The following is a 57671-nucleotide window of genomic DNA, read 5'->3' as shown; positions in this document are numbered from 1 at the left end:
CCGGCGATATCCAGAAGCGGCGCGGCATCAATGGACTCGGCATCCATCATGGCTGCAACCCGTTGCAAAGACGACAAGACCTGTGTTTTCTCCCACGCCTCCAGCGCCTCAAAACGCTCAATAAACTGTTCATGCAGTAGCGTCGGTGCTGTTGCCAATACAGAGCGTCCGAGCTCGGTCAACCGTGCGTTAACAATTCGTTTATCACTGATGCTTCGGACTCGCTCCAGATACTGCCGCTCTTCCAGCCGATTCAAAATAATGGTTACTGTCGCCTGGCTCAGGGAAACATCCTGGGAAATCCGCTTGACCGTCACATCACCGAGATCGCTGATTGCCTTCAACACCATGATCTGGGGCGTGGTCAGGCCACAGGCTTTGATCATACGTTTTGAGTGCAGATCCGTTGCACGTATTATGCGTCTTAGAGAAATAAGTACGTCAGTCCAGTAACACGGTTCAGTCATACAATTTACTCATCGAAGAGGTTTAGAAAACAGACGTATTTATTTGCCACAAAATAAACCGCAAAACAAACACAATTTGATCTCAAATAGTTTGAACTGTAATATATTTCACCTAGACTCCTAATTAAAGTTGTATACAGGATCCTCTTCATGTTCATCCCCTCAGAGCGTTGACGGACTTCTTGCTCCAAACCCAAACGATCAAATTGATTTTGACTATTCAGCAAGAGCCAGCAACATGTCCCAACCGGAAATCTCTATGCCTTCCAGGCAAACCATCAACCCCCCCGTATTTTTTGGCTCAGCCATGTTAATACTTTTACTGGTGGGCTATACGGTTTTTTTCCCTGAAGATGCCAATAGCCGCTTTACGCATCTCCAGTCCAGCATCATGACCAACGCCAGCTGGTTTTATGTCATGGCCGTGGCCCTGATCCTTCTGTGCGTCGCCTTTCTGGGGCTATCCCGATATGGTGATATAAAGCTGGGCCCTGATCATGCCGAACCCTCATTCAGCTTTGGCTCCTGGTTCGCCATGCTCTTTTCTGCGGGCATGGGCATCGGCCTGATGTTTTTCGGTGTCGCCGAGCCGGTTATGCACTTCCTGTCTCCACCGCTGGGTGAGCCTGGTACGGTGGAAGCCGCCAGAGAAGCCATGAAACTCACCTTTTTCCACTGGGGTCTTCATGCCTGGGCGATTTATGCCATCGTGGCGCTGATTCTTGCCTTTTTCGGTTACCGGCATAACTTGCCGCTCACTCTCCGCTCAGCTCTTTACCCCATCATCGGTGACCGTATTTACGGCATTCCCGGCCATACCATTGATGTGTTCGCCATACTGGGCACCATTTTTGGTGTTGCAACTGCGCTGGGTTATGGGGTTTTGCAGGTTAACTCGGGGCTGAACTACCTTTTCGGTATCGACATCAGCACACAGACACAGGTTATTCTGATCGTGGTCATCACAGCACTGGCCACCATTTCTGTGGCGACAGGCCTTGATAAAGGTATCCGACGCCTCTCAGAAGCCAACCTGCTACTGGCACTGATGTTATTAGTGATGGTGGTACTGCTCGGACCCACCGTTCTGCTGTTGCAGATGTTCGTGCAAAATACCGGTGGTTATCTGTCTGACATCGTCGGTAAAACCTTCAATCTCTACGCCTATCAGCCCACCGAGTGGCTTGGCGGCTGGACCTTATTCTATTGGGCCTGGTGGCTCTCCTGGTCACCGTTTGTCGGTATGTTTATTGCCCGTATTTCCAGGGGCAGAACCATCCGCGAGTTTGTTACCGGCGTTCTGTTCGTACCAACAGGCTGACGCTGATCTGGATGACCGCTTTTGGCAATACCGCCATTGATATGATCATGAACCGGGGCATGACCGGTTTGGGTCAGGCCGTAGAAACCGATGTACCCATTGCGCTGTTCAGGTTTCTGGAATATTTCCCGTTCTCAAATGTACTCTCGATGGTGGCCATTGCCATGGTCGTGATCTTTTTTGTCACCTCCTCCGACTCCAGTGCCATGGTTGTCGATATGCTCGCCTCCGGGGGCAACAGTAAAACGCCGCTCTGGCAGCGGGTGTTCTGGTCCGGCCTTATAGGCATTGTAGCCATGGTGCTGCTATTGGCCGGTGGCCTGGAGGCCCTGCAAACGGTGACCATCGCCTCAGCACTGCCTTTTTCCATCGTACTGTTGGTGTCGGCTTATGGCTTACTGAAAGCGCTGGCTGTTGATGCTGCCAAGAAAGCCAGCCTGGAAAGAACCACCCTCACCCCCAAAGTGGGTCATAAACCGATTCCCTGGCAGAACCGGCTGGCGACGATGGTCAGCTTTCCCCGACGGGCCCATGTCAATCGGTTTATTCAGGATGTTGCTCTCCCGGCTATGGAGTCCGTCGCATCAGAACTGGGCAAACAGGGGGTAGAAAGCACGATTCAACTGGATACCGAAAAACAGATACCCAGCCTGGTGGTACTCCACGGCGATGAAGTGGACTTCTTTTACAAAGTAACGCCCCGCTCTTACCTTCAGCCCAGTTTTATGCTGGACGAAGAAGATGAAGAACAACGCAAATACTTCCGGGCCGAAGTTTTCCTGAGAGAAGGCGGCCAGGGTTACGACATTATGGGCTGGACCAGTGATCAGGTGATTGGTGATATTATCGATCAGTATGAAAAGCACATGCATTTCCTGCACATGGTTCGATAATCTGACCGCACCTCGTTTCCCCGCCAAACGAGGTGCACAGTTCGCTATTTAATGTATGGGTAGACAAAGCCAAACTGCTGCCCTGTCAGATTAATGGTCACTCTTGAATTGTATGAGGTATCGTAACGCTCCATCCAACCATCAGCAGTAATGTGGTAATTGTTCTTGCTGCCATCCCTGCTCAGATGCCCGGACAGATTTCCGTTTAAGGTCTTCCCATACACATTGATCCCTTTAAAGAAAAAGCTGAAATTGACCCCACTGCAAACATTTACCAGATCGGCATGACTGCTATAGGGGATCACTACATACTGCTCTTCACGACCACCCGTTGGCTTAAGCCTGAAACGCAGCACCATTATGCCCGCGTGGCTGATATGCAGATAAAGCACCAGTTCAGAGAGCCAGAGATTTTCAGTTTTGGCAATTCTGTAAGCATCAAAACGATAGGTTCCGGCGGGTATTTGACAGGCAGTAAAGGAGGATAAGTCAGGGGACATCGGCGGCGTATAGGCAGGTGCGGGCCCTGTTCTATAACCATGATATAAGTAATCCTGCGGGGGTGGGTATAACGGCCCTTCAGGCTGAGGATGGGCCGGCACCTCAGGGTAAGGTGGAGGGGTAAACCGTTCGAGGCCGATTGGTTTACCCAGGACAATCGATGGTAATAAAAGGATAAATGGATACAGTTTCATAACACCACAACCATAACATTATTCTTCCGGGCTAGAAGAATAGGCCATTTCCCCCGTATTTACAGGATGACTGTGAAATTAAACATCAGATTCAGATACCCGGAATGCAGTCACTGCGGGCCTACTGAAATGGATTCATTACAGTATCGAGCAGTTCCCACATACTGTTGCGTTTCTGAATTTCGCTGATTGCTCTGCCTTGAATCATCAGTTGTAACAACTCTTGTATATCGTTATGACCGTGATTTTTTGCCCATTTCAGTTTGCTATCCAGTGCCCTGCGGACTTTGTCCGTCGGCTTTGCCCCCGCGCTCAAAATCGTGCCATATAAACATTCTGCGTCATCGTAACGGTCAGTCACTATTGCCCGCTCCAGAGCTTCATTCAGTTTATCCAGAACCCCATCCGTTAGCGTTGCCCCCAGGGCCAGAATGACACCTGCTAAGCACTCTGCGCCATCGTAATGATCGTCAGCTATGGCCCGCTCCACAGACTCATTCAGTTTGCTTACGTCATCGTCCGTCAGCTCTACCCCGGTACTCTTTATGGTGGTTATGGTGGATACTAACCGTTCTGCCCGCCCGTAGTTCTGGAAAGCTGCTGCCCATACCAGATGACTCCTCAGTTTTTCCTGGTCATCCTCCGTCAGCTTTGTCCCGGTGCTGACAATGATGGATAGTAACAGCTCTTCCACATCGTAAAGAAGGTGATCTACTGCCAGTATCAGACGGTTACTCAGTGCTATCCGGGTATCCTCCGTCAGCTCTGTCCCAGTGCTGACAATGATGGATAGTAATAGCTTTGCCTTATCGTAAAGACGGTTATCTAATGCCTCTATCAGACCTTTACTCAGTTCTATCCGGACATCCTCCGTCAGCTCTGTCTCAGTGCTTACAAAGACGGACTTTAACAGCTCTGCCTTATCGTAAAGACGGTTATCTACTGCCACTATCAGACCTTTGCCCAGTGCTATCCGGTCCTCCTTCGTCAGCTCTGTATCAGTGCTGACAATGATGGATAGTATCAGCTTTGCCTTATCGTAAAGACGGTTATCTATTGCCACTATCAGACCGTTACTCAGTGCTATCCGGTCCTCCTTCGTCAGCTCTGTCCCAGTGCTGACAATGAAGGACAGTAACAGCATTGCCTGATCGTAAAGACGGTGATCATCTACTGCCTCTACCAGACCGTTACTCAGTGCTATCCGGACATCCTCTGGCAACTCTGCCCCAGTGATTTCAACGATGGATTGAATCCGTTCTAAAATGTCATACCAGCGGTACTTTAGTGCAAATATCACGCCTTCATTCAGTATTCTCTGCTCTTCGCAGGTCAGCATTGACCCTGTATCCTGAGTAATGCGTTGTCGTTGCAGTTCCTGAGAAGGCAGGGTATTGGTCTGTCTTTCCTGATTTGCCACCTCCTTTGCTTCGACGACAAGACCCCATAATTTTACTAACTCAGACAGGCCGCCTTTCAATAATGGACTGACTTTCCTTTCTTCTATTTGATGATGGTTGACATGCACCGGCTTCAGGCAGTCTGTTTTGATGGGATTCGCACAAAAGGCTGTAGTCATCACATCCCGGAAAAATGCTTTACCCAGTGCATCAGCAGGTTGTAGCTGGTCAGCTGGCAACACCAGATCGTAAGTCAGATTCTCAATGGAAATATCGCGCTGTGGCGCAGTTTTTAGAGAATCTGCTTTTAGAGAAGCTGCCGGTTGTTTTTCCTGAGTTACGTCTGGCTGCCTGTTTCGATAATTGCTGGCTAAATCAACTAAGACTGGGAAATTCATTATATAGATCCTTTTGATAATTCTTATTAGATAACAGTTAATGAATTTTGTTCCATTTTTCTACAGATAATCATTTAGCCTATTACGCCTTCGTTTGAAGTTACTGACTGAATCTCGGTCAAAGTGGAATTAAAAGTGGAATTAAAGATAGGATAGAAACGTTATTTCTTATGCTTCACACCGTTACAACGGAACGGTGAAAATTTCACCCTTCCGTTATCTTGGTACGCCCGGCATGGGCATGAACTGATGGGGTGAAAGTCCCCTGTGGGAGAACCTACATCTGACTGGCGGTAAAGACGCCTGCTGATGACAACCACTAGCTTAAGGCAAGTGCAGTCCCGCGAGGGGCTGTGCGGAGGCAGTCTGAGTGCAAAGGTGCGAGCCGACGTACAGAAATCGCATACAAGGCTGAGTCTCTGGGCGAGTGAGCCAAGGATCACAAAGCCCTCTGGTTCGTGAGACACGGTAAATGCGGCGGTTGTGCACTGAAAGTCCATGTTCTTATCCGGGGAGATCTGTTCAACATGCGATTGGTAAGTTCCCAGTTCTCAGCCACTGGTTACAACAGGCTCGGCGAACAGTGACTCATCATCCTGTTCGAGCAAACCCGATGGCAACCAATAGCGCCAGCAGAGGCAACTCCGCGTGGTGATTGGACAGAAGTCAGCAGAGGCCATAGTAGCTGTACGACAAAAGTCATTAATGGACGGGAAGTCGTCAGCGAAGGGCCGAACATCGATGACAAAGAGGAGACTGATTCCCTCAGGGCGATGCAGCCGTCCGGCGACTCACCGTACCTGGCGACAGAATCTTTGACCAGCTTTGAACCATGATCTACTAAATTGCGTACTTGAACCGGCTAATCTGGCAAGCGCATGGAAACAGGTCAGAAGCAACAAGGGTGCTCCGGGTATCGATGGAGTCACCATTGAAGCTTATCCAGACTTTGCCAAACAGCATTGGCCTTCAGTGCGTCAAGCCTTATTGGACGGAACCTATCAGCCGTCACCCGTGCGCCGGCATGTAATAGAAAAGCCGGACGGCGGTGAACGCTTGCTGGGAATCCCAACCGTGATCGACAGGGTCATACAGCAGGCCATTGTGCAGGTGCTGACGCCTGTCTTTGACCCGGGATTTTCCCCAAACAGCTTTGGCTACCGACCGGGACGGTCAGCACACGACGGAGTTCGTCAGGTTAAGCAGTTGATCAACGGGGGGCTACATTACGCCGTTGACGTTGATCTGAGTAAATTCTTTGATACGGTTAATCACGACGTTTTGATGTCGAGGGTCTCCCGTAAGGTCCGCGACAAACGCCTTCTGAAACTGATTGGTCGCTACCTGCGCTCCGGAGTCATGATTGAGGGCAATGTCTACCCGACCAGGGTTGGCATGCCACAGGGTGGGCCTTTATCACCCTTGCTGTCTAATGTGGTCCTCGACGAACTCGACAAGGAGCTTGAATATCGGGGTCATTGCTTTGCAAGATACTGTGATGATTTTGTGATTCTCGTCAAAAGTCAGCGTGCAGGGGATCGGGTGATGCACAGCATTACCCAATTCATTGAACGCAAATTGAAACTGAAGATTAACTCCCGGAAAAGTAAAGTTGTGAAAGCAACAGAAAGCGAATTCCTGAGTTTCACCTTCACAGGGAAGAAAGTTCGCTGGGCCCAGAAGTGTCTGGACCGATTCAAATACCGGATACTCAAGTTGACCAGTCGTCGCTGGGGTGTCTCAATGCAACATCGGTTACGCAAACTGGCGCAATATATCCGGGGTTGGATGGGGTATTTTCGGTTATCGGAATATTACCGACCAATTCCCCTGCTGGATCAATGGATACGTCGGCGAATCCGTTGCTGTTTTCTGAAGCAATGGCGCAAGCCGAAAACCCGTTTTAAGCATCTGGTCAGGTTAGGCGTTGATAAAGTGAACGCCGCCAAGATCGCAGCCAGCAGCAAAGGGTATTACCGTCTGAGTAAAACTTATGCGGTACAACAGGCACTGAATAACAATTACCTCGCGAAAATTGGGCTTGTTTCATTGAAAGACTTATGGATCAGGTTTCACCATCATCGTTGAACCGCCCGGTGCGGACCCGCATGCCGGGTGCTGTGGGGAGGGCTGGAGAAAGACCAGCCCTTACCCGATTGGTTTTGGAATATTGCCAATTTATTCTGAAGCTTCCAGTTTATCCTGGGTCCTGAGTTCAAAATCAGAAGCATCATGCCGGTTTCTCAACTGCCCGGACAGTTCACCCCAGGTGCGGTTGACCATTTTCCCACGTTGAACGGCCTCTCGCTGCCCAATATGCCTGGACCATCGAACAACATGTTGATAGTCATCCACCTGAAGAAACTCTGCAGCATCGTAGATTTTGCCATCCACCAGGGCCCCGTACCATGGCCAGATTGCCATATCCGCAATGGTATAATCATCGCCACAGATATAGGTATTGTTTGCCAGATGCTGGTTTAACATATCCAGCTGACGCTTGACCTCCATGGCAAAGCGATCAATAGGGTACTGGTATTTTTCCGGGGCATAGGCATAGAAATGGCCAAAGCCGCCCCCCAGGTATGGACCACTGCCTACCTGCCAGAACAGCCATGAGAGACACTGTGCCCGCCTGGCGGGTTCCGCTGGTAGAAACGCATTAAATTTTTCGGCCAGATAAAGGAGGATGGCTCCTGACTCAAATACCGGTATCTCCACACCGTCACTTCGATCCACCAGGGCAGGAATCTTCGAGTTAGGGTTTATGCCAACAAAGCCCGAACCAAACTGATCACCTGCCATAATGTCAATCAGAAAAGCGTCATACCCGGCCTCTTTAATCCCCAGCGCCAGCAACTCTTCAAACAATATGGTGACTTTCACACCATTCGGGGTTGCCAGTGAATAAAGTTGGAATGGATGCTTGCCAACCGGCAGCGGCTTGTCAAAACGGGCACCGGCGGTTGGCCGGTTAATGCCACCAAACTGGCCACCATTCTCACTTTCCCAGGTCCATACCCTGGGAGGAACATACGATGCATCTGCCATGGGCAACTCCTTATTTGTTGTTAAGCCCGAAGCTGCCCAGCATAAGACAATTCCCGAAGAAAGGTAAGCGTATTCCCGTATTAAACACAGACATGAAAAGTAACGTGAATCGTTTTCAGGCCTTGATGCAAACAATCTGGATAAAAAGCACAGAGTCATCTATCTATGTCATACATCAAATTCACTACTTAGTTCTTTCGTTCAAAAAATAACCGGAGTGTTCAAACAATGATAAAAACTGTTGTTGTATCCGTCCTGCTCCTGACCTGCTTTCTGGTTATGGCCGACCTTGTTCCCTTTTTACTGAAAAACACAGACTCACCTGCTGATAATGAGCAGCCACAGAAAAACCAGGAACACATTATCAAATCAATCGTTTTATTAGTTGGTATTGCGATTATGATCACACTGATCCTGCACTTCTGGCACTGACCCAATCAAATCTGACTGGAGAGTAAAAGTGATGCTGACACAGTGAACACTGACTACATTTATGGGCATGGCTGCTTCCCTGAGTAATTGCAGGGCATTACTGAATACCATTCATTTCGGTGAGTGTACTTTGCATACCATGATTAACCGTTTAAAGCGTATATTTTCCCGACTGGCGTTTCTCTGTGCTGGCCAGAAACCCTCCTTTGAAGGCCCGGGGCTCTCCGGCATTATTGCGGATTGGGTTGAGCCGTTGCTCAGTGAATACAGCGACAGTAATCATGAGATCGAAAACATTATTGATCTGACGTCTAACTGCTGGAATATCGGTGCCTGTCCAAAAGATCACCGGGCTGAGTTGTGGGGTCTTCTTATTCAGCCAATCGTTGAAGAACACTTTTATGAACACCGGCATGATCTTCAGGGCAAACTCAGGAAACTGATCAAAGTGAGGGAGAAGCTTTATGCTCACGATCCACGCTTCATCCTGGATTTTCGGTTCAAATATCGCCGCTCCCAATTGAGGCTGGATATTTTCAGCACCCGGGACCTGAGCCCGTCCCAGTTTATGGCCGGGCTTGATGCATTAATCCATCAAAGTGAACTCAATGCCTGACTCACGTCTGAACCTTCATGATCTCCGGCCATTGCGTCGTATAAGAAGGACTCAGCACCTGCTGGTTCATATGCCATGGCTGCGCCCGGAAGCCCACTGATGCAGGGCGGAGCGTCTGGCTCCCAAAGCGCTGGTTAATGGCATCCAGCACGGTCATCATCCGGGTATTTTCCGGAATTGACGCTGCCGTCAGCAAGTCTCCCTGAAAGCCTGCACAGGAACAAAGATCCACCAGGGCAAAGCCCGCCTTTTTATACTCGTAACCTTCCTGAAACAGCACGCCCAAAGCCGGATTTAACTGTTGCAGCCAAACCGAGCTATCACTGGTGGGCGATGGAACCATCAGCTTCAGACTCCGTCCGGTTTGCGGGAGATTGGCCTTAAAGGGATCGGTCCTGATAAAAATGATGGCTTCACGGGAGTACTGCTGTTGTTTTCTGAGTTTCTCGCAGGCGCGACAGATAAAACTGGCAAGTGCGGCATGAAGTGCCTGCCTGGTAGTGACCCGCTGGCCGAAGCTCCGGGAGCACATGATCTGATGTTTATTGGCTGAACTCCCCTCTTCCCAGGGAATGCAGTACTCCCCCTGAAGTTCACAGACCGTCCGCTCCAACACCACAGAAAACTGTTTCCTGACCCATCGACGATTGGCGTTTGCCAGTTGTGCAGCAGTATGAATACCTGCCGCCTCCAGCCGTTTTTCTATGCGTCGGCCTACTCCCCATACCTCACCAACCGGGGTGATTGCCATTAACCGCTGCTGGCGTATCGGGCTGGTTAAATCCACAACACCACCGGTTGCCGGAAATTTCTTGGCCGCATAGTTAGCGAGTTTGGCCAGTGTTTTGGTGGTTGAGATGCCCACACCAATCGGCAACCCCGTCCACTGGAATACCCGCCGTTTCATATCCAACCCTATGGCATGCAGATTTGCCAGCGGGAAACCGGAGAGTTCAACAAAGGCTTCATCGATCGAATACACTTCCAGCTTCGGGCTGAACTGTTCCAACACCGACATAAAGCGGGAAGACATATCACCATACAGCGCATAGTTGGAGCTTTTCAGTATGATTTCACCACGGGCCACCTGATCCCTGACCTTGAACGCCGGTGTCCCCATGGCAACGCCCAGGGCTTTCAGTTGCGCTGTTCTGGCAACGATACAGCCATCATTATTGCTGAGTACTCCCAGGGCTTTACCCAGCAGGGATGGATTAAAGACCTGCTCGCAGGAACAGTAAAAAGCATTGGCATCACAGAGGGCAATAACGTCCTTCATCGCAGGTGATGAATGACTTCAGTGACCACACCCCAGACATTGAGCCCTTCTTCAGAGTCCAGTTTAATCCCGGGGTAGTCGGGGTTTTCCGAGTGCAATTCCGGTTTGCCATGGCAATAGGCCAGGCGTTTTACAATCAGCTCACCGTCCAGCAAGGCCAGTATCACATCACCGTCTCCCGGAGTGAGGGAACGATCAATAATCAGAATATCACCATCAAAGATACCAGCGCCTTCCATGGATCGCCCCTGGGCCCGGGCAAAAAAAGTCGCTGCCGGATGACGGATTAACAGCTGGTCCAGGGAGAGCGTATCTTGCAGGTAGTCAGCCGCAGGGCTGGTGAAGCCACAGGCAGCCGGGCTCTGGTAAAAGGGCAATGCCTCTGGCAAAGGTCGTGGAAAGATCTGGATCGGCTTCATGCCATTCAAACTCATTAACTGTTTATTTATACAGTATAAGCATTTAGCGATTAAAAGAAAGCGGTTGTACTTTGGACGCAGGAGAGCTGCTTCGCAGGCTGACTCTGATCGACCTGCAATGGAGCATCTTTGCTCCTCCACCTGACACACCATCAATGGAACCTGACAATCATTTTGAGGTCAAACAGCGACATTAATAATCCAGGTGCAGGAGGTATTCTGAAAACAACCGCATCCACCCACTCCCGCTCAAAGCCTGACCGTCGGGATAACACCGGTTCAAGCGGGATGCCTGACCGCCCCGGAAGCACATTTAACGGTAAAAAAGTCTCAAACCATCAGCCCTGCAGAGGCACAAGCCGCCCCCTGCATAATGGCAAAAATCTTGAAGACGCCTTTTGGGAAAATAAACCGTTACAAGAACGCAAGACCACCTCGGCTGAGGTGCTTAAAGCATATAGCAGCGATATAACATCGCTCAGAAGCGGCTTCTTCCTGCAAAAGCTCTGCTTACAGAACGTTCCACACGGCAATAGAAAAGTCACCCCGGATCAGGTCATTCAGGAATTCAAACGGGAGCCGGGTCAGAATAACAAGTACCAATTAGCGATAGCACGTTTCAAAGCGGAATGCTGCATAAAAGGCCTGCTATTGAATGGTCAGCGGGTCACAGCGGATGCGGTGGTCAAAGACTTCCCGGATACTCCGGAAGGAAAACTGGGAATAGCGCGCTTTATGGAACGATGCTGCCTGAGTGGCCTGGGCCTGCATGGCCAGCAGATCACACCGAATGAGGTGGTCATGGCTTTCCCGGATAATCCGAAAGGCAAACTGGGAGTAGCACGCTTTCAGGAACAATGTTGCCTGAGCGGCTTGCCATTGAATGGCCAGCAGGTCTCACCGGATACGGTGGCCAATGCTTTTCCGGATAATCCGGTAGGAAAACTGGGCATAGTACGCTTTCAAGAAGAATGTTGCCTGGAAGGCGTGCCGTTGAATGGCCAGCAAGTCTCACCGGATACGGTATTAAAGGGTTTTCAGGCCGCCAACGCAAGACTGGAAATGGCCCACTTTAAAGCGGAATGCTGTCTGAGGAACCTGCCGTTGAATGGCCAGCAGGTGACAACGGATGCAGCGTTTAAGGCTTTCCCGGATAGCCCGGAAGGCAAACTGGCAAGAGCACGCTTCAAAGCGGAATGCTGCCTGAGGAACCTGCCGATAAATGGCCATCGGATCACACCGGCGTCAGTGATTAAGGATTTTCAGGACACCAGAGCAGCACTGGAGCTGGCACGCTTTAAGGAACAATGTTGCCTGAGGGAGCTGCTGCTGAATGGGCGGCAGGTCACAGCGGATGAGGTGGTTAAGGATTTTCAGGCCGCCAGGGAAATATTGGGATTAGCGCGCTTCAAAGCAGAATGTTGCCTGCGGGGCCTGCTTTTGAATGACCAGCAGGTCACATTGGAGCAGGTAGTTAAAGCTTTCCCGAATAGTCCGGAAGGCAAACTGGGGATCGCACGTTTCAAAGCGGACTACTATCTGAAAGGCCTGCCGCTGCATGACCTGCTGGTCACACCGGATGAGGTGTTTATGGATTTCCCGGACAGCCCGGAAGGCAGACTGGGGAGAGCACGCTTCAAAGCAGAATGCTGTCTGAGGGAACTGCCATTGAATGGCCAGCCGATCAGCCAGAGTGAGGTAATTAAAGATTATCAGACAGCCAAAGCACCACTGGAGCTGGCACGCTTTAAGGAGCAATGTTGCCTGAAATCCCTGTCGTTGAATGGCCAGCAAGTCACACCGGATGAGGTGATCAGGGGTTACCCGGATAATCCGTTGGGCAAACTGGGGAGCGCGCGCTTCAAAGCCGAATGTTGTCTGCGTGGCCTGACTCTGGATGGCCAGCTGGTCACACCGGATGCGGTGGTTAAGGATTATCAGGCCGCCAGGGCCACGCTGGAACTGGCGCACTTCAAAGCGGAATGCTGTATGAGAGGCCTGACACTGGCTGGCAACCGGGTCACCCCGGACGAGGTGGTTAAGGATTTTCCGGGTAGTCCGGGAGGCAAACTGGGCAAAGCGCACTTTAAAGTGGAATGTTGCCTGAGGGGCCTGGCGTTGAATGGCCAGCAGGTCACACCGGATGCGGTGGTTAAGGGTTTCCCGGGCGGTCGGGAAAGCAGACTGGGTATCGCGCGCTTCAAGGCGGAATGTTGCCTGAGGGGCCTGACATTGAATGGCCAACCGGTCACACCGGATGCCGTGGTTAAGGGTTATCTGGCAGTCAAGGCAACACTGGAGCTGGCGCGCTTTAAGGAACAATGTTGCCTGAGAGGCCTGGCGTTGAATCGCCAGCCGGTCACTCCGGATTCAGTGGCCGAAATGTATCAGGCTGCCAAGGCAAAACTTGCGCTGGCGCGCTTTAAAGCCGAATGTTGCCTGAGGGGGCTGTGTTTGAATAACCTGCATGTCACAACGGAGGAAGTCGTCGGGGATTATCAGGCCGCCAGGGCAAGACTTGAACTGGCACGCTTCAAAGCGGTGTGTTGCCTGAAGGACCTGTGGCTCAACGGTGCACAGGTCACACCGGATGAGGTGGTGAAGAGTTTCCCGGACAGTCCGGATGGCAAACTGGGGGTGGCGCGCTTCACAGCAGACTGTTGCCTGAGAAGGGCTGCCGTTGAATGGCCAACAGGTCACACCGGATTCCGCGGCCAGGGGTTATAAGGCAATCAGGGCAACGCTGGAGCTGGCTCGCTTCAAATCGGAATGTTGCCTGAAGGGGTTGCTGTTGAATGGCCAGCAGGTCTCACCGGATGCCGTGGTTAAGGATTATGAGCGCGGTGGCAGGTTGCTCGAAAGAGCTATTTTTTATTCGCTATTGGCATTGAATGCCAGAGAACTGAATGGCAAATATCTGGATAACGAGAAGGTATTGGCAGCGTTTAATGATATACCCGGAGATCATACTTCAAGGCAAACCAGATATCTGGTGCAAAGGTTGCAGCAATCCCATCGATACGATGAAACCAGCGAAGGTCAGGAGATACTTCAACAGGCCTGGCAAATCTTAACCAAAGTGCCAGTCAAAGACGATGAGCAATCTCGATTGCAATGTATATTGAAATTCATGGCTATGGAGAATAAATGGACAATTGATCAACAGAAAGTGTCTGCAAAACAGGTATTCCATGCCATCAAAACACTGAGGCGCTCATTTAAGAATTCACGCCTGCATTTCTTCTTTCTGGCGCACTGCTGTATCACCAGACAGTCTATTGGCAGACAGCACATTCATAAGGATCAGGTAATCAGGTATCTTAAAAGTTTTCCTGAAGGAAGCAGGCTGCGCCATGCTTTAACCTGCTGGTTTGAAGAATGCAGCTCCGAAGCCTGTGTAATGGATGAGTTACTCGATGCCCAGGGGAGTGACAGTCCTCACCGATATGCAACCTTTGCCAGTCAACAGGAGGCTTCTGTTGCCGTTAGCAGCGAGAACACCGGACCTAAGCGAGAACACCTGCCCGACGTAATTCCCGTTATCGAGCGTTCTGAGCGAAGCACAACATCGGCAGGGGTATTCGTTGCCAATCCGGGCAAGGAAGACCCCCTCCCCTGCCAGCTCAGGGAATATCGGGATACAACAGAAACCGCTTCCATCCACCAGACATTTGCCGTCTATATGGCTAAAACCCTGAAACAATGGTCAAAAACAGGCATCCCGGACAAGCCGGTTCCACGATTAAATGCGCTAACACTGAAAACACTGGAGATTATTCAGGAAATCAATGGTTCTTATACCACTCCCCCTCTGCTGATTAACGGTTCTTACGGACGTTTTTTACAGAACCTCTGCTCATCATTTAATGATATTGACATTGTCTGCACGGAAGAGGCGTCTTCCAGAACACTCTTTGACAGGCTGCAGGCACTGAACACCGACCGGGATTCTGAAATCGCCAAAAGCGTCACCATCTGGCCAATCGAGGGATGTCAGGCCATTAAACTGCCACACGCCTACAATATTCAACTTAAAGACGGTGATCTGGGGAGGAAGGCAATGGAGCTTCACGTCAGTGTTGACGCCAGAGTAGCCCATGGAAATACCGCACCATTGGCTATTCACGTTCCCGGCGTTGAGAGGCCGGTATGGTGTTTGTCGTTTACGGAAGAAACCCGATTACTGAACGATACGCTGGAATACCTTGCCAGGAACCTTGACCGGCTGACAGAGCAATTGCAAAAAGGAGCGATATTTGGCTTGGCTCGAACCCTGCTTTTCAACACGCCCCAAAACAACGATGAACGTATTTATGGTTTGCTTATGCGCTGCCTGCTTACCCTGAATAAAGCCAGGCAGTTTATCGCCCTGCACTCTGAAGAAAAACCCGGACAACCTGATGGCCAGACTACCCCGCTGGCAAAAGAACAACAGCGCCTGCATACACTCGCTGCAAATCTACAGGCGAAATTACATAGCCATGTTTGCCGTCATGGCTTTGAACACAGAGTTAACCACTGGCTATCGACAACTCAGCCTGTTAATGATCATCAGCTCCAGAAGAAGGACTTTACCAAAACACTGCTTGCGATGATGCATCCTGCATAAGTGGCTTTAAATGGAACCTAACAATCACCCTGAGGTCAAACGGCGGTATTTACATGCCAAGTGCACAGGGTTTTATTCTGAAAGCACCCACTTCAACCTGCTTCTACCCAGAGTATGCTGCCTGGGTTGACCAACAAACCGGCCTGGTCTGGGTACCTGCCCATTCCAGAAGTACATTTAACGGTAAAAGAATCTCCAGCCATCAATTCCCTGGCGGCACAGCCACCCTCCCGGATTATGGCAAAAGTATTGAGGATGCCTTTTGGGAAAAAAAACCGGTACAAGGGCGTCAAATCACCACAGCTGCGGTGCTTGGTGCCTATGGCAATGACAGAACGTCGCTCAGAGGAGGCTTCTTCCTGCAAAAACTTTGCTTACAGAACATTCTGCATAACGGTAAAAAAATCACCACGGTTCAGGTCATTCAAGAATTCAATCGGGAGCCGGATCGAAATAATAAGTGCCAGTTAGCGATAGCCCGCTTTAAACAACAATGTTGCCTGAAGGAGTTGGCCCTGAATGGCCGGAAGGTGACACCGGATGAGGTGGTTAAGGATTTTCCGGATAGTCCTGAAGGCAAACTGGGGCTGGCGCGCTTCAGGCAACAATGCTGCCTGAGAGGGCTGCCCCTGAATGGCCGACTGGTCACAACGGATGAGGTGGTTAAAGGTTACCCTGATAGCAAGGAAGGCAAGCTGGGGCTGGCGCGCTTCAAAGCGGATTGTTGCCTGAGGGGCCTGGCGTTAAATGGCCAGCTACTAACAACGGATGCTGTGGTTAAGGAATATCTGGCAATCAATGCTGCACTGGAGCTGGCGCACTTCAAAGAGGAATGTTACCTGAGAGACCTGCCGTTAAGCGGCCGACAGGTCACCTCGGATGAAGTGGTTAAGGCATTCCTGAACAGCCCGGGCGGCAAACTGGGGATGGCGCTCTTCAAGGAAAGATGTTGCCTGAGTGGGCTGGCGTTGAATGGCCAGCAGATCACACCCGATGCGCTGGTCCAGGATTATCAGGCAGCCAGAGGAACACTGGAGTTGGCCCGCTTCAAAGAGGCATGTTGCCTGAGAAGCGTGCCGTTGAATGGCCGACAGGTCACACCCGAAGCGGTGGTGAAGGGTTATCAGGCAGCCAGGGCAACACTGGAGTTAGCCCGGTTCAAAGAGGAATGCTGCCTGAGGGGCCTGGCACTGAATGGCCAGCAGGTCACACCGGATGAGGTGGTTGAGGATTTTCAAACAGCCAAATCAACACTGGAGCTGGCACACTTCAAAACGGAATGTTGCATCAAAGGCCTGGCATTGCATGGCCAGCAGCTGACCCCGGATGAAGTGATTAAGGATTTCCCGGATAGTCCTGAGGGAAGACTGGGAGCCGTGCGCTTCAAAGCAGAATGTTGCCTGAGGGGCTGGCCGTTGAATGGCCAGCAGCTCACACCCGATGCGGTGGTTAAGGATTATCAGGCATTCAAGGCAAAGCTGGAGCTGGGGCGCTTCAAAGCAGAGTGTTGCCTGAGAGGCCTGCTGTTGAATGGCCAGCCGGTCACACCGGACGTCGTCGTGATGGAGTACCCGAACAGTCCGGAAGGGAAACGGGGGATAGCGTACTTCAAGGAACGATGTTGCCTGAGGGGCTTGTCATTGAATGGCCAGTTGATCACACCGGATGAAGTTATTCAGGATTATCAGGCAATCAAAGCAACAATTGAGCTGGTACGCTTCAAAGCGGAATGTTGCCTGAGGGGGCTGGCGTTAAATGGCCAACTGGTTACACCGGATGCGGTGGTTAAGGATTACCAGACAGTCAAGGCACCACTGGAGCTGGCACGCTTCCAAGGGGAGTGTTGCCTGAGGGATTGGCCCTTGAATGGCCAACAGGTCACACTGGATGCGGTGGTTAAGGGCTATCAGACAGCCAAAGCACCACTGGAACTGGTGCACTTCAAAGCGGAATGTTGCCTGAGGGGCCTGACGTTGAATGGCCAGCAGTTCACACCGGATGAGGTGGTCAGGGACTTTGAACGCGGTGGCTGGTTACTCGAAAGAGATTCTTTTTATTCTCGGCTGGCACTGAATGCCAACCTGTTGGACAGCTCCGGGCCTGGCTGCTTGCCCGGTAATGACAAAAGGCACTCAGCCCACCGGATAAATAACGCCGGAACGGTTTTCCCGGACAATCCGGCTACCCGATCACATACGTTAACGCTGAAAACACTGGATATTATTCAGGAAGTCAATGGTTTTTATATTCATCCCGCCATTCTGATTACCGGTTCTTACGCACGCTTTTTACAAAACCTCTGCCCGATATTTAACGATATTGACATTATCTGCACCACAGAAGAGTCTGCCAGTGTACTCTTTGACAAACTGCAGGCACTGCACATCGACAGGAATGAAACCTTCCCCAACAGTATTACCATCCGGCCAATCCCGGGGTGTCAGGCGATCAGACTGCCAAACGGCTACAATATTCGTCTTAAAGATGGTGATTTGGATAGGCAAACAGTGGCGTTTAAGGTGAGTATCGATGACAGGGTGATCCATGAAAATGCAGAACAATTGGCCATTTATGTTCCCGGCGTTAAGAGGCCGGTATGGTTTTTGTCGTTTACTGAAGAAACCAGGTTGCTGAACGATACCCTGAAACACCTCGCAGAGAACCTTGATCCGCTGACGGAACAACTGCAAAACGGGGCCGTGCTTGACTTACCTCGAACCCTTCTTTTTAACAACCCCCAAAACAACAGTGAACGTATTTATGGCTTACTTATGCGCTCCCTGTTTACCCTGAATAAAGCCAGACGTTTTATCACCCTGCACTCGGAAGTCAAACCCACAATACCTGACTGCTACCAGCGTCGGGAAGAACAACGACGCCTTCATACACTTGCTGCAAATCTTCAGGCGAAGCTGTCTGGCCATGTTTGCCGCCATGATTTTGAGCACAGGGTTAATGGCTGGCTATCGACAACTCAGCATATTAATGATTATGAAATCAAGCGGAAGGAATTTATCAAGGAATTGCTCGCCATAATGAATCCTGATCAGGTAAATCCAACGCCATGAACTTTTATCACCGGTAACCAACGCAGAATAGATGGAACCTAATAATGCTCTTGAGGTCAAATCGCAGAATTCAGATGACCAGGGTTTTATTCTGAAAGTAACCGCATCCAACTATCGTTACCCAAAGTCTGCTGCCCGGGCTGACCGACAAACCGGTTCAGGCAGGATGCCTGACTGCTCCACAAGTACATTTAACGGTAAAAGAATCTCCCGCCATCGCAGCCATAGAAGCACAGCCTCCACCATGGATGAGACCAGGCGTATTGAGAATGCCTTTTGGAAAAAAACACCACTACACGGACGTCAAATCACCTCAGCTGATGTGCTTAGAGCCTATGGCAATGATACGACCTCGCTCAGAGGTGGCTTCTTCCTGCAAAGACTCTGCTTACAAAACACTCTGCATAACAATAGAAAAGTAACGCCGGATCAGGTTATTCAGGAATTCAATCGGGAACCAGGTCGAAATAACAAATGCCAACTGGCGATAGCGCGCTTCAAGGCGGAATGCTGCCTGAGGAACCTGACCTTGAATGGCCAACCGGTCAGGACGGATACCGTGGTCAGGGATTTCCCGGATGGTCCGGAAGGCAAACTGGGGGTGGCGCACTTTAAGGAGCAATGTTGCCTGAAAAGCCTGACCCTGAATGGTCAGCAGGTCACAGCGGCTGCGGTAATTCAGGCTTTCCCGGATAGTCCGGAAGGCAGACTGGGGCTGGCACGCTTCAAGGCGGAATGTTGTCTGAAGGGCCTGGCAGTGAATAGCCAGCTACTCACACCGGATGCGGTGGTGAAGAGTTGTCAGGCAGCCAAAGCAACACTGGAACTGGCACGGTTCAAAGAGGAGTGTTGCCTGAAGGGCCTGCTGCTGAATGGTCATCAGATCACACCGGATACGGTGATTGAGAGTTTCCCGGATGACCCGGAAGGCAGACTGGGAATAATGCGCTTTAAGGAACAATGTTGCCTGAGCGGCCTGCTGTTAAATGGCCAGCAGGTGACACCTGATACGGTGGTTAAGGGGTGCCTGGAAATCAATGCAATACTCCCGCTGGCACGCTTCAAAGCGGAATGTTGCCTGAAAGGCCTGGCATTAAATGGCCATCAGGTCACACCGGGTGCGGTGGTTAAGGCTTATCAGGCCGCCAGGGCAACGCTGGAGCTGGCGCGCTTCAAAGCAGAATGTTGCCTGAAAAGCCTGCCGTTGAATGGCCAGCGGGTCACGCCGGATACTGTTGTTAGGGATTTTCAGGCCGCCAGGGCACCACTGGCGCTGGCACGATTTAAGCAACAATGTTGCCTGAGGGGCCTGACGTTGGGAGGCAGGCAGGTCACAGCGGATGAGGTGGTTATGGAGTTCCCGGATAGTCCGGATGGCCAACTGGCCACAGCGCGCTTCAAGGCCGAATGTTGCCTGAGAGGCCTGCCATTGAATGGCCGACAGGTGACACCGGAAGCGGTGATCCGGGATTATGAAAGTGGTAATTGGTTGCTCGAAAGAGCGACTTTCTACTCTCTGCTGGCATTGAATGCCAGAAAATTGCATGGCAACTACCTGGATAACCGGCAGGTATTAGCAGCGTTTGATGCAGCACCCGGGGACCATTCTTCAGGGCAAACCAAGTATCTGATTAAAAAGCTGAGACAATCTCATAAGTGCGATGAAACCAGTGAAGCCCAGGATATCATGCAAAAGGCCTGGCAAATCTTAAACAGCGTACCGGTCAAAGATGAGCAGCAACGACTGCAATGCACATTGAAATTCATAGCGATGCAGAATGAATTGACCATTGATCATCAGAGAGTGTCAGCACAACAGGTATCGCAATCCATCAAAACACTGAAGCGCTCATTTCAGAACGCACGCCTGCATTTTTTCTTCCTGGCGTACTGCTATGTCAGGGGCCAGCCTGTTGATGGACGACAAATCCACAGGCATCAGGTTCTGGAGTGCCTCCAGAATTTTCATAAAAGAAGCAACTGGCAGCATGCTTTAGGCCGCTGGTTTGAACAATACAGTCCTGAAGTCAATATAATGGATAATTTATTGTTTGAACGAACAAACACGGTAGAGGTATCCGTTGCCAGTCCCGGAAAGGAATGCCAACGCCCTTATCAGGTCAGGGAATACCGGGATGAAACAGAAAATACCTGCGCCACCCGGGCAGTGACCGCCAGTGCGGCTCAAACTATGGAGCCACCGTTAACAACAGGCGGATCGGATGTTCCGGACAAGTCGACCCGACGGTTAACTCCGCTAACGCTGAAAGTGCTGGAAATTATTCAGGAAATCAATGGTTCTTATAACGATCCAGCCATTCTGATTACCGGTTCTTACGCCCGTTTTTTACAGAACCTCTGCTCAGTATTTAATGATATTGACATTATCTGCACGACAGAAAAATCAACCAGAACACTCCTTGCCAAGCTGCAGGCGCTAAACACCGACAGGGATTCAGACATCCCCAAAAGCATCATCATCTCACCAGTCCCGGGATGTCCGGCGATTCAACTGCCAGGTGCCTATAATATTGACCTTGAAGATGGTGATCTGGCGACCAGGGCATTGGGGTTTCAGGTCAGTGTTGACAACAGGGCAGCCCAAAATACAACAGGATTGGCCATTGAGGTTCCCGGCGTTGCCAGGTCGGTATGGTGTTTGTCGTTTGCTGAAGAAACCCGATTGCTCAATGATACGCTGGAATACCTCGCTGAGAACCTTGTTCCATTGACAGAGCAATTGCAAAACGGGCCGGTATTTGACATCCCCCGCACCCTTCTTTTTAACAGCCCCCAAAATACCGATGAACGTATTTATGGTTTGCTGTTACGCTGCCTGCTTACCCTGAATAAAGCCAGACAGTTTATCGCTCTGCACTCTGCAGGCAGACCCGGTAAAACTGACGGTTCGACCACCGAGCTTGAACAACAACGCCTGCATGCACTGACTGAGCATCTGCAAATGAAATTGACCGGCCATGTTTGCCGTCATGATTTTGAGCAAAGGGTTAACGACTTGCTATCAACAGCTCCACAGGTTAATGGCTACCAAATCAAAAGGAAGGCATTTATTACCACACTGCTTGAGATGATGCATCCTGAAGAAGATCGAATAAACTCAGCTCGATGAACTTTTTGAAAAAATAACACTCTAAAGATCGTAGTGGCAGGTATATCTCTTACCACGTCTCCCCTATTAAGTAGCTGGCCATATGGAATCATATATTTCTGGCTACTTGGGCAGGTGCTATGCGAGGCACAACGGAGGGAGCATAGCCGTAGCTATGTGACCGGAGTTGTAACGAAGCAGAGTGCCTGAACAAGGAGTCAGAAATATATGATTTCATATGGTTAGCTACTTAACTGACTACTCTCCCGGCAAACCAGGGATTAAACCGATGACCTTTCGCATATTATTAATCTCATTACTGTTTTCCAGTTCAGCTATGGCATTCGCAGGTAATGACTATAACTATACATTTATTAATACCGGCTTTGGTTACAATAATCAGAATCAGGGCACGCAAAACTTCGATGGAACCACCTGGTTCGTCAATGGTGCCTATAAAGTCCCATCCATACCCGTCATCCTGAACGCAGGATACGCCTACGGCCGCATTGATAAAGACGATATTGCCAGTAATGTCGAGATTGATGGCAGCTCCTACTTTGCCGGAGCCAGCCTGTTATTAAAGCCAACGGACAGATTCCATGTCATTCCATCGGTCACCAGTGGCCGACTCAGAAACGGCCTGTCTGTGGATGCGGATGAGATAAAGGATAAAGTCACAGCCTACACAGCGTCGGTCAGCGCCCGTTATCACCTGGAACAAGGCCTCTGGCTGAATTCCGGCTATATTCAGCAATACTATGACCGGGACGAAGATGACAATACCGGCTTCTTCACTGCCGGAGCAGAATATCAAGTGGATAATGAGTGGGCATTCGGCCTGAATTATCGCGGCAATTCTGACCAGTACACCACCCAGTTTTTTGTGAAACTCTTTTTCTGAGTATTACATTCGGAACTAACTCCGGGCCGGACTCCGTTTCTTCCGACGACTGCCAGCACTTTTTGCTTTGCCCTTTCGTTTAAACGGCTGGTTCGAAGGGGCAGGCAATCCGGCAACAGAGGGTAAGCCATCGTTCATGGTTTGCATCAATAACGCTCTCAGCTCCTGATCAAGCCCGCCCATAAAGGCACCGTAGCTGCCTTTTCGCTCAACAATGTCATTCAGCGAGGCTTCCCAGCGTGCGGTCATATCAGGCGTGGTCACTCTTTCCGGTAATGCGTTGACCAGGGCTCTGCCGGTGGCTGTTGCATGAATATTTCGGCCTTTGCGCTCCAGGAACTGGCGCTTGAACAAGAGTTCAATAATGCTGGCCCGGGTTGCCTCGGTGCCCAGGCCATCGGTTTCACGGAGAATCTTGCGAATGTCTTTATCCTGAACAAATCGGGCGATGCCCGTCATGGCCGATAGGAGTGTTGCATCATTAAATGGTTTGGGGGGGTGTGTCATTTTTTCCTTCAGCTCGGCTTCAGGACAATCAAGCACATCACCTTTGGCCAGCTCAGGTAAAAAAGTGCTCTCTTCATTATTTTCACCATTTTCATCACCGGCGGAACGCTGATGACTTTTGCCCGAATTCATCAGAACCTTCCACCCTTCCTCGACAGTCTGGCGGCTTCCGGCCCGGAAAAGGCCTCTTTCTATGTCGATATCGACGACTCTTTTTCTGAAGGTATGATCAGGATAAAACTGCGCAACATATTGCCTGGCAATTAATCCATACAACTTGCGATCCAGTTCAGACAGTCGTTCAAGGTCCGTTCTCAGGGAGGTAGGAATAATCCCGTGGTGCGCCCCAACTTTTTTATCATTCCAGGCACTGGTTTTCCTTTCCGGTAATGCCTGGTCCACCGCCTTCCCCAGCGAAGAGACATTGTGGCGAATCGTTGCCAACACTTCAGGTGCCTGGGACAAGTGCTCTTCGGGCAGATAGCGACAGTCTGAACGGGGGTAAGTAATCAGTTTCTGCTCATAAAGACGCTGACAGCTATCAAGCACCGTCTTGGCATCCATACGCAGCTGCCTGGCAGCATCTATCTGCAGTGCCGACAACGAGTAGGGTAATGGCGGGGGTTCTTTGCCACGCTTATCTTCGACGCGTTTTACTGTCCCCTGCTTGCCGGTAATACGGTCCACCACATTCTGCGCCAGACGCCGATCCAGCACTCGTCCTTCCTCATCCATCCAGTTCTGGCAGGCTTCGCTGGGTAGCCATTTGGCTTTGAAGGTTTCCTCTTTTGCCGTTAACAAGGTGGCAAAAACCTCAAAGTAAGGCTTAGGCTGAAAGTGCTCAATTTCGGCATCACGTCGAGCGACAAGACCCAGAATCGGTGTCTGCACCCGGCCGATAGAGAGCAGCCCATTAAAGCCAACCTTCCGGCCAAGCAATGTGCAGGCGCGGGTCAGGTTAATACCGTAAAGCCAGTCTGCCCGGGAACGAGCCAGGGCAGAAACCGCCAGCGGCACAAACTCCTGGTTGGACCGCATCCGCCCAAGGGCCTGGGAAACGGCAGAAGGGTTCAGATCGCTGATTAATAAACGACGAACATCTTTTTTACGCTGGGCAGAGAGCTTCAGATAGTCCAGCACCTCATCCACCAGCAATTGGCCTTCACGATCAGGGTCACCGGCATTGACAATAATATCAGCCCGTTTAAGCAGCTTATTGATCACGGATAACTGCCCACGCCCTCCCTTCCGGGGCCTCAGCTTCCATTGCATGGGAACAATAGGCAGGTGCTCAAGCTTCCATGTTTTGAAGGCCGGATCATAGGCATCCGGCTCCTCCTGCTCAAGCAGGTGACCTATGCACCAGGTCACCACATCTCCTGACGCAGACTCGATATAGCCTTCCTGTTTTTTCAGGGGCTTTTTCAAAACATCGGCAATGGCTCGCCCAAGGCTGGGCTTTTCGGCGATAAATAACCGCATTCAAAAACAATCCGGCTGATAATGACTAAAATACTGTTTTTTTATACAGCATAACTCACCATTTGGCGAGCATTCATCCGTTTTCTTACCAGCCCAGGTAGAGTCGGCTGTTGTTATTTTTCCAAAGGTGTTTCGAGTCTTGCATCTGTTGATACAGCTTTTCCTTACTCCTTTCCTGATCCGGCACCGGATCAACCAATCTTGGTAGCAGATTCCGGTTCACCTCTGTTACAACATCAGAAGTATGCACTGGCACGGTATTAACACCCACCTCCGCCATAGGTTCTAAACTTGAATCCCGACCGTTTTCTGAAGGCCCGGCATCTTCACCATCAGATTCCTGACCATTAATAAATGGCTCCTCAGCCCAAGAAAATGATAGATCTTCCTGAGGTACCTCATAATCCCTCTGCCCGGTGTCATCGGTGTTTACTTCCTCTGCGGGGCTGAGTACACCGGCAATCTCGTCTTCAGCAACTGAAGCAGAGGGTTCCGGAACTATGGCTGAATGCTCTTCCAAAACAGGCTCCGGGTAAGGTTCATCATCAGGTTGTCTGACAGAGCCACAGAGGCGATTAATGGCTTCTTGCTCATTTTCCAGCGTGTAGAAAACCTCATAAGGCGGTTCGCAAGTTATCGGGGGTTGGGGCTTGTGATCTGTATGACCAACATGATTGTCAATAATGACATCCGGAACCCGGGGGTATTCAATGTCAAGGTGACAAATCGAGATTCCGGTGCCTTTATCCCTCTGCCCCTTTGCCAGATAACGGCCCAGAATCGCCTTAAATGGTATCAATTCATCAAAGTAAACCGCTTCAGCGTTCAGCGCCCTGCATAAATGAGCAACCCCCGGTTTCACAGGATCTGTAATAGCGGGTTTGATAAAATCAAGCCCATAGCCTTTAACCAGACTCAATACATGTTGTTCATGTACCTGATAACGAACGGTGATTTGGGGAAAGGTGATGATTATCCCATCGGCAGTAATACAGAGAATATCCGTAACAGCCGCCGTCTCAGGCACAATGCTGATAACAAACCCTTCATCAGAAGGCCAGACTGGATAAACACCGGCAGGATAGACATCCTCATAAAATTGGCTTCCATTCCTGAATACCCCCACGTTTCCCTCCGGAACTTTGTAGAGAAATGGAATATAAGAATAGAGATCATAGGCTTCAGCTTTTTCACCCGGAAAGAGTAAGAAAGAAAGAAACACAAATAACATTATCATTCGTTTCTCTTCCACAATTTAACTCCAGGTTCAAATAAAGACTTATCAGGGAGCAGTAGTTATAGCAAAGCAATGAACCGTCAAGACAAAATTGAAAACAAAAAAAGTAAAAAGCCAATCAGCAGGCTTGCATCCGGATAGTCATGCCCGGCCACTGATCAACGAGGCAAATCATGCCACTCACCGATCAGCCGAAAGATATGGTAATCTGAATTCTTCCCAACTCCCGGTTACCAAGTCTATGGCACCTCTGGATTACCTCAAGAAACTCACCTGCGATCGCCCTGAGCCGGTCACCTGCGCCCGGCCAGAGGATCTGATTACCGAGACCGAGAGTAACCGGGGTCGTATTATTCAATCAGCGGCCCTGCGCAGGCTTCAGCAGAAAACCCAGGTCTACCCACTGGAAACCAATGCAGCCGTCCGCAGTCGTCTTACCCACTCACTGGAAGTTCAGCAAACGGGCCGCTATCTGGCCAAAACTATTCTGGATCAACTAAAACAACATGGGGAGCTGGCAAAACTTGGTCTTGAAGGTATCGAAACGGCCTTTACCAATCTGGTAGAAATGTCCTGCCTGCTACACGACGTAGGTAACCCACCTTTTGGCCATTTTGGGGAAGCCGCGTTCAGCCGCTGGGTTCAGGATCATGGTGAAGCCTGCCATCACAAGGCCATGGCCAGACAATCCGCCGTCAATGGCCAAACCGGTCACTCAGAGCTTTTCTACCAGGTACTGTTACCGGATTTGTCCGTCTTTGAAGGCAACGCCCAGGGGCTGCGCATCATTCACAGCCTGCAGACACTCAACCTGACCTGGTCACAGCTGGCCGCCACCATCAAATACACCCGGGCACCTTATCAGAATCCGACCAGCGGATTTGCTTACCGTCAGAAAAAGCCCGGCTTCTACTACTCAGAACAGCGCCTTATCCAGGACATCTGGAAACATCTTGCGATACAGGAGAACTGTCGCTTTCCACTGGTCTACATCATGGAGGCAGCAGACGATATCTCTTACTGCATTGCCGATCTGGAAGATGCTGTTGATAAGGGCATTCTGTCATTCAGGGGCCTGAGCTTCTGGCTGAAAGAAGTGTGGCAGGAGTTCACCGGCAAAAAGAGCCAATACCTGCCGGATATCATTAAAACCGCAGAACATGTTGCCAAAGACAACCCACAGAACTTTATTCGCCATTTACGCTCACAGCTGGTCCGGGACCTGGTCAGCTATGCTGCCAACCGATACCTGCAGAAGCATACGGAAGTTTTTCATGGGACGCTGGATGAACCATTAATTGATGGCGGCTCAGACCAGCATCTGGCACTGAAAACACTGAAAACCGTCGCCATACGACATGTGTTCAGTAGTCAGGAAAAAGAAACACCGGAACTGCGCGGATATGCCGCTCTGATGGGCTTGCTCGATATCTATCGCCCAATCCTGGAACTCCCCGGCACCGCATTCGCAAACCTCGATAATCTGGATGATGGCGAACACTTTATCGAGCATCGACTCAATCACCGCCTGTCCCGGAAGTATAAAGCAGCCTATGTTCGGGCTGTGCATCAAATGCGTCAGGAACAGCATTCTCCCGCTGAACAGAACGATCTTGAATGGTATTTCCGAACGAGACTGATTCTGGACTATGTAGGTGGCATGACTGACCACTTCGTACTTACGGAGTATCAGAGCCTATCGGCAATTTAAACCATGAGGAACGCTTTTGCGTTCCTCCTTTCATGGTCTTCAGCCATTGGGCTCCTTCGTTCTCGAAGTATTTTCTGCTGGAATGGTAGCCCATGTCATAGATAGACCGTAGCTGATCCGGCTTCACCATAAAAGCGCTGCAGTCCTCGATACCCTCCGGTGCCAATGACACCTCCGGCAAGTTGATATTGGAAAACTGCCGGGCAGAACTGTAAATCTGAAATACCCTGTCCAGTACATCAAAGGTGTTGGCGAAATGCTCACAGGGCCTGGACATAACCGGAGCAAGATACATCCCGATATGATGACGACACTGGTCGTGAATCAGGTCTGAAGGATAGTTATTGATAATCCCGCCATCGGCATAGACGGTCCCCTGCCATTTAACCGGGGTGAACATGCCCGGATAAGCGGACGATGCCGTTAAAGCATTAATCAGTGGACCACTGTTAAATACCGTCTGCTGCGCTCTGTTCAAATCAGTAGCAACCACATACAGAGGTTTTTTCAATGATTCAAAACTATCTTCCGGGAAATAAGCCTGAAAATTTTTCGCGATCTTCTCTGAGTCAATCAATCCGAGTGCATTGAACGACAGGTTTCTAAAGCTGAACATTCGGGTCGAGACAAAGAAGTCCAGAATCTCGGCCGGTGCATATCCGGCGCTGTGCAGAGCACCGACCATCGCACCACCGCTGGCACCGGAAATAATATCCGGTTCGATTCCATGCTCGTTCAGGTACTGCAGCAACCCAATCTGAGCCATGCATTTTGCTCCGCCACCGGACAGGGTCAGGCCCAGCCGATAGGGTTTGCTTTTAAAAAGCTCTGTCGTGAACATGCTCATAGATTGAAAGCGCCACCTCTGGAAAGTAACGTTGCTTGCAAAAAAACCTGAAGCAGCCTCCTGGCCCTCGGAAAGTTTCTACCCGAGCCGACATTATGTCATGAGCGCCGCTCTGGGCTAAAGTAAATCTCAACTGAATCCAGACAAGTCATAATATCGCCAATAATTTCCAGGGGAGGCAAGGAGATGACCGAACAACCGGAAACCAATCCGTTTACGCTGCACGATACCCGTATTCCCCGTTTTATCTATGGCACGGCCTGGAAAGAACAGACCACCTCTGAGCTGACACTGAAAGCCCTGAATAACGGTTTCACAGCCATAGACACCGCCAATCAGCGCAAACATTATTTTGAGCAAGGGGTTGGGGAAGCTCTGCAGAACTTTTACCAAACCAGTGGCCAGTGCCGTGAAGACCTCTTCCTGCAAACAAAATTCACCTACGCTGAAGGACAGGACAACCGTCTGCCCTACCATCCTGAAGCCGATACCAAAACCCAGGTTGAGCAGTCCCTTCTCTCATCATTGGAGCACTTGAACACGGATTACCTTGATGCTTATCTGCTGCATGGTCCATCCCGGTCACATGGACTCAGTGACCGGGACTTTGCCGTCTGGGAAGCAATGGAAGGCTTCCACCGGTCCGGCCAAATCAAACTTCTGGGGGTTAGCAATGTAAATCACCAACAGCTGGAGCTCCTGAACCACCATGCGACGATCAAACCCATGCTGGTGCAGAACCGTTGCTTTGCCAGAACCGGATGGGACGCCAATATCCGTGCGCTATGCCATCGACATAACATTCTTTACCAGGGGTTTTCGTTACTGACAGCCAACACCCAACTGCTGGCAATGCCTGATTTTCAGACCATTATGAAGAGGACAGGATTAACCGGACCACAGGTCATTTTTCAGGCAGCATTAAAAATGGGGATGATTGTCTTAACAGGCACCAGTGATACAAAACACATGCAACAGGATCTGAATTGTTTGCAGACGCCACTGACGGATGATGAAGTGAATATGATAGAACAACTGATGGCTTAAAATTCAGGCGACATCTCTGAAAATAAAAAAAAGCCAGCATGATGCTGGCCAATAAAAAACAAATCTGGTCGGGGTAGAGAGATTCGAACTCCCGACATCCTGCTCCCAAAGCAGGCGCGCTACCAGACTGCGCTATACCCCGAGATTCATAACCAGGTTATGAATAAAAACAGTGTTCCGGACATCATGAACAGTGATACTTCCTGAAACACCGTCATACCGGAACGGTTGATACTTTAGCAAACCAACCATCTTTTTACAGTGGTGATTTCCGCAAATTAGCTGCGGAATATACTTCAGGCAACAAAAAAGCCCATACTCAAGAGCATGGGCTTTACCTGATCTGGTCGGGGTAGAGAGATTCGAACTCCCGACATCCTGCTCCCAAAGCAGGCGCGCTACCAGACTGCGCTATACCCCGTTAACTCACCGCTGCTTCAACCGACGTTGCGCTGAGCCAGTGGAGGCGTATTATCCCTATTTTCCGAACGCCGTCAACTGCCATCGAGGTTTTTATGGTCAATTTAATAACTATGGCTCCCAGTCATATTTATCAATGCTATTGATGGTCAGGCCAGCATCAATATCACCATTCAGAGAGACATCCACGGAATAATTAACCAGACGACCCTGCACACCTCCGATAACCAGCAGAGACTGTCCCTGAAAATCATAGCCAACGCCTAACTCCGCCTGCCAGTCAATCTCACCCCGAACACCTTTCAGCAGGAACTTATCAAAGCCATCGGTGAAGTGATAAGAGAGGGAAAGGTCAACACCGGTTACATCCTTAATACCATCCACATCGACGCTGCGAACTCCGACGATGGCTGAGGGTATCCAGCCATGCTTTACGGTCCAGCCCAACCCGGCGTAGACATGGTTATCATTCTGGGCTGCAGCCGCAGTATTGGTTTGCAACAATGCTGTTGCCATAATAGCCGTTATCAAGCCTTTTATTGTCCGGGACATGTTGCTACCCCCTTTTTTTCAGGCAATATATATTTGCTTATACGCACTTTCAACTCTACCTGACTGGTAAAAATTAGCAATGCAACGCAAGAGCTGAAGATTTGTGGCGAAATGGTTTTTCTTTCTCCCGGAAAAAGGTTGCCATCCATAGCAAACACTGCATTCCCTGAAAAAAAACTCAGTGTGATTCGCTTATAGCCAACACCGGGCATTGATCACCGGCATCAATGGCAGCGGGCTGATAGTACTGACGCTCAAGCCAGTCTAATGCTTCCTGAAATGCAAGGTCGCCGTAGTCTGAATAGCTAAAACGACGAGTTTCGTGTATTTTGGAACAATCGGGTTTTACCAGATGCGCCTGCCAACCTGCCTGCCCATCTCTGAGCGTATATTTCTCAATTCTCAACATTGCGGATGATAGTTTCCGTTCTTTATTCTGACTGTGCACGATCACTTTTATTGGTGTTGTTAATGCTATCGGCAGATTAACACTGAAAAGATGACAAAATCGTGACGGTCAATGACCAATCAACAGGCTGATTATTAAACAAATTATCAATACGCATATTGATACGTATCAATACTTAGTGATTAATTAGTCGTTAAACCCTGTCGCTCCGGGTATCTATTATCTTGTCCGCAATGATTCCTCCCCAGACCTGACACCCCGACTCATTAGGGTGATAACCATCTTCCGCCATCAACGAGGCGTCAGGATTCGTGTCACTGTGGATATACGTCCACCCCTTCTGTCGGCAGAGCTTCTGCAACTGCCTGTCCAGCAAGTAGGCCTTTGCTCCCAATAACCAGCTTAACGGCGCTGGAATCAGGGGAAACCGGTTGATCTTTGGAATTGAGGTGATAAATACCTTGGTATTGTCGGAAGCAAAGCGATGGCCACACGCCTGCACATGTTTATTGAATTCCGAGCCTGAGGTAAATCTGGTCGTATCATTGACGCCAAAGCTGATGATCAACAGATCCGGTTCTTTAATGGTCGCCTCAAAGGTTAATGAGTCGAACACTCTGGCACCATTTTTTGCCAGTATTTCCCAATCAAACTCCACACCCCGATCCTGAGTCAGGTTCCTGATAACCTGGTGGGTCAGCCCCTGTCTTATCTCTGCCACCCCCACCCCGGCGACAGGGCTTTCACCCACATGAACAATGGAAAAATCCGAGCCTCTGGCCTGCAGCCGTTTACCACTGGCCTCGGGCAAACGAAGTGCACTTCTCTTTACATGAACGCCCTGGCAGATTGCGATAGAAAGAAGCAACAGACAACATAAAACAGTGCTTACCAATCCAATAAGTTCAAACATCAAAATAGCCGTTGTGCATTTTTATTGTTGATTCATTTAAACAGATGCCCGGTGATTTTGCAGACTTTACATCAGGAAAACAATGGCAAATCCATGCTGACCAGAGCCTTGTCAGCTTCTGGTCATAGAAACAGGTGACTGGCCCTGCTTAAGGACCAGGCTCACTTTCTCGATGGCTAAAGGTTAAACAACACACTCATACATTCAGGCCAGGGCTGGCAGCCACCTTCAGAGGCGACCAATGCAGGGATTCCGAGACTGATCCCCAGATAAAGCCCGATACCCACCCCATTGGCAATAATATCGCCAAAACTGAAACGGCGATAACGGGTCATGTGCTGACAGACCTCGATAAACACGCCAAACGCCATCAGCCCTGCCGGTTTCCACCAGCAGACGCTGGCCGCTGGAAATGCCAGATCGATCAGCAGAGACAGCACCATAAAGGTGAGCACATGTTTCACCTTATCATTGATAAAACGGGTGGGGTCCCATTTGCCAGGTATCAATGACATAAACAGGGCAAAGGCCAGGGCACACAAAGAGAGGATTTGCCAGGTTGAAGGGGGAGTTGCCTGAAGTGCGGTAATCAGTTCATTCATTGGATGGCCCTGAGTTAGAGGTTGTTACAGGTCATCGGCAAATGGGCGTTGGGGTTGATGGCGCTTAACATTCCTGTTTAAGGCGGGCATTAAGCTTACCCCTCCACTCAATCATAAACATTGGAGACTTTGCCATTAACGATATTGTACGGTTTGCTCCCCAGAGGCTGATTGTTGAAATATAACAACCCAACTTGCTACATTAGCAACTCTAAAAACAGACACCGTCGTCAGTTTATAAGCGTTGGCTGCTTCCTGGTTCTACATGGCAGTTATGCGCATTAGCAGAATAAAAAGAACAGAGGTAGTCCATGCGCCGTTGGAATGGCTGGGGTGATGAGAGTTACGTTAAGGAAGTCTCCGACCATGGAGATGCATTGATTCGCCGTATTATCGGTGAACCGACCCCCTTGAAAGATGCCACTCTGGAGAGCGTGATAGCCAGGGTACCGCCATCCCGTCTGCCTGAACATCCACTGATTGTCACTGCTGCAGAAGATCGGGTTCGCCATGCCCGTGGCCAGAGCTTTCCGGACTGGCTGGCCATGCGCAGTGGTGATTTTGGGGTTTTCCCGGACGGTGTCGCCTATCCGGAAACCAGTGCACAGGTTCGCGAACTTCTTGCCCTTGCGGTCCAACACGATTTTATTGTGATTCCCTATGGCGGCGGGACATCCGTTGCCGGTCACATCACCCCACAGAAAAATACCAGAGCCATTTTGACCATTGATATGGGTCACATGAACCAATTAATGGATCTGAATGAAGAGAGCCAGATTGCCACCTTTGGTGCAGGGACTCCCGGACCACAGGTTGAAGCACAGCTACAGGCACGGGGTTATACCCTTGGGCACTACCCCCAATCCTGGGAACTGTCCACCATTGGCGGCTGGATCGCCTCCCGCTCTTCAGGCCAACAGTCACTCCGTTACGGCCGTATTGAACAGATGTTTGCCGGTGGTCGTATGGAAACCCTGCAGGGCACACTGGATATTCCTTCGATTCCCGCCTCTTCCGCCGGGCCGGACATTCGTGAGCTCACCATGGGCACCGAAGGCCGCCTGGGTATCTTTACCGAAGTGAAAGTTCGCGTACAACGTGCAGCAGAAGAAGAAAAGTTTATGGTCTGCTTTATGCCAAACTGGCAGGCAGGTAAAGCCGTCGCCCGGGAAGTTGCACAGCAGAAGATCCCGCTCTCCATGATGCGGGTCAGCAACGCTAAAGAGGCCCGTGCCCACGCTCATCTTGGTACTTCACTGACACAGTTCAAACTGCTGGATGGCTATCTGCGTTTTCGCGGGCTGGACGACAATCGCTGCATGCTGACCTTTGGCGTGACCGGCTCTGAATACCAAAATAAAGTAGCCCTGAAACAGCTGGGCAAGATTCTGAAAAAACATGGCGGTGTTGGTGGTACACTGGCCAATATCATGGGCACCATCTGGGCCCATGGCCGTTTCAAATTCCCCTATCTGCGGGAAACCACCTGGGCCCGGGGCATAGCAGTTGATACACTGGAGACCTCCACCGATTGGGAAAATGTGGACAGCCTGATGCATCAGATGGAAGCGAGCCTGGAAAACGCCTTAAAGGATGAAGGGGAAAATGTCATGGCATTCACTCACCTCTCCCATATCTACGGTCAGGGGTCGAGTATCTATACCACCTATTTCTTCCGCTGCGCTGACAGCTACGAAGCCACTCTGGCACGCTGGAAAAAGCTGAAGGCCAAAACCTCTGAAGTGATTGCCCAAGGCTATGCCACCATTTCCCACCAGCATGGCACTGGCCGTGACCACGCGCCTTATATGCTGGCAGAAAAAGGTGAGCTGGGGATGCGGATGATTGCCACCCTGGTGCATGACTTTGACCCGGACAAACGACTGAACCCCGGCGTGCTACTCCAGGACAGCGAATAAGTTGAATTAATCAGGTACCCAACCCATGCGGCAGAAATCCTGGCAGACAGGTAACCGGAATCAGTTACTGGAAGCGTTAAAACACAATACTGACAAGGAATGGGATATCGTTGTGGCCGGTGGCGGCATCACCGGTGCTGGCATTGCCCGTGAAGCGGCACGCCGGGGCCTGAAGGTGCTGCTGGTTGATCGTCAGGATTTCGCCTGGGGAAGCTCCAGCCGTTCATCAAAAATGATCCATGGCGGCCTACGCTACATCGCTTCCGGCGATATCAAAACCACCATGCACTCAGTTTCCGAACGGGAACGCCTGATGAAAGAGGCTCCCGGCCTTGTTGATCAAATGGGCTATCTGATGACCCATTACAAAGGTGGTTTTCCGGGGCCGCTGGTGTTTAATATTCTGCTGCGTATTTATGATTTTTTTGCCGGTAAGCGTTACCGCAAGTTTCATAAATTACACGACGTTGAAAACCTGAGCCCGCTCATTAATGCGCACAACCTGCTCGGTGCCACCCAGTTTGCCGATGCCATTACCGATGACTCACGCCTGGTTATCCGGGTTTTGCGCGAAGCTCAGAAAGACGGTGCTACGGTAATAAATTATGTTGGTGTCGATGCGCTGATTAACAACAATGGCCAGGTGACGGGTGCTCAACTGAAGGATACCGAAACCGGTCAGATAATGCCGGTGAAAGCCAAAGTGGTGATCAATGCCACAGGTGCCTGGGGGGATAAACTTCGAGGTGAGATGACCTCAGAGCAGCATATTCGCCCTGCCCGTGGCAGCCATATTGTCGTACCTGGCTGGCGACTGCCGGTGGCTCAGTCATACACCGCCATGCACCCGGATGATAAACGACCCATATTTATTTACCCTTGGGAAGGCAGAACCGTGGTCGGGACAACCGACCTGGACAACGGCACTATTGGCAACCATGAAGTAGCCATGACCCGTGATGAACTGGAATACCTGATGAAAGCCGCCTGTTCCCAGTTCCCGAAAGCCGGGTTAACCGAACAGGATATTATCTCTTCATGGGCCGGTGTACGCCCGCTGGTCAGCTCCGGGACACTGAACCCGTCGAAAGAAAAACGTGACCACAGTATCTGGAACGATAACGGGCTGGTGACCGTCAGTGGCGGCAAACTGACCACCTTCCGGCTGATTGCCCTGGATGTTTTAAAAGCAGCTGAAGAGTACCTGCCCGGTGTTGATTTCAGTGATTCTGGCGCGGAGATGTTTACTCAATACGAGCCTGATAGTTCTCTGTTTAACCAGCTGCCGGACTATTTAAAGAAACGTATCCGGGGCCATTACGGAATGGACGCTGATCGTTTACTGGCACAGACCCAACCCGATGAACAGGACGTTATTCCCGGTGCCCGTGCCCTCTGGGCCGAGTTGCGCTGGTCGGCCGGCAATGAAGCCGTTGTGCACCTGGATGATCTTCTACTCCGCCGTACCCGCCTGGGCTTGCTGCTGGAACAGGGAGGCCTGATTTTTGCCGACAGAATCAAGGCCATCTGCCAGGAAGAACTGGATTGGAGTGAGCAGCAGTGGCAACAGGAAGTCACCCGTTATCAATCCATCTGGAACACTTATTACAGTGTTCCGAAACGGCGCAAGAACGCTGATACTCGATAATAAGAAACAAGAAGTGAGTGTGTAGTGAGTGATTCAGACTATGTGCTGGCCATCGACAATGGCACACAGAGCATTCGGGCCCTGGTATTTGACAGTGCCGGCAATGAGATCGCCAAAAGCAAAGTTGCGCTGGAGGCCTATTTTTCACAACACCCCGGCTGGGCAGAACAGCACCCTGACTACTATTGGCAGCAACTTGGAAAAGCCTGTAAAGCGTTATGGGACCAGGGCATTGTCACGCCCGGGCAGATCAAAGGTATGGCACTGACCACACAGCGCTACACCATGATTAACCTGGATGAAGATAAAAAGCCTTTGAGACCCGCCATTGTCTGGATGGATCAGCGCAAAGCCGAACCGGAAAAGCCCGTTGGTGGCCTCTGGGGACTGTTAATCAGGACCATCGGCCTGACCAGCCTGATCGAAGATCTGCGCGCCAAAGCCCGTGATAACTGGATCATACAACATCAGCCCGATATCTGGCAGAAGACCCGTCACTATGTGAATTTATCCGGCTACCTGACCTATCAACTGACTGGCGAAATGAAAGACGCCTGTGGTTCAGTGGCCGGTTACCTGCCCTATGACTATCGCCGTCAGAAATGGGCTGGCAAGCACGATCTGAAATGGCAACTGCTGGCCACCAGACGACACATGTTGCCGGAACTGGTACAACCCGGAGAGCAGTTAGGTCATATTACCGCTGAAGCTGCAGAGCATACCGGTCTGCCTGCGGGGTTACCAATGATCGCAGCCTCATCGGACAAGGCCTGCGAAGTACTGGGCGCAGGCGGTGTTGACCCTCATATTGGCTGTTTGAGTTTTGGCACTACAGCCACCATCAGTACGACAACGTCCCGATATTTTGAAACAGTTCCCTTTATTCCACCCTACACAGCGGCGATGCCAAAGCGTTACAACACCGAGGTGATGATTTATCGGGGCTTCTGGATGGTCAGCTGGTTTAAAAATGAGCTGGCCCAGGCCGAGCAGCGTAAAGCAAAAGAGTTGGGTGTAGAGCCCGAGCAGCTTTTCGATGCCCTGTTAACCCAGGTACCACCGGGCTCAATGGGCTTGATGATGCAACCTTATTGGTCCCCGGGCGTACGTCAACCCGGCCCCGAAGGCAAAGGCGCTTTTATTGGCTTTGGCGATGTTCATAAACGGGCGCATATTTACCGTGCAATTCTGGAAGGGCTGGCTTATGAACTGCGATCCGGTAAAGAGCAGATTGAAAAACGCAGTGGCACACCGATCACCCGATTACGAGTCTCTGGCGGTGGATCCCAGAGTGATGCCGCCATGCAACTGACGGCCAATATTTTTGGCATGGAGGCAGAACGGCCACACACCTACGAAGCTTCCGGCCTTGGGGCAGCCATTAACTGCTGTGTCGGCCTTGGCATTCATAAAGACTATAACGAAGCCATTGATAAAATGACCCGGGTGGGCGATGTGTTTGCGCCGGATCTGCCAACCATGCAGCTGTATGATCGTTTGTACAATGAGGTTTATAAAAAGATCTATAAACGCCTGCAGCCGTTGTATAAATCCATTCGGGATATTACTGGTTATCCGAAGCATTAAGTTTCTTTTGGCTTGTTAGGGGTATTGAAATCAGTATCAATGGTGCTACTACTTAATGGCAATTGAACGTATAGAGCAACAAAGCAATGAATAAATCCACCGACAAATACACCTATCGGGTCACCTGGTCTGAAGAAGATCAGGAATATGTGGGCTTGTGTTCTGAGTTTCCCAGCCTGAGCTGGCTGGAACAAGACCAGATAGCAGCACTGAACGGTATTCGGAAACTGGTATCAGACACCGTGGCGGATATGCAAGCGGCTAACGAGACAATCCCGGAGCCTTTTTCCATCAGGGACTACAGCGGCAAAGTGTTGCTAAGAGTACCACCGGAAACTCATCGACATCTGGTTATTCAGGCGGCAGAATCCGGTGTCAGTTTGAACCGTTATATTGCCAGCAAGTTGCACTGAGCAGCTGAAGGCAAATGGTTTTGTCCTCACTATCATCTACATTAATGACTATTTTTCCCTGCCGATATCCCCTTTGGTGATGCTCTTTTTCAGTCAGATATGCACTGTGGAATCAATCAGGGTCACTTCGTTGTTTCAGAAAGGTCATCACTGTTGCTCCCCGTGCTGGCATCATGAATAACAGACTGGTTCCTCCCATGATTTCATAACAACCAACCAGGTTCAATTGATCAGGATATCCAAAAATAATGAATCAGGAAGCCTACGAGACAGATATTGCGATTGTTGGGGCAGGAGTGGGCGGCGCTTATTCAGCATGGCGCTTAAGGGATAAAATTTCGGCTCCTGAACACCAGAAAATTGACCTGGAAGGGAAAAGGCTCTATGAGTACGGATGGTGGAGTCTGATGGATTGGGTGCTGTCCAGAGAAGCGATTGAACTGATCAATGATGCCGGGGGTTACGACGCGCCGTTTCGCAATTGGAATGCCGACGTGGCGATGGATGTCTTCAGAAATAATGCACCGGGCTGGGATGTTCCCTCAAGGATGATTGCAAGCGGCTTTCAATCATTACCCGAAGCCCTGGTGCAAGGATTTATTAATCAAGGAGGCCGGTACCACTCCCGTCACAGGTTATGTGCCATAACCCCATTTGAACAGCACGGACAGACCCGGGTTAAACTCGTGTTCGAGAATGCCCGGGGTAGCAGAATGGTGGTTAATGCCCGGCACGTCATTTTAGGGTTACCAAAACGCTCGCTGGAGCTACTGGATCAGGATTCAGTTCATTTACGCACCGCCGAAATACGGTCGGACATTGACTCAGTCATTTCAAAACCGACCATTAAACTTTATCTTGGCTACCCTTACCCTTGGAGGAAGGTGCTCGGGATCAGAGGGGGTAAGTCGGTGACTGACCTTCAGATCAAACAGTCCTATTATTTTGGTGTAGAAGAGGATCGACCTGCCGGTGAAGCTGGCAACACCAACGCTCTGTTGCTGGCAGCCTACACCGATGGCCGGGTGCTGGATTACTGGCATACCCTGGCCAGAGGGAATGAGTTTGCCGGAGCAGAGAACCCCTTTGTTCCGGTGGGACAGAGCCCTCTTCCCAGCGAGAGCCGGGCCACCAATAACCAGGTTGTGCAAGCCCAAAAGGAACTCAAGGCGCTTCATGACTTGAAATACATTCCGAAACCTTATACTGCGGCCTACATGGATTGGTCTCAAGACCCCTATGGGGGAGGATACAGTTTGTGGAAGCCCGGACAAAAGAGCCTGACTACTCAAAAGCGTATGCGCCACCTGCCCGGTTTACCCATTCACATTTGCGGTGACTCTTATTCCGATCTGCAAGGCTGGGTAGAGGGCGCATTGACAAGCACAGAACTGATGCTGGAAGAACATTTTCAACTGGAACGTCCGCACTGGATTGAAAAAGATTATTTATCCCGTTTTGCCGAGTAGCACGCTGAATTAGTCAGTTCCAGAGCACCTGAAGAGGAACCTGTTCCGGTCACTCTTGATGACAATTCAGAAAACTCCAGATTTTTTCATGATATGAAAGCTAAAGGTGTACCCGATCATGAAGGGCGATACTCAGGACAGAAAACCGAGACTGGCAGGAAGATTTGCATCTGCAAAGGATCATACGTACTTTTTATCTTCCATCCTCAAAAGTGAACCCCATGGATCAATTTTCTACAAAGTCTTTAACCTGCCTGCATAATATAAAGGCCAGGCTATGTTCTGCCCGGGCTGCTCAGTCCCTCCTGCTGAGCCAATTAATTTGACCGTGCGAGCAGGTTTGTAACGTGCTATATAAGTCTTCAGGCTCTTTGCCCGTGTGCGCTTGCCAGATTTCACTTCCACCGGGATGATCTCGCCATTATTGGTTTTGAAAAGAAACTCAATCCCAGCTTGCCTGAAGTCCCAGGAATAGACCGGATAACAGCCGGCGACTATTAACTCATTCTGAACAAAATTCTCTGCCAGATAACCTTTATACTCATAGCTTTGCTGACGATGCTCCTGATAACTGATATCCAGCATATATCCTAATACCCCTATATCGAACAGAAACAGTTTAAATAAATTGTCTTTCCGATAGGCAGATAAGGGCGATTGCGGTTTGCAGTCAATAGGGTAGCAGCGCGACACCAATTTGGTTTTCTCCAACCATTCAATAGGGCTGCTTAAATCCAGATAGCTGCGTTTACGTTCGATCACACCGCTAAACCGATAACGTTTAACCGATGCATCCATGTTTTTGGATAGTTGCAACGGCACATTACGAAAGACCCTTTCTATATGCTGTGCATTGACTTTGCCGCCATATTTACCAAAGTCACGAAGATAGCCGGATAATAGACTTCGGTGGATGTTTTGTATCCGGCTGCATCGCTCATTAATGCCACTGAACTTTCCCCCGTCAGCAAACCAGGTTTCTACTGCTTCAGGCATGCCGCCGACAAAATAATAATCCAGCAGCAAATCCCACAGTTTATTGTGAGAGGCCTGAATCTGGAGTCCTCGCCTGAAGGCTTCCAGAATTTTCTCGTTTCCCGATGCCATGACAAACTCTTCAAAAGACATAGGGAACAGCTCCAGAGCTTCTACCTTACCAACCGGAAACGAGTTCAGCAGACCAACATTTGAGCCAGACGCGCAGAGGTAAAGATCCGGGCGCTGCTCAGCAAAGAACTTCAACGAACTTAACGCTGCAGGACACTCGCCAATTTCATCAAAAAACAGAAGGTCATTATTGGGGTTAATATCAACACCCAGTTCCAGCTCAATATTCAGAAGTATGTCTTGTGGGTTCAGATTGGCACCAAACAGCCCTGCCAGGTTGGGGTTAGCCAGAAAGTCCAGCTTAAGAACCCGACGGAAGTGGTCTTTGCCAAAACACTCTTCGATCAGATAAGACTTACCCACCTGGCGGGCACCATCCAGTAACAGAGGTTTGCGTTTTGGCTGATTCTTCCAGCTCAATAGCTGGGTAATGAGTAATCTGTCCATGGTTATCGAACGTCATCCAAAGCGGTCACTTTGTGTTTATTATAGAATAATAATCGAATTTATATACTTTCTCATACATTAAAATACAATATTATGTATTTTTTAATAGATAAAAAGCCAATTCTTACTGAAAATTCAGATGTAATTTGCAGTAATCAAGGATTAGAATGGCGAACTCTTAGTTGATTTCGACAGGCCTCAGGGTAAACGCGGCCTGGAGAAATGCGGCAGTTGTTCAGAACCTGCTCTTAAGTAATTGTCTGGTGGTTAGTCAAGGAATGTTTCAGCACCAATCAGGGGCAGCAGTTTCAGGATCGCTTCCTTATATACGGCTTCATCCACCTGCCCAACCCGATCAGCCCGGCGATGCTGCCAGTCCAGGGTACGGATCAGCCCCGGAATAGCGAAGGATGGCTCTATATCCAGACCGCTGATCTCCACATTGGCGGGCCGTTTTTTCCCCTGGTAACTAATGAGAATACAGATAGCCTGACCAATGGCCTCGTTATAAAGGCGCGAAGAAAGCACCAGAGCTGGCCGACGCTTACCGATCTCGCTCCCCTTGCCCGGATCAAGCAGGACAATATCACCCCTTTCGGGTATGTAAACCCCGGAACTGGAGGAAGCCATCAAAAGTCCTCTTCCCTTGGCAGTGTATCTTCCAGCCAGTCACTGACGTTATTGTCTGCCAGTGTCTCCTGCAGACTGGCAACCAGCTCCTCTTCCGAATAAGGCAGAGGTTCGGCGGGAACCTTGCGGCGGATAAACAACCCGTCGGCATGGATCTCAACCTCAACCCCCATACCTTCTTCAAACCCGGGAATATCCCGCATCGGTCCGCTGATCCACAGGGCCAGACCATTGCCCCAGCGTTTGATGGTGGATTCTGTCCGCATGACCCTCTCTGCATCTACTATGTAGATACACCAGTATATACGATGTAGACACTTCGGCAAGACGGAGGTTCTCCAGTAAACAGTAACATTGCAAGCAGGCAAGGCTTTATTTCGCGGATTGAAGAATAGAGGGGCTTTTATTGAGGGCAAGGTTCAGCCGCATGAGGAAAGCGGGGATCCTATAGCAGCACGCTATCATATAGGATTTGAACAGGCTGCTTATGCAGCCTTTTGCAATCGTTTTACAGTTGCTGAAAGCCTTTCCTCTGCATGGCTTGGCAACTGCCGCTAACGGTTTCAGCGATAACTCTACTCTCTGGCACTTTGAGACCGGCAGACTCAATGGTCTCTCACCAGGTTCTGTCATACTTTGATTTCTTTATGCTGCGAAATGATTTTGTTCTCACTGTTTTTTGCACGACATACAGCTTATATTCAAATTATATTCAAAACAGACACCCTACCGGCAAAGCCACCAGTTTATCCGAAAAGGGCAGCACCCTATCACCGTTGTAAACAATTACCCCCCGCTGAATACTGCCCGTTGCAATTAGCATTTCCAGAGTCGTGAACATCTCTTTTTTGATCGTCATGCCTGCCTTGACCTCAATGCCTGTGGCCTGGCCATTATGCCCTGACAGAATAAAGTCCACTTCCCGCTGACTCTTGTCGCGATAGTGAAAAAGCTGGCAGTCCTGATCACTGATGGCGATAGACTTCAGTAGTTCTGAGCAGACCCAGGTTTCCATTAACGATCCCATAAGATTTCTGTCAGCCTTAATAGCTGCTGCATTTATGCCTCTCAGGGAACACAGCAGCCCAGTGTCCACAAAATGAACCTTTGCCTGTTTAATTGCCCGTTTGAGCTCATTCCGATGCCACCCGGGAATTCGCTTGACCAGGTAAAGGTTTTCAAGAGCTGCAACGTATTTTTGAACAGACTTGCTATCCATCTTTATCGCTTTACCAAGACTTGCATAGTTCAGCGCCTCAGAAGAAATAGAAGACAGTGATTTAAGCAGCAGCGCCATTTCATCCAGCTTTTGCAACTGAAAAACTTCTCTGATATCCCGCCGGATAATTGCATCGACATACGATCTGAACCAGCGAGTCCTGCGATTGGCAGAACGCTGTATTGCTTCCGGATAACCACCACACGCTATGGCCGAAATCACCTGGTCAAGCTCAAGCAGCGCCCCGTGCTGCGGAGCAAAATCCACAGACAGTAGCTGCCGGATAATATCATGCTCTCCCTTCCCGCCAGCAGGCCTCTGCATCAACTCACTCTGACTGAAGGGGTACAGGGTAATAAATTCTGCCCGACCAGCCAGCGAGTCAGCCAACGTCGGCAGCGTCATCAGATCGGCGGAGCCGGTGAGGATAAAAGCCCCGGGTTGACGATCTTCATCGACCAGCAGTTTGATCGTGCGAATCAATTCCGGAGCCCGCTGTATTTCATCAATAATGACGGGACGCGGTTGATTACGCAGCAAACCAATAGGGTCATTGCGGGCAACCGTCAGGATATTTTCGTCATCCAGAGTCAGATAACTGCTGGAATCCTCAGACTTGAGTGTCTCCAGCAGATGCCGCGCAAGGGTCGTTTTACCAGATTGCCGGGGACCGGTGATAATGGCTACCGGCGTATCCTTCAAGCATTCCCGCAAGTTACGTTCAATGGCTCTTGGTATGAAATCCATAGCAATCCAGTCATGACTAATATGGATTTCAGTTTAGACTAATATGGATTAAAAAATCGACCATTACGGATTTATAATCCGACTAAAATGGATTTTATTAATGGCTGATCTGGAATAATAACGCTATGCAAAAGTCTTTTAAAACGATGATCGAAGTGAAATTTTGACTGAAACTCCAGCACCCCAGATTGTCATAAACCATATCCGATCATGAAGGGCAGTATTCAGAACACAGAACCGAAACAGGCAGGAAGATTTACATCCGAAAAGCGCCCAAAATCAAGGGCTCAAGATAAGCTACAGTTGTTGCTTAAAATTGGCGTGGTGTTCTCACTTGTGTTCTCAAAAGGGCTTCAAATCAATAATTATTTATATGTAATTCTCGTAAGCCCTTGATTTCCTTGGTCGGCGTGAGAGGATTCGAACCTCCGACCCTTTCGTCCCGAACGAAATGCGCTACCAGGCTGCGCTACACGCCGAAGCCAGAGCTATTCTAGACATGCAGACGAAACTGTCAATGGCAGCAGAGAAGAATTCAATGAAGCTTTAAGAAGAGAAGTAAGGAAAGGAAAAATGGTCGGGGTAGAGAGATTCGAACTCCCGACATCCTGCTCCCAAAGCAGGCGCGCTACCAGACTGCGCTATACCCCGTCAGATGAAACCTATCATATTGTTTTTGAACGATAAGTCAACAGCTATCAGTAAACCATGTCTATTTTTTAAACTTGCTGGTTAAACAGAATATGTTAGCCGCATTAACAGTGCATCCAAAGCTAATGTCGTAATATCCCCCAGGATGATGCTAATGCGGTCTTGCATGGTTGAGCCTCAACTATACGCCATCTCTCAACGTGCGGCACTTCTTCAGGGTATCAGCAATCAGGAATGCCAGCTCCAGCGCCTGATCAGCATTCAGGCGAGGATCACAGTGGGTATGATAACGATTGCCCAGATGATCTTCGGTCACGGCGTTGGCACCGCCGACACACTCCGTCACATTCTGGCCGGTCATTTCAAAGTGAACGCCACCAGCATAGGTTCCCTCGGCGCGATGGGCCGCGAAGAACTGCTCAACTTCTGAGAGAATTTTCGACACTTCACGGGTTTTATAGCCATTGCTGGCCTTGTAGGTATTCCCGTGCATTGGATCACAGCTCCAGAGCACATTGCGCCCTTCATGCTGAACCGCTTTCAGCAATGGCGGCAGGCCTTTCTCCAGGTTGTCAGCCCCCATGCGGACAATGATGTTCAATTTGCCGGGAATATTCTCCGGGTTGATCCGGTCAATCAGCCGAATCAGGTCATCCGATGGCAGGGTTGGGCCGGCTTTCAAGCCAATCGGGTTTTGAATACCGCGGACAAACTCAACATGGCCACCATCGACCTGACGGGTTCGGTCACCCACCCAGAGCATATGGGCTGAACAGTCATACCAGTTACCGGACAGGCTATCACGGCGGGTCAGCGCCTGTTCGTAAGGCAGCAACAACGCCTCATGGGAGGTATAAAAGGCAGTTTCACGGATGGTGGACGAATGCTCTGCTGAGATGCCACAGGCTCTCATAAAATCCAGCGATTCATCAATTCGGTCAGCCATGTTGCGGTATTGATCAGTCTGTGGGCTGTTTGCAACAAAGTCCAGATTCCAGGCATGCACCTGTTCCAGAGAGGCCAGGCCACCCTGGGCAAAAGCTCGCAGCAGGTTCAGGGTGGCAGCCGCCTGGTGATAGGCCTGCAGCATTCTCTGGGGTTCCGGATTACGAGCCGCCGGGGTAAACTCGGTGCCGTTAATGATATCACCGCGATAGATCGGCAATTCAACACCATTGATGGTTTCAGTACCGGACGTTCTTGGCTTGGCAAATTGGCCGGCCAAACGCCCTACCTTGATCACCGGGCAGGCAGCACCAAAGGTGAGCACCACCGCCATCTGCATCATGACTTTAAAGGTGTCACGGATATTATTGGCCGAGAATTCCAGGAAGCTTTCTGCACAGTCTCCCCCCTGCAGCAGAAATGCTCTGCCTTCGGTCGCTTCTGCCAGGCGGTTTCTCAACTCATTCACTTCACCCGCAAAAACCAGCGGTGGCATGGCAGCCAGTTCCTGTTCAACCCGGCTCAATTTTTCCTGGTCGGGATATTCCGGCAGCTGGAGCAACGGCATATGTCTCCAGCTATCAACAGTCCATGAATTCATTAAGTCACCAGCTCTTTCACACTCGCTAAAAACAGTCATTCTACCTGAATACATCATCAAGGCTGAGAGGTTTTTCCATGAATAATTATGGAAGATATATCAAGAATTATCGCTGATTAGCCGAACTTAAGACTTTACATAACCTATCTGGTTTGTTATAAGTTTTGACCGAACAATAATACGTATACCTACTTATCACTATGAATTTTTCACTGCTTGCCACGATTACCATGAAACCCGGCACCATTATGATGCTCCGGGGGGGTTATCGTGGATAGCTGAAAAGCAGAAACGAGCCCCCGCACCCTGACCGGTCCGGGGGCTTTTTTATGACCATTTGCCACTGACAGGAAATGACAGCGTGAACGAGTTGAACCTTCGACTGATCACCACCAGTGATCCCGGCAGCCTTGAACAAATTCTCCAGTGCAGCAGCGAGAACGGGTTACACCTGAAAAGTTTTGTTGCTGAGCTGAACAGCAAAAAGGATCAGTATGAAATCAAGATGTGCATTTCCGGTTTTACCAGTCAGCATCAGATTGTTGGCAGGCTGGCTCAGCAGAAACACATCCGTGAGCTGAGCCCGATAAAATCCCGAGGGTTGCTCTGAATGATGCGAAGCTATTGGCCTCTGGCGACAGGATGCCGGGGGTCTGTTATCCATTCACTCCATGAGCCGGGATACAGTGTGGCACCTGACAAACCCGCAAGCTCCATGGCAAAAATATTGTGGCAGGCGGTAACACCGGAACCACAGTAGAAGACAGGCCGGGAGTCGCCGCCAACCAGTGCAGTAAATAGTTCCCGCAAGTGATCCGCTGAAAGAAAGCGGCCATCTTCATCCAGGTTTTTGGCGAATGGATGGCATACCGCCCCGGGAATGTGCCCAGCCTGCGAGTCCAGGGTTTCTTCCTCTCCACGGAATCGTTCATAAGCCCTGGCATCAATCAGTTTATAACTAAGGCTACCTTCAGTTTCTATCTGCGCCATAAGATCCTGCGCTGAAACCGTTGGCATATGTCCCATGGTAAAATCAGCCTGACTTTCTGCCACCTCAGACACATCGTTGGTCACAGGATAACGGCCCGCCTGCCAGGCTTTCATGCCGCCATGCAGAATCATAGCCTGAGAGATACCCGCCCAGCGTAACAGCCACCAGGCCCTGGCGGCCATGGCATGACCGCCATCATCATAGACAACGACCTGAGAGTGCTTATCCATTCCCCAACGACGGAGTGTTGCCTGCCAGTCTGCCGACTCGGGCAGTGGGTGCCTGCCGGTTTTACCGGGAATAATTAAACCGGAGAGATCTGCTTCAAGATCAGCATGGAGCGCTCCCGGAATATGTCCCTGGTGATACATAGTCCGCCCCTGTTTCGGGTCGGCGAGACTGAATCGAGCATCCAGAACCACCAGGTGTTGATCGTTCAACAGGGTAGCCAGCATCTCCGGCTCTAATAATAAAGGCATCACTTACCTCTGTCTGACTGCTAACACACCACTATGAAACATTTATGAAGGTTTACTGTTCTTGCCACACAGTAAAAAAATGATAGCGGCTTTGCAACCAGTCCTGATAACCGTGGTTCGAATGGAGGAATAGTTCAGAGGAAAGAGAAGTTAAGAAGAGAAATAAAACCCGCCAGCAGAGCTGGCGGGGTCACATCCGTGTGACAAGTGCATCCATGCAAGGTTTACGTTATCAATACACTCGTGATGGCAATAGCAGTGATTACGCGAAAAAATGTGAGACATGTCTCACATTTTTATCATTTTCCGGTTGCGGGCTTGTCCACTACCTTGTCATCACGAAGCACTTTTTCCGAAAGCAGGTTGCTCAACTCGCCGTTATCCGGCGTTTCCAGAATGATTCGGGTTTCTTCGGAAGACTCGTCAAATTCGATGCCCGGAGAGTAAGCAGGCTCTTCCACCGGCGTGTCTATGACCTCCTGCTGTATCGGAATGACTTCCGTTACGGGCAATGGTTCAGGCTTATCCTTTTTAACCAGGAAAAACCAGCCAGTCACACCCAGAGCCAGAAGAGCCGCCAGCACTACTGCAATTGTCTTGTTACTCATGCCCATCCTCACCCATAGCCGGAAAGCTGCCAAAACTTATGAGCGGAGATGAATCCCCGCTCCACCAAACTATCGCATTCGAACAACCCGAGTCGTGTTTCCCTGCGTCAAAATCTTTACCGAATCACCCACCTGTAAAGGTACTTTTGGGTCAACCTCCTGAACCACTGAAATATATTTTCCACTATCAAGCCGGATGGTCATCTCAATACCCTGCTGTGTGGTCAGCTGTTTTTCAGCCCTGCTCCCCAGCACACCACCGGCAACGCCGCCCAGGATAGCGGCAATATCACTGCCTCTGCCACCGCCAACACTGGATCCTGCAATACCACCAATGGCGGCACCGGCCACAGTACCCACAGCACCTTCAGTGCCTTCCAGTGTTACATATTGCAGCTCGGAAACAGTGCCAAAACTGACCTGCTGAATTCGCCGGGCCTCACTGCTTGAATAGGTTGTCCCTGTGCTGTCCGTCATACACCCTGACAGCAGAGCGGCAAAAGTGAGGGGCAATATGGCCCAATAGCGTCTCAAATTCATGTCGTTAACTCCTTTTGGGAAAACAGGAAAGACCTTTCCTGTTAACCGACCCAGACCCGTGCGTTCCGGAACATTCTCATCAACGGTGCATCTTCACCCCAGTGTTCCGGGTGCCAGCTGTTTTGAACTGTACGGAATACCCGCTCAGGATGGGGCATCATAATGGTGACCCGACCATCGGCGGAAGTCAGGCCGGTAATTCCCTGCACCGAGCCGTTGGGGTTGTAGGGATAACGTGTGGTGGGCCTGCCCTGGTTATCCACAAACTGCAATGACACCTGACCACTGTTCGCCAGCCGCTCCAGGTGAGACGGATCAGCAAACTCGGCATGCCCTTCCCCATGAGCGACAGCAATTGGCATACGAGCACCCTCCATCCCCCGGAAGAAGATTGAGTGGCTCTTCTGAACCTCAACCATCGCCACCCGGGCCTCAAACTGCTCAGACTGGTTGCGGACAAAGTGAGGCCAGTAGTCAGCACCGGGAATCAGGCCATGCAGATTGGAGAGCATCTGACAGCCGTTGCATACACCCAGGGCAAAACTGTCGCGACGATCAAAGAAACGGGCAAACTGATCACGGGCCTGTTCATTGAAAAGAATGGACTTGGCCCAACCTTCTCCGGCTCCCAGCACATCCCCATAAGAGAAGCCACCACAGGCCACCAGACCTGTAAATTCATCCAGGGTGCGTCGACCGGACAGGATATCACTCATGTGCACATCAACTGTTTTGAAACCGGCCCGGTCAAAGGCTGCCGCCATTTCTACCTGACCATTGACGCCCTGCTCCCGCAAAATGGCCATGGCTGGACGAACACCAGTGCTGATATAAGGAGCCGCCACATCCAGAGAGATATCGTAAGGCAGAGAGGCATGAAGCCCGTCATCACGATCATCCAGCAGGTTATCGAACTCCTGTCGTGCACACTCGGCATTGTCCCGCAGCGCCTGAATGCGATAACTGGTTTCTGCCCACCAGCGCTGGAACTTGATCCGGCTTTCACTGACCAGCTCGGTTCCATTGAACCGAAACGATACCCGCTGGCCAGCAGCCAGGGTACCGATGGTGTGAGAACAGGCAGCAAGACCATGCTGAGCCAGGATATCCTTAACAAGGCCTTTCTCGCGGTGGCGCATCTGGATAACCGCACCCAGCTCTTCATTAAACAGAGCTGGCAGAACCATGGACTTGTTGCCCGCCAGCTTATCCAGATCAACCGCAATACCGGTATGCCCAGCAAACGCCATCTCAATCAGGGTGGTAAACAGGCCACCGTCGGAGCGGTCGTGGTAGGCCAGCAGCAGGTCTTTATCCATCAGTTCCTGAATGGCATTAAAGAATCCTTTCAGATCTTCCGGAGAGTTAACATCCGGTGCCGAGTCACCTAACTGACCATAGACCTGGGCCAGTGCTGAACCACCCAGTCGGTTGTGGTCACGACCAAGGTCAATCAACAGCAGATCAGTATTACCCTGATCCGTCCTCAGTTGGGGCGTCACCGTCTTGCGAATATCCCGAACCGGGGCGAATGCCGAGATAACCAGAGACAGTGGTGAAGTGACACGCTTATCTTCCCCATTTTCCTGCCATTGGGTGCTCATGGACATGGAATCTTTACCCACCGGAATAGCAATGCCCAGTGCCGGGCAAAGCTCCATACCCACGGCCTTAACCGTATCAAACAGGTTTTCATCTTCACCGGGATGACCTGCTGCGGCCATCCAGTTGGCCGACAGTTTGATATCGCCGATTTTACCAATACGGGCAGCAGCAATATTAGTAATCGCCTCGCCAATCGCCATGCGGCCTGAAGCAGGGGCATTGATCAGGGCAAGCGGTGTGCGTTCGCCCATGGACATAGCTTCGCCGGTATAGCCCTGAAAAGCCGTTGCGGTCACCGCGCAGTCTGCCACAGGTACCTGCCAGGGGCCCACCATCTGGTCACGATTAACCAGACCGGTAATGGTTCGGTCGCCAATGGTGATCAGGAAGTTCTTGCTGGCAACCGATGGCAGTTTTAATACCCGCTCCATCGCTTCCAGCAGCTTAATGTCGCTCAGGTCCAGGGGATCACGCTCGAAGGACTGACGTTGAATCTCACGGTGCATCCTGGGTGGTTTACCCAGCAGTACATCCAGCGGCATATCCACCGGGTGATTATTGAAGTGGCTGTCATCCACCAGCAGCCGCTGCTCTTGGGTCGCCTCACCTACCACGGCATAAGGGCAACGCTCCTGCTGACAGATTTCCTCGAAGCGTGGAAGGTCTTCGGCCGCTACCGCCATCACATAACGTTCCTGGGACTCATTACACCAGAGCGCCAGCGGCGACATGCCCGGTTCATCATTATGAATGGCGCGCAGCTGGAAGTGACCGCCCCGGCCACCATCACTCACCAGTTCAGGCAGCGCGTTGGAGAGACCACCGGCCCCCACATCGTGAATGAATGCGATGGGGTTCCTGTCCCCCTGCTGCCAGCAACGATCGATTACCTCCTGACAACGACGCTCCATTTCCGGGTTGTCTCGTTGCACACTGGCAAAGTCCAGGTCTTCCTGACCTTCACCCGATGTCATGGAAGAGGCCGCGCCACCACCCAGGCCAATCTGCATGGCAGGACCGCCCAGGACAATCAGCCTGGCACCCACCGGGATCTCCCCTTTTTCAACGTGTTCAGCTTTGATATTGCCAAGCCCACCGGCCAGCATAATGGGCTTGTGATAGCCACGAACCTCATAACCTGCAACGCCTTTGACGCTGGCCTCAAAGGTACGGAAATAGCCACACAGGTTTGGACGACCAAACTCATTATTAAAACCGGCACCGCCCAATGGGCCATCGATCATGATTTCCAGCGGCGAGACAATGCGGTCTGGCTTGCCATAATCCTGTTCCCAGGGCTGTTTATAGCCGGGAATGTTCAGGTTAGATACGGTGAAACCGGTCAGACCTGCCTTGGGTTTGGATCCCTTACCGGTGGCACCTTCATCACGAATTTCGCCACCAGATCCGGTGGCGGCACCCGCCCAGGGTGCAATGGCCGTCGGGTGGTTGTGGGTTTCTACCTTCATGAGGATATGAATATCTTCCTCGTTGAAACCATATTCACGGCTATCAGATTCCGGGTAAAACCGCTTTGCCTGGAAACCTTCAATGACCGAGGCGTTATCTTTATAAGCTGACAGCACCCCTTCACTGTGCAGGGCGTGAGTATTTCGGATCATCTTGAACAGGGAAAGATCCTGCGCTTCACCATCAATACTCCATGAGGAATTAAAAATTTTATGCCGACAGTGTTCCGAGTTCGCCTGGGCAAACATCATCAACTCAACATCCGTAGGATCCCGTTGGAGTTTTTGATAGCTCTCTACCAGATAGTCGATTTCATCCTCAGCCAGTGCCAGGCCCAGGGAGGAGTTAGCCGCAGCCAGTGCCTCCCTGCCGCCTTCCAGCACGGACACCGTGGTCATTGGAGCTGGCTCGGCCACAGCAAACAGTTTGGTAATTTCACCCTCATCACGAAAGACGGCCTGGGTCATCCGGTCATGGAGCAAATCTGCAATCCGGGTTTCCTGATCTTCTGATAAACGGGTATCCGCAAACACCACAAACCGAACGCCTCGCTCGATTCGCTGGATCATACCGAGGCCACAATTGTGAGCAATATCGGATGCTTTACTGGACCAGGGGGAAATCGTGCCCGGACGGGGAACCACCAGAAATTCTGATCTGTAAGAAAAGCTGTCAGGCTCTGTCTGTTGAATCTTTGAGCCGTAAGTCAACAGTCTGGCCAGAATATCAGACTGCCTCTCACTCAGACCTTGTGCACAGGACGACTGGATTTTCACATAATGCTGGAATTCAGCAACAACACAGGAAATCTCTGGTACTTGGCTCTGCAGCTGAGCAAGCAACTTTTGACGGCGGAACTGGGAAAGTGCAGGGGTGCCACGCAGTATCAGCATGTTCTGGTCTGTCCTCGGGCCAATTAACAGCTAGTGAGGAGCTACAGCCTGGGTGAGCTAATAATAAACATCAGGAAGCCCGGATGAGTGGCCACTTCCTGATTGGATTACAAGCCAGTCCTTATGCTTTAGCCTCTCAACTCAGGGGGATATTCAAAGGCTGCCTATAATAATCGAAACCAGCCTTCGGAAACCAGCAGTCACAGGCTATTTATCAACAAAAGGCTGCTTTCCCCGCTGTTCACGAATCTGCTGACGGCGAAAACGAAAAAACTCGCTGATCATCCCACTGCATTCATCCTGAAGGACACCTCCGGTAACCTCTACCCGGTGGTTCATCTGAGGCTGTTCAAGAACCCTTGCGGCACTGACAATGGCACCGGCCTTGGGTTCTGTTGCACCGTAGATCAGGCGACGAATCCGACTGTGGACAATCGCACCTGCACACATGGTGCAGGGCTCCAGCGTAACATAGAGGTCACAATCCAGCAGACGGTAGTTGCCAATGGCTGCAGCCGCTGACTGAAGTACCAGAATTTCAGCATGAGCAACGGGATTACAGGATGAAATAGGTTGATTACACGCCCGGGCAATAATCTGACCCTCCTTAACCACGACTGCACCGACGGGCACCTCGCCCAGGGTACGGCCTTTATCAGCTTCCAGCAGGGCTGCTTTCATCCAAATGGTGTCATCAATCACAAACTTTCTACCAAACCTGACAATCTTGAGCGATTTTGCATCATGAAGTAAAACGGCAGGCTTTTCATCCCCTGATTGGCGAATTTATTTTCAGCTTTTTATGAAATGTGACAATCCGCCGATTAAATCTATGGAATTTTTTCCCATGGCGAATGTCTGAGCTATATATAGTGTCTAAGCTATAAATAGCCTATCAAAAATAAATTGCTCAATTATGAAAAATAAATCACTGGAGGGAAGGGCCTGATGTCTTTCAAGCAGAATGTAGAACAGCATCTACAACACTTTGCCCAGAGCATCGGCCTGGGAGAACTCAAATTAAACGAACACGATGCCTGCGGGTTGTGTTTTGACGACACCCTGATCGTGAACATGGAGTATCTGGAAGATGATGAGGCGCTGGTATTTGTTGCTTCTGTTCGACCCATGATTACCCATGACAGTCCGGAGAAAACCACACTGCTGGAAAAAATGTGTTCACTGAACCTCCAGCACCACAGTATGCAGGGTGCCTTTCTGGCCTTGAACCATGACAAAACTGAAGTACTGCTGATTCGCTCCCTGCAGGCTTCCTGTGATTATGGTTTATTCGAGTCCACCCTGGAAAAGTTCGTCAACACTCTGGAATGGTGTGTCAGTGAGCTGGATGAGTCCAAGCAGGACCAGACCTCTTCAACATCCACCCCTCCCCGCCCCCAGAGTGGTCCCGGAGGAGCTCCCGGAGGCCCCGGCGATATGGGAATGATGGTGTAACTCCCAAAATACCCAATACCATGAAGGGCTTTTACAGCCCTTCTTTTATTTTACGTCCCCTATCTGCATTTATTTTACCAACACCATTTCAGCTCGAAATCATCAGGCCGAAAGAGAAATAGCAGCCTGTAATGGATTCGGGAATCCTTTATCCGGTTTTTCAGCCACGTATTGAGTAGAGCAACTATACTCTGCCGCGTCTGGATAAGTAGCTGGCCATATGGAATCACATATTTCTGGCTACTTGGCAGGTGCTATGCGAGGCACAACGGAGGGAGCATAGCCGTAGCTATGTGACCGGAGTTGTAACGAAGCAGAGTGCCTGAACAAGGAGTCAGAAATATGTGATTTCATATGGTTAGCTACTTAATAACTCCATGCTGTCAGGGCAGGTAATGCTGCATTTACCGAGCATGGAAAATAGAAGGATCTCGATAGCAGCATATCCATAGCAAGAAAAATAATGGAGGCATCACGTTGGCCCAAACTTTTAACTATCTCACAAATGCGCTGCAAAGCACCGTGGAAAGCGGCAGGCTGATTGATATTCGTGGCCGTGTTACTGAAGTACAGGGAATGATCATCAAAGCGGCGGTGCCTGGAGTCAAAATCGGTGAGCTCTGCGAGCTGGTATCCCCCAATAACCCGGATGACAGCGACCGGAACTCATACGCCGAAGTGGTCGGTTTCCAGGGACATGAGACGGTACTCTCCCCCCTGGGTGAAATTATGGGGATCTCCTCCACCACTGAAGTTATTCCAACCGGCAAAGTACACCACGTAGCCGTTGGCCCTCACCTGCTGGGGCATGTGCTGGACGGTATGGGCAACCCACTAAACCCTGACGCATTTAATGGCGTTGAGCCTGAAGCCCATTACCCGGTTTATACCGATGCCCCCGACCCCATGACCCGAAGAATTATTGACCACCCCATTCCCCTGGGCGTTAAAGCCATTGATGGCGTTCTAACCTGTGGTGAAGGGCAGAGAATGGGGATCTTTGCAGCGGCCGGTGGTGGTAAGAGTACCCTGTTGTCCATGCTGGTTAAGGGAGCGGAAGTGGATGTCACCGTACTGGCCCTGATCGGTGAACGGGGACGGGAGCTGCGGGAGTTTATCGAGCACGACCTTGGCCCGGAGGGGGTAAAGAAGTCAGTTATTATTGTGGCGACCTCCGACAAGTCCTCCATGGAGCGTTCCAAAGCCGCGTACACCGCAACAGCCGTTGCTGAGTTTTTCCGTGATAAAGGCAAACGGGTTCTTCTGCTTATGGACTCTGTCACCCGTTTTGCCCGTGCCCAGCGTGAGATCGGACTGGCCGCCGGAGAACCACCGACCCGTCGTGGTTTCCCGCCTTCGGTATTTGCCACCCTGCCCAAGCTGATGGAGCGCACCGGGATGTCAGATGTAGGCTCTATTACGGCCCTCTACACCGTGCTGGTTGAAGGGGATGACATGACCGAGCCGGTAGCGGATGAAACCCGCTCGATTCTTGATGGTCATATCATTCTCTCCCGAAAGCTGGCTGCATCAGGGCACTATCCGGCCATTGATGTGCTGGCCAGTGCCAGCCGTGTAATGAATGCCATTACGACCGAAGACCACCGGGCGGCGGTCAGTCGGGCAAGAGCCCTGATGTCCAAATATGAAGATATTGAGTTACTGGTCAAAGTCGGGGAATACAAACAGGGGGCTGACCCACTGGCCGATGAGGCGATTCAGAAAATTGAAACCATCCGCTCTTTTCTCAAGCAGAGAACGGATGAACTGATGCCCCTCGACCAGACAATTGCCCAACTACAGCAAATCGTAGGTTACTGAGAAGATGCTGCATGATCTGCTGAAGGTTAAAAATATCCGGGAGGAATCGGCTGAACGGGAGGTGAAGCGCTGTCAGCATGAGCTGGATCTCGCCCATCAGGAGGTCGAACAACGCAAGCAGGAAGTGGCACAACGTCAACAGGATCTGGAAGAGTATGTTGTATGGCGCAGTCAAGAAGAACAGCGGCTATACGATAACATTATGAACACCAGTGTTCAGCAGCATGATCTGGATCTGCTGAAGCAGAAAGTTGCCATGTTACGGGAGAAAGATGCCTCCCTGGAACAGGCCATTGCCGATGCAGAACAACGGGTGGTAGAAGCACAACAAGAGGTAGTCAAAGCGGAGCAGGTCCTGGAAGAAGCGAGACAGGCTCACTTTAAAGCCAAGATGGCTGTGGAGAAGTTTGAGGAGTTCTGCAAGGTTCAGGATGAGGAGGCTGAGAAAGAAGCCAAACGTCTTGAAGATCTGGAAATGGAAGAATTTACCGTTAAATCCAAGGAATAGGAGTTAATCATCATGTCAACACACGGCGTGAATCAAACCAGTACTCAGCCAACCCCACCCCCGCAACAGAATGATGCTAACCAGCAAAGTCGCAATGTATCCGATAAGCAGGCTAATGACTTTGCGGATCGCATGGCAAAAGAAAAGCGTGGCAAAGAGAAAAAAACGGGTGGCGATAAGGAGCAAAGCCTGGAAAGTCTGGAAAGCCTGCTGGCCGAGCGGAACAAAAACTCTAAAAATGCCATCAGGGGACGCCAGGAAAAAGGTTCTCGCGAAGGTTCTCAGGAAGAGAAGGGTAGTGAGAATATGTTCCAGAATGCGCGCGATGGCTCTGAGCATGTCATGGTCAATAACGCTCAGAACCCGATTAAAGCTGATACCCAGCTTCGTGAGATCCAGCAGACCAGCAGCGTAAAAGAAGTTGATACGGCACTTCAGAAGATGGCCGATCAAATACAGGTGTCTGCCAAGGATGCGGTGAATGGGGCAGAAGTTCGCATTTCCCTGAAAGACAATGTGCTGCCGGGTACCGAGATCAGAATCCAGAGACACGGTGGCGAGTTGACAGTCACCATGAACACCACATCAGCAGAAGCCGGAAATTTTCTGGCCCAGCATGAAGCCAACCTGCAGAAAATGCTGGCTGAGCGATTCTCCAACGACAAGGTTCAGGTAAATATCAATATGTCAGGTGGCGATAACCAGGACAGTGATGGTCGCTCCCGTAACCAGTATGCGGCAGAAGATGATAACGACCAGAACTCTCCCAGAAACGACCGGGCATAGGTTGAACCATGGCAGCAGAAACTCTTGATCTACCCTCTGTCTCACCGTCGCAGCTGCTGCTTGGCCAAATCCTCAGCAACCGCCAGACAGAGCTTGCACTGCCGGTTAATGAGGACAGGTGGGACATATCCCTGGGCAGTATTGCCCCGGAAACCATGCCTGCTATCTGCATGCAGCTGGAAATCAATCACCAGCCCGTTTCTCTGTACACCGGCAGTGCCTTCATTGACCTGATCATGCCGGACAATCTGAACAGCAAGATACTGCTGAAACTGCCAAAAGACTTGATGCTGGCCGCCCTGGGGAACAGGCTGCAAAACCTGCTGGAGCATCTGATGCAGGGGCTTGGCATTGCCATCCAGTTCACTGACCTGGCACCGAATAAAGATAAATCAAAGCGTGCAGAACTGGCGATGAATATTCGGATAGGCGGTACGCAGTACCCCATTTACCTGGAAAGCACGCCCATTGTTTTTGAGCTGCTCAAACTGCTGCCCACTCATATCCGGGAGCAATCCACCGATATACCTATCTGGGCAGGTCTTGAACTTGGACGGGCAAAACTGTCTAAAGAGGAAACCAGCGCCCTGGGTGTCGGTGACATTGTATTTTTTAATTACCACGTCACCGGGCAGCAGCTGATTATCAGAGTTAACCCGGATACGGCTTTCATCGGGGAAGCAGAGGGTTCTCACATCACCATCAAGCACAGGATGGACTCAATGGAAGACGATCAAATGCATC

The 57671-nt window shown here is 50.5% G+C and carries 46 protein-coding genes and 4 tRNA genes (2 of these 50 only partly in view); 23 read left to right on the top strand and 27 right to left on the bottom strand.

Annotated features, from left to right (window positions below; translation table 11 throughout):
* A protein-coding gene (locus O3276_RS23725) for a MarR family winged helix-turn-helix transcriptional regulator (RefSeq protein ID WP_269673516.1) crosses the window boundary here: on the bottom strand, positions 1 to 467 show its 5' portion. Its footprint begins 13 nt before the window's first position; the window shows 467 of its 480 coding nt (coding positions 1-467); the start codon lies at positions 465 to 467; its stop codon lies off the left edge, out of view.
* A 238-nt stretch (positions 468 to 705) separates the two neighbouring features.
* Between O3276_RS23725 and O3276_RS23720 the strand changes: the two genes are divergently transcribed.
* Positions 706 to 1788 (top strand): BCCT family transporter, encoded by a 1083-nt coding sequence (locus O3276_RS23720; protein ID WP_269673515.1) that lies wholly within the window; start codon positions 706 to 708, stop codon positions 1786 to 1788.
* A gap of 11 nt (positions 1789 to 1799) precedes the next feature.
* A complete protein-coding gene (locus tag O3276_RS23715; protein WP_269673514.1) occupies positions 1800 to 2681 on the top strand; it encodes a BCCT family transporter in 882 nt (293 codons plus the stop codon).
* Positions 2682 to 2725: 44 nt separating this feature from the next.
* On the opposite strand, the gene O3276_RS23710 is transcribed toward O3276_RS23715, so the two are convergent.
* Positions 2726 to 3376 (bottom strand): hypothetical protein, encoded by a 651-nt coding sequence (locus O3276_RS23710; RefSeq protein ID WP_269673513.1) that lies wholly within the window; start codon positions 3374 to 3376, stop codon positions 2726 to 2728.
* A gap of 121 nt (positions 3377 to 3497) precedes the next feature.
* Positions 3498 to 5174 carry a hypothetical protein gene (locus O3276_RS23705; protein ID WP_269673512.1) on the bottom strand — a complete coding sequence of 559 codons (1677 nt, stop codon included), beginning with the start codon at positions 5172 to 5174 and terminating at the stop codon, positions 3498 to 3500.
* A gap of 825 nt (positions 5175 to 5999) precedes the next feature.
* Here O3276_RS23705 and ltrA point away from each other — a divergent pair.
* Positions 6000 to 7262, top strand: coding sequence for a group II intron reverse transcriptase/maturase (gene ltrA, locus O3276_RS23700; protein ID WP_269673511.1), 1263 nt, complete (start codon positions 6000 to 6002; stop codon positions 7260 to 7262).
* Positions 7263 to 7352: 90 nt separating this feature from the next.
* Here the strand turns inward: ltrA and yghU are convergent, their stop codons facing one another.
* On the bottom strand, positions 7353 to 8225 hold the full coding sequence (gene yghU / locus O3276_RS23695) for a glutathione-dependent disulfide-bond oxidoreductase (protein ID WP_269673510.1): 873 nt from the start codon (positions 8223 to 8225) through the stop codon (positions 7353 to 7355).
* Positions 8226 to 8724: 499 nt separating this feature from the next.
* On the opposite strand from yghU, the gene O3276_RS23690 reads away from it, so the two are divergent.
* Positions 8725 to 9273: a hypothetical protein gene (locus tag O3276_RS23690; RefSeq protein WP_269673509.1), complete on the top strand. Its 549-nt coding sequence runs from the start codon at positions 8725 to 8727 to the stop codon at positions 9271 to 9273.
* A 1-nt stretch (position 9274) separates the two neighbouring features.
* Here O3276_RS23690 and O3276_RS23685 read toward each other — a convergent pair whose 3' ends face one another.
* Both O3276_RS23685 and O3276_RS23680 read right to left on the bottom strand, forming a co-directional pair.
* Positions 9275 to 10552 carry a Y-family DNA polymerase gene (locus O3276_RS23685; RefSeq protein WP_269673508.1) on the bottom strand — a complete coding sequence of 426 codons (1278 nt, stop codon included), beginning with the start codon at positions 10550 to 10552 and terminating at the stop codon, positions 9275 to 9277.
* Positions 10549 to 10971: a LexA family protein gene (locus tag O3276_RS23680; protein WP_269673507.1), complete on the bottom strand. Its 423-nt coding sequence runs from the start codon at positions 10969 to 10971 to the stop codon at positions 10549 to 10551. The genes O3276_RS23685 and O3276_RS23680 overlap by 4 nt, the downstream gene beginning before the upstream one ends.
* 174 nt (positions 10972 to 11145) lie before the next feature.
* Here O3276_RS23680 and O3276_RS23675 point away from each other — a divergent pair, with 174 nt between their 5' ends.
* The 5 genes from O3276_RS23675 to O3276_RS23655 all read left to right on the top strand — a co-directional run bounded on the left by O3276_RS23675 (position 11146) and on the right by O3276_RS23655 (position 22661).
* The gene (locus O3276_RS23675) at positions 11146 to 13698 is read left to right on the top strand and encodes a hypothetical protein (RefSeq protein ID WP_269673506.1); all 2553 of its coding nucleotides are present in this window, start codon (positions 11146 to 11148) and stop codon (positions 13696 to 13698) included.
* The gene (locus O3276_RS23670) at positions 13652 to 15580 is read left to right on the top strand and encodes a hypothetical protein (protein WP_269673505.1); all 1929 of its coding nucleotides are present in this window, start codon (positions 13652 to 13654) and stop codon (positions 15578 to 15580) included. The genes O3276_RS23675 and O3276_RS23670 overlap by 47 nt, the downstream gene beginning before the upstream one ends.
* Positions 15581 to 15633: 53 nt before the next feature.
* Entirely contained in the window at positions 15634 to 18648 is a 3015-nt protein-coding gene (locus O3276_RS23665) for a hypothetical protein (protein ID WP_269673504.1), read from the top strand.
* A gap of 31 nt (positions 18649 to 18679) precedes the next feature.
* On the top strand, positions 18680 to 21778 hold the full coding sequence (locus O3276_RS23660) for a hypothetical protein (protein ID WP_269673503.1): 3099 nt from the start codon (positions 18680 to 18682) through the stop codon (positions 21776 to 21778).
* A 217-nt stretch (positions 21779 to 21995) separates the two neighbouring features.
* A complete protein-coding gene (locus tag O3276_RS23655) occupies positions 21996 to 22661 on the top strand; it encodes a putative outer membrane beta-barrel protein (protein WP_269673502.1) in 666 nt (221 codons plus the stop codon).
* Between the two features lie 15 nt (positions 22662 to 22676).
* Here the strand turns inward: O3276_RS23655 and O3276_RS23650 are convergent, their stop codons facing one another.
* Complete coding sequence (locus O3276_RS23650) at positions 22677 to 24650, bottom strand: DNA topoisomerase III (RefSeq protein ID WP_269673501.1); 1974 nt, start codon at positions 24648 to 24650, stop codon at positions 22677 to 22679.
* A gap of 85 nt (positions 24651 to 24735) precedes the next feature.
* Positions 24736 to 25887, bottom strand: a complete 1152-nt coding sequence (locus O3276_RS23645) for an SPFH domain-containing protein (protein ID WP_269673500.1) — start codon at positions 25885 to 25887, stop codon at positions 24736 to 24738.
* Between the two features lie 91 nt (positions 25888 to 25978).
* Between O3276_RS23645 and dgt the strand changes: the two genes are divergently transcribed.
* Positions 25979 to 27598 carry a dGTPase gene (gene dgt, locus O3276_RS23640; protein WP_269673499.1) on the top strand — a complete coding sequence of 540 codons (1620 nt, stop codon included), beginning with the start codon at positions 25979 to 25981 and terminating at the stop codon, positions 27596 to 27598.
* Here dgt and O3276_RS23635 read toward each other — a convergent pair.
* A complete protein-coding gene (locus O3276_RS23635) occupies positions 27567 to 28445 on the bottom strand; it encodes a patatin-like phospholipase family protein (protein WP_269673498.1) in 879 nt (292 codons plus the stop codon). The genes dgt and O3276_RS23635 overlap by 32 nt on opposite strands.
* Before the next feature lie 186 nt (positions 28446 to 28631).
* On the opposite strand from O3276_RS23635, the gene O3276_RS23630 reads away from it, so the two are divergent.
* Positions 28632 to 29492 carry an aldo/keto reductase family protein gene (locus O3276_RS23630; RefSeq protein ID WP_269673497.1) on the top strand — a complete coding sequence of 287 codons (861 nt, stop codon included), beginning with the start codon at positions 28632 to 28634 and terminating at the stop codon, positions 29490 to 29492.
* A 65-nt stretch (positions 29493 to 29557) separates the two neighbouring features.
* Here O3276_RS23630 and O3276_RS23625 read toward each other — a convergent pair.
* The 6 genes from O3276_RS23625 to O3276_RS23600 form a co-directional block, all read right to left on the bottom strand.
* Positions 29558 to 29634 (bottom strand) — tRNA-Pro (locus tag O3276_RS23625).
* Positions 29635 to 29836: 202 nt separating this feature from the next.
* Positions 29837 to 29913, bottom strand: a tRNA-Pro gene (locus O3276_RS23620).
* A 110-nt stretch (positions 29914 to 30023) separates the two neighbouring features.
* Positions 30024 to 30464, bottom strand: coding sequence for a hypothetical protein (locus O3276_RS23615; protein ID WP_269673496.1), 441 nt, complete (start codon positions 30462 to 30464; stop codon positions 30024 to 30026).
* Between the two features lie 178 nt (positions 30465 to 30642).
* The gene (locus O3276_RS23610) at positions 30643 to 30873 is read right to left on the bottom strand and encodes a hypothetical protein (protein WP_163370083.1); all 231 of its coding nucleotides are present in this window, start codon (positions 30871 to 30873) and stop codon (positions 30643 to 30645) included.
* A gap of 193 nt (positions 30874 to 31066) precedes the next feature.
* Positions 31067 to 31786 carry an SGNH/GDSL hydrolase family protein gene (locus O3276_RS23605; protein ID WP_269673495.1) on the bottom strand — a complete coding sequence of 240 codons (720 nt, stop codon included), beginning with the start codon at positions 31784 to 31786 and terminating at the stop codon, positions 31067 to 31069.
* A 176-nt stretch (positions 31787 to 31962) separates the two neighbouring features.
* The gene (locus O3276_RS23600; protein ID WP_269673494.1) at positions 31963 to 32388 is read right to left on the bottom strand and encodes a VanZ family protein; all 426 of its coding nucleotides are present in this window, start codon (positions 32386 to 32388) and stop codon (positions 31963 to 31965) included.
* Between the two features lie 311 nt (positions 32389 to 32699).
* Here O3276_RS23600 and O3276_RS23595 point away from each other — a divergent pair, with 311 nt between their 5' ends.
* The 5 genes from O3276_RS23595 (at position 32700) to O3276_RS23575 (ending at position 39424) form a co-directional block, all read left to right on the top strand.
* Positions 32700 to 34307 (top strand): FAD-binding oxidoreductase, encoded by a 1608-nt coding sequence (locus O3276_RS23595; protein WP_269673493.1) that lies wholly within the window; start codon positions 32700 to 32702, stop codon positions 34305 to 34307.
* 25 nt (positions 34308 to 34332) lie between these two features.
* Positions 34333 to 35955: a glycerol-3-phosphate dehydrogenase/oxidase gene (locus tag O3276_RS23590; RefSeq protein WP_269673492.1), complete on the top strand. Its 1623-nt coding sequence runs from the start codon at positions 34333 to 34335 to the stop codon at positions 35953 to 35955.
* Between the two features lie 24 nt (positions 35956 to 35979).
* Entirely contained in the window at positions 35980 to 37542 is a 1563-nt protein-coding gene (locus O3276_RS23585) for an FGGY-family carbohydrate kinase (protein WP_269673491.1), read from the top strand.
* A gap of 86 nt (positions 37543 to 37628) precedes the next feature.
* A complete protein-coding gene (locus O3276_RS23580) occupies positions 37629 to 37955 on the top strand; it encodes a type II toxin-antitoxin system HicB family antitoxin (RefSeq protein ID WP_269673490.1) in 327 nt (108 codons plus the stop codon).
* Between the two features lie 248 nt (positions 37956 to 38203).
* The gene (locus O3276_RS23575; protein WP_269673489.1) at positions 38204 to 39424 is read left to right on the top strand and encodes a flavin monoamine oxidase family protein; all 1221 of its coding nucleotides are present in this window, start codon (positions 38204 to 38206) and stop codon (positions 39422 to 39424) included.
* A gap of 234 nt (positions 39425 to 39658) precedes the next feature.
* Here the strand turns inward: O3276_RS23575 and O3276_RS23570 are convergent, their stop codons facing one another.
* From O3276_RS23570 to O3276_RS23560, 3 genes are all read right to left on the bottom strand, one after another.
* On the bottom strand, positions 39659 to 40978 hold the full coding sequence (locus O3276_RS23570) for an ATP-binding protein (RefSeq protein WP_269673488.1): 1320 nt from the start codon (positions 40976 to 40978) through the stop codon (positions 39659 to 39661).
* 267 nt (positions 40979 to 41245) lie between these two features.
* Positions 41246 to 41608 (bottom strand): type II toxin-antitoxin system PemK/MazF family toxin, encoded by a 363-nt coding sequence (locus O3276_RS23565; protein ID WP_269673487.1) that lies wholly within the window; start codon positions 41606 to 41608, stop codon positions 41246 to 41248.
* Entirely contained in the window at positions 41608 to 41874 is a 267-nt protein-coding gene (locus O3276_RS23560) for an AbrB/MazE/SpoVT family DNA-binding domain-containing protein (RefSeq protein WP_269673486.1), read from the bottom strand. The genes O3276_RS23565 and O3276_RS23560 overlap by 1 nt, the downstream gene beginning before the upstream one ends.
* Positions 41875 to 41962: 88 nt before the next feature.
* Here O3276_RS23560 and O3276_RS23555 point away from each other — a divergent pair, with 88 nt between their 5' ends.
* Positions 41963 to 42166 carry a hypothetical protein gene (locus tag O3276_RS23555; RefSeq protein WP_269673485.1) on the top strand — a complete coding sequence of 68 codons (204 nt, stop codon included), beginning with the start codon at positions 41963 to 41965 and terminating at the stop codon, positions 42164 to 42166.
* A gap of 154 nt (positions 42167 to 42320) precedes the next feature.
* Here the strand turns inward: O3276_RS23555 and O3276_RS23550 are convergent, their stop codons facing one another.
* From O3276_RS23550 to O3276_RS23535, 4 genes are all read right to left on the bottom strand, one after another.
* Positions 42321 to 43574, bottom strand: a complete 1254-nt coding sequence (locus tag O3276_RS23550; protein WP_269673484.1) for an ATP-binding protein — start codon at positions 43572 to 43574, stop codon at positions 42321 to 42323.
* Between the two features lie 402 nt (positions 43575 to 43976).
* Positions 43977 to 44053 (bottom strand) — tRNA-Pro (locus O3276_RS23545).
* A 95-nt stretch (positions 44054 to 44148) separates the two neighbouring features.
* A tRNA-Pro gene (locus tag O3276_RS23540) sits at positions 44149 to 44225 on the bottom strand.
* 181 nt (positions 44226 to 44406) lie between these two features.
* Positions 44407 to 45771, bottom strand: a complete 1365-nt coding sequence (locus O3276_RS23535; RefSeq protein WP_269673483.1) for a class II 3-deoxy-7-phosphoheptulonate synthase — start codon at positions 45769 to 45771, stop codon at positions 44407 to 44409.
* A 361-nt stretch (positions 45772 to 46132) separates the two neighbouring features.
* Here O3276_RS23535 and O3276_RS23530 point away from each other — a divergent pair, with 361 nt between their 5' ends.
* Positions 46133 to 46381 (top strand): hypothetical protein, encoded by a 249-nt coding sequence (locus O3276_RS23530; protein WP_269673482.1) that lies wholly within the window; start codon positions 46133 to 46135, stop codon positions 46379 to 46381.
* A gap of 11 nt (positions 46382 to 46392) precedes the next feature.
* On the opposite strand, the gene O3276_RS23525 is transcribed toward O3276_RS23530, so the two are convergent.
* The 5 genes from O3276_RS23525 to tadA form a co-directional block, all read right to left on the bottom strand.
* Positions 46393 to 47241, bottom strand: coding sequence for a sulfurtransferase (locus tag O3276_RS23525; protein ID WP_269673481.1), 849 nt, complete (start codon positions 47239 to 47241; stop codon positions 46393 to 46395).
* A gap of 299 nt (positions 47242 to 47540) precedes the next feature.
* Positions 47541 to 47849, bottom strand: coding sequence for a hypothetical protein (locus tag O3276_RS23520; protein ID WP_269673480.1), 309 nt, complete (start codon positions 47847 to 47849; stop codon positions 47541 to 47543).
* A gap of 69 nt (positions 47850 to 47918) precedes the next feature.
* Positions 47919 to 48389 (bottom strand): outer membrane lipoprotein, encoded by a 471-nt coding sequence (locus O3276_RS23515; RefSeq protein WP_269673479.1) that lies wholly within the window; start codon positions 48387 to 48389, stop codon positions 47919 to 47921.
* A gap of 41 nt (positions 48390 to 48430) precedes the next feature.
* Positions 48431 to 52357, bottom strand: coding sequence for a phosphoribosylformylglycinamidine synthase (gene purL, locus O3276_RS23510; RefSeq protein WP_269673478.1), 3927 nt, complete (start codon positions 52355 to 52357; stop codon positions 48431 to 48433).
* Between the two features lie 207 nt (positions 52358 to 52564).
* On the bottom strand, positions 52565 to 53059 hold the full coding sequence (tadA, locus tag O3276_RS23505; RefSeq protein ID WP_269673477.1) for a tRNA adenosine(34) deaminase TadA: 495 nt from the start codon (positions 53057 to 53059) through the stop codon (positions 52565 to 52567).
* Positions 53060 to 53305: 246 nt separating this feature from the next.
* Here tadA and O3276_RS23500 point away from each other — a divergent pair, with 246 nt between their 5' ends.
* From O3276_RS23500 to sctQ, 5 genes are all read left to right on the top strand, one after another.
* Positions 53306 to 53812 carry a type III secretion system chaperone gene (locus O3276_RS23500; protein ID WP_101748737.1) on the top strand — a complete coding sequence of 169 codons (507 nt, stop codon included), beginning with the start codon at positions 53306 to 53308 and terminating at the stop codon, positions 53810 to 53812.
* 477 nt (positions 53813 to 54289) lie between these two features.
* Positions 54290 to 55633 carry a type III secretion system ATPase SctN gene (gene sctN, locus O3276_RS23495; RefSeq protein ID WP_269673476.1) on the top strand — a complete coding sequence of 448 codons (1344 nt, stop codon included), beginning with the start codon at positions 54290 to 54292 and terminating at the stop codon, positions 55631 to 55633.
* 4 nt (positions 55634 to 55637) lie between these two features.
* A complete protein-coding gene (gene sctO, locus O3276_RS23490) occupies positions 55638 to 56141 on the top strand; it encodes a type III secretion system stalk subunit SctO (protein WP_269673475.1) in 504 nt (167 codons plus the stop codon).
* A 12-nt stretch (positions 56142 to 56153) separates the two neighbouring features.
* Positions 56154 to 56927, top strand: a complete 774-nt coding sequence (locus O3276_RS23485; protein WP_269673474.1) for a type III secretion HpaP family protein — start codon at positions 56154 to 56156, stop codon at positions 56925 to 56927.
* Positions 56928 to 56935: 8 nt separating this feature from the next.
* On the top strand, positions 56936 to 57671 hold the 5' portion of the coding sequence (sctQ, locus tag O3276_RS23480) for a type III secretion system cytoplasmic ring protein SctQ (protein WP_269673473.1). Its footprint extends 236 nt past the window's final position; only the first 736 of its 972 coding nucleotides appear in the window; the start codon lies at positions 56936 to 56938; its stop codon lies beyond the right edge, outside the window.

It is taken from the genome of Endozoicomonas sp. GU-1, from assembly GCF_027366395.1.
In the GTDB taxonomy this organism is placed as follows: Bacteria; Pseudomonadota; Gammaproteobacteria; order Pseudomonadales; family Endozoicomonadaceae; genus Endozoicomonas.
This window is presented reverse-complemented; position numbering and strand designations above follow the sequence as displayed.

What these genes read in the sequence shown, in the direction of transcription:
- O3276_RS23720 (WP_269673515.1), top strand. Translation starts at nt 706, where the DNA reads ATGTCCCAACCGGAAATCTCTATGCCTTCCAGGCAAACCATCAACCCC.
- O3276_RS23715 (WP_269673514.1), top strand. Translation starts at nt 1,800, where the DNA reads ATGACCGCTTTTGGCAATACCGCCATTGATATGATCATGAACCGGGGC.
- O3276_RS23710 (WP_269673513.1), bottom strand. Translation starts at nt 3,376, where the DNA reads ATGAAACTGTATCCATTTATCCTTTTATTACCATCGATTGTCCTGGGT.
- O3276_RS23705 (WP_269673512.1), bottom strand. Translation starts at nt 5,174, where the DNA reads ATGAATTTCCCAGTCTTAGTTGATTTAGCCAGCAATTATCGAAACAGG.
- yghU (WP_269673510.1), bottom strand. Translation starts at nt 8,225, where the DNA reads ATGGCAGATGCATCGTATGTTCCTCCCAGGGTATGGACCTGGGAAAGT.
- O3276_RS23690 (WP_269673509.1), top strand. Translation starts at nt 8,725, where the DNA reads ATGGCTGCTTCCCTGAGTAATTGCAGGGCATTACTGAATACCATTCAT.
- O3276_RS23685 (WP_269673508.1), bottom strand. Translation starts at nt 10,552, where the DNA reads ATGAAGGACGTTATTGCCCTCTGTGATGCCAATGCTTTTTACTGTTCC.
- O3276_RS23680 (WP_269673507.1), bottom strand. Translation starts at nt 10,971, where the DNA reads ATGAAGCCGATCCAGATCTTTCCACGACCTTTGCCAGAGGCATTGCCC.
- O3276_RS23665 (WP_269673504.1), top strand. Translation starts at nt 15,634, where the DNA reads ATGCCAAGTGCACAGGGTTTTATTCTGAAAGCACCCACTTCAACCTGC.
- O3276_RS23660 (WP_269673503.1), top strand. Translation starts at nt 18,680, where the DNA reads ATGGAACCTAATAATGCTCTTGAGGTCAAATCGCAGAATTCAGATGAC.
- O3276_RS23655 (WP_269673502.1), top strand. Translation starts at nt 21,996, where the DNA reads ATGGTTAGCTACTTAACTGACTACTCTCCCGGCAAACCAGGGATTAAA.
- O3276_RS23650 (WP_269673501.1), bottom strand. Translation starts at nt 24,650, where the DNA reads ATGCGGTTATTTATCGCCGAAAAGCCCAGCCTTGGGCGAGCCATTGCC.
- O3276_RS23645 (WP_269673500.1), bottom strand. Translation starts at nt 25,887, where the DNA reads ATGATAATGTTATTTGTGTTTCTTTCTTTCTTACTCTTTCCGGGTGAA.
- O3276_RS23635 (WP_269673498.1), bottom strand. Translation starts at nt 28,445, where the DNA reads ATGAGCATGTTCACGACAGAGCTTTTTAAAAGCAAACCCTATCGGCTG.
- O3276_RS23630 (WP_269673497.1), top strand. Translation starts at nt 28,632, where the DNA reads ATGACCGAACAACCGGAAACCAATCCGTTTACGCTGCACGATACCCGT.
- O3276_RS23615 (WP_269673496.1), bottom strand. Translation starts at nt 30,464, where the DNA reads ATGTCCCGGACAATAAAAGGCTTGATAACGGCTATTATGGCAACAGCA.
- O3276_RS23610 (WP_163370083.1), bottom strand. Translation starts at nt 30,873, where the DNA reads ATGTTGAGAATTGAGAAATATACGCTCAGAGATGGGCAGGCAGGTTGG.
- O3276_RS23605 (WP_269673495.1), bottom strand. Translation starts at nt 31,786, where the DNA reads ATGTTTGAACTTATTGGATTGGTAAGCACTGTTTTATGTTGTCTGTTG.
- O3276_RS23600 (WP_269673494.1), bottom strand. Translation starts at nt 32,388, where the DNA reads ATGAATGAACTGATTACCGCACTTCAGGCAACTCCCCCTTCAACCTGG.
- O3276_RS23595 (WP_269673493.1), top strand. Translation starts at nt 32,700, where the DNA reads ATGCGCCGTTGGAATGGCTGGGGTGATGAGAGTTACGTTAAGGAAGTC.
- O3276_RS23590 (WP_269673492.1), top strand. Translation starts at nt 34,333, where the DNA reads ATGCGGCAGAAATCCTGGCAGACAGGTAACCGGAATCAGTTACTGGAA.
- O3276_RS23580 (WP_269673490.1), top strand. Translation starts at nt 37,629, where the DNA reads ATGAATAAATCCACCGACAAATACACCTATCGGGTCACCTGGTCTGAA.
- O3276_RS23575 (WP_269673489.1), top strand. Translation starts at nt 38,204, where the DNA reads ATGAATCAGGAAGCCTACGAGACAGATATTGCGATTGTTGGGGCAGGA.
- O3276_RS23570 (WP_269673488.1), bottom strand. Translation starts at nt 40,978, where the DNA reads ATGGACAGATTACTCATTACCCAGCTATTGAGCTGGAAGAATCAGCCA.
- O3276_RS23565 (WP_269673487.1), bottom strand. Translation starts at nt 41,608, where the DNA reads ATGGCTTCCTCCAGTTCCGGGGTTTACATACCCGAAAGGGGTGATATT.
- O3276_RS23560 (WP_269673486.1), bottom strand. Translation starts at nt 41,874, where the DNA reads ATGCGGACAGAATCCACCATCAAACGCTGGGGCAATGGTCTGGCCCTG.
- O3276_RS23550 (WP_269673484.1), bottom strand. Translation starts at nt 43,574, where the DNA reads ATGGATTTCATACCAAGAGCCATTGAACGTAACTTGCGGGAATGCTTG.
- O3276_RS23535 (WP_269673483.1), bottom strand. Translation starts at nt 45,771, where the DNA reads ATGAATTCATGGACTGTTGATAGCTGGAGACATATGCCGTTGCTCCAG.
- O3276_RS23525 (WP_269673481.1), bottom strand. Translation starts at nt 47,241, where the DNA reads ATGCCTTTATTATTAGAGCCGGAGATGCTGGCTACCCTGTTGAACGAT.
- O3276_RS23520 (WP_269673480.1), bottom strand. Translation starts at nt 47,849, where the DNA reads ATGAGTAACAAGACAATTGCAGTAGTGCTGGCGGCTCTTCTGGCTCTG.
- O3276_RS23515 (WP_269673479.1), bottom strand. Translation starts at nt 48,389, where the DNA reads ATGAATTTGAGACGCTATTGGGCCATATTGCCCCTCACTTTTGCCGCT.
- purL (WP_269673478.1), bottom strand. Translation starts at nt 52,357, where the DNA reads ATGCTGATACTGCGTGGCACCCCTGCACTTTCCCAGTTCCGCCGTCAA.
- O3276_RS23500 (WP_101748737.1), top strand. Translation starts at nt 53,306, where the DNA reads ATGTCTTTCAAGCAGAATGTAGAACAGCATCTACAACACTTTGCCCAG.
- sctO (WP_269673475.1), top strand. Translation starts at nt 55,638, where the DNA reads ATGCTGCATGATCTGCTGAAGGTTAAAAATATCCGGGAGGAATCGGCT.
- O3276_RS23485 (WP_269673474.1), top strand. Translation starts at nt 56,154, where the DNA reads ATGTCAACACACGGCGTGAATCAAACCAGTACTCAGCCAACCCCACCC.